Origin of the sequence: Amycolatopsis sp. VC5-11, assembly GCF_037034185.1 — a bacterium.
Classification (GTDB): Bacteria; Actinomycetota; Actinomycetes; order Mycobacteriales; family Pseudonocardiaceae; genus Amycolatopsis; species Amycolatopsis nivea.
The window spans coordinates 339813-396160 of sequence record NZ_JBAGKF010000006.1 but is presented as its reverse complement, the minus strand read 5'-3'; the positions used below and the strand labels follow the sequence as shown (position 1 = coordinate 396160).

Here is a 56348-nt window from a genome sequence, read left to right as displayed (position 1 = left end):
CCCGGTCAAGGCCGCTCCGGCATCGCGGGCCAAGAAAGCCGCGGCGCGGACTGCTGACGCTGCCCCGGTGCGCAAAATCCGCGAGGCATCCCGGGACTGGGGCTCGTCGTATCACGACGAAGCCACCTCAGCCGGTCCGGAAGGGGCCGCCTCGGCGCAGGTGAGCAGCCACGCCGGACGCGACCACGCCTGGTACAGCGCATCGGAAGTCGCCGCGGGCCCGGACGGCGCCACTTCGGCCGGAGTAGCCGCGCTCGCGGTGCCCGGAGCAGCGGGATACCGGACCTGGGACGTCGGGGCCGGTCCGACGGGCGCGTACAGCCACTCGACCGAAGCCGCGGCGGACGTCCGAGAGCCTGACCTCGACTGATCCGTCGAGCACGACCGGAATCACGGCGAGGGCTGGTGCGAGCGCACCAGCCCTCTGCTGTGCATTACGCACAGTAGCCGCTGATCGGACAAAACAGAACCCAGGACCCTCCGATCGTGAAGTTTCGCCCCCGAAGGGGCTGGGTAACCAGCGCAATTTCCTGACCTGCCGAAAAGACACTCTTCGGAATGCTTTCCCGGAAATTGCGTGCTTTCTCCCCGGACCGCCCGATATTGTCGAGACTGCCGGGAGCGAACCGACCCCGAACCGCTTCGCTCCCGGCACTGGGGATGCGGCATCGGCCGCGCCGGGCGGACATTCCGCCGGAACACACCGGACACAGAGGAGATCGTGGTTCAGAATTGCGGCGAGCTTTCCGCTCATTTCGCCGGATCCCGTGGCCACGGCAGTCCTTCTCAGCGTTTTCCGCAGCCATCGGAGGCCGTGCCGGACGGAGCCGCGCGGCCTCGCCCGACGGCCGGTTTCCCTTGCGCCGGGCCGGTTTCCGCCGCGTCCGGCGCATCCGTACTATCGGCAGCGGTTCAGCCAAGAGCCGCGGAAGGACGCGCCCGCGAGGTGCCGTCGCCCTCGGCCGTCCTTCCCCGCTGATGCCCAGCTTTTTTCGCGCGGGCGGACGAACTCCGCCCGCGGACTCGGGGGAGGAATGGACAGTCACCTGATGATCGGCGCCCCAGGCGCCACCTACACCCCGCGCCTCGTCGCCATCGCCGGCGACCGCCTCATCCATCCGGCCGACCCGCGCAACGACCTCGCGCGGATCGTGCTGCGCTGGGAACGGGCGTGGGTCCCGGAAACGTGGGCCGCGCGGCAATACTTTGCGGCCCTTGGCATCGGCGACGACGAAGCGCCGCGCTACACCGACCAGGACGTCACCGGCTGGCTGCTGCTCCAGCCGCGGCCGGGCACGCTCGCCGCGCAAGTGCGCTCGAGCGAACTCGACGTCGCCACAGCTCTCGCGGCGGAAGCGGAAGCCTGGCCCGCGCGGTAGCAACGGTTTCCGGAGGCTCTGCACCGCCATCCCCGGCGGTGCAGAGCCCTTTCGCGTGCACGGAATATTCTGATCTCCGGGGAATGCGCATATTCCGCTGGGCTCGATGTTTGACCGGCGAGGAGAAGCGAATGTTGTTGGCCCCATTACAATAGCGCTCCCGGATAAACCCGAAAGAGACCTTGCAGCCCGGTCAGCGGATCGGCGGCCGACACGATGGTGGCGAGAGGTGGAAACGACTCCGGAATGCCAGTACGTTTTCCTTATCCGGCCGCGGAGCACACACCTTCATTGCCGCGACCGCTGACGCAATCGTCAGAGTCCGCGATCGGCATCGCCGGTCGCCGAAATTCCCAGAGGAGTTCTGAATGCTGAAGAAGATCGGTCTCGTGTCCGGCGCGATGGCGGCAGGCGCGTTCCTGTTCGGCGGCATCGCGGCCGCCGACACCGCGGACGGCCACCACCACGGGCACCACCACGGCGGACCCGGCCAGGTCGGCTTGGTGAACCTGAACAACACCGACGTGGCGCACAACGTCAACGGCACGCTCGGCCTGTGCGGCAACGACGTGAACGTCCTCGGGGTCCAGGTCCCGGTCCGCAACTCGCTGAACGGCATCGGCGTGCCGATCCTGTCGCCGGGCGAAAACAGCGCCTCCGGCCAGTCCCAAAACTGCGCCTCGGGCGCCGTCGTCGACGGCGGCAGCGTCCAGGGCGGCTGAGCCTCCTGCCGAGGCCGCCCGCTGTGTGTGCGGAAAGCAGGCCGAGGCACGGAGTCCGACGGTTCGCGTCAGCGTCCTGAGGTGCGTCCGGAGCGCGGAAAGAGCTGCACACTCCAGTTCCGCGCCCCGGACGGCCCCGACGCCCCGCGACGTCGGCACGGGTGGGACCGGTGACCCTGGCTGAGGCAATGCCGGTCCCACCCGGCGTGTTCGACACGGTAACCCACTTCCGCCGCCCCGGCGACTGCTGCCCCGGGGCGGTGTTTTTGTGCGGACACTGCTGCCCGAGGCGGCGCTTTTCGTGCGGACGCTGCTGTCCGGGGCAGTGTTTTTCGTACGGACAAATCGTTTCCGGCGTCCGCTCCACGCGCTGGCGGCCCGCATCGCTCCCAGCCGGCGCATTCACTGGGTACGAGCGCGGAATCACCGTGCCGGACAGCGGTTTCTTCGTGCGCAAGGGAACGGCCCGAGCAATCGAGCCGTTCCCGCACAGCAACTTTCGTCAACGAGACGGGAGGCCGCTGCGGCCCTCCCCGCCTAGCCGGAAATCAACCTCACACACCGGGCGGCTCACGTCGCGGACTAGCGGGAGGATAGGTATTCGCGGGCGGAGCCTGCCGATCCGGCGCGGCCGGATATCCCGCCATCGCACCTGGTTTCGGACCGCGGCGCACCAGACCCGCGAGACCGAGCAGGCCCACTAACCCGAGCAGACCCCACAACCCGTTGTTGCCGTTGTCGTGGTCGTCATTGGCGGTGTCGCCGGTGTTCTGCGCTTGCGCGGTACCAGGCACCACGACGGCGGCCTCGGCGGTCCCGGCCCCGACGAGCGGGATTGCGGCCGCGGCAACGAGAGCGCAAATCTGGCGGCGTACTTGAGCGGTCATCGGGAATTCCCCTTTCGAATGATGCGGATGAACTGGCCTCGACGCTCTCGGACGGTCCGCACGGCCGAGGCGGCCAACTGACGAGCCGTCTCGCTCAGCCGCCTGCCCGGACTCCTTTGCTCCGCTGCAGGCGACGGCTCTTCGGCACGTTCCGGAGCTGCCTGCGGCAATTCGCCAGCGAGAGTTCCGGATTTCCCGGGCTCGCCGTCCGGCCGCGAAGGAGCGGCGAACGGCTGCGTCGGAACGAGCCCCTCTGCGTCCCGTTCCTGCGCTGCGGAAGGCGAAGGCCGGGCAACCTGCCTGCGGGACAACGGTTCCCGCACCGCAGACCGACCACCCGGCGACGACTTCAGCGCCCCAGTCCGACGCAACCGCCCCGCCGACGGCGGCGCTTCCGGCCGAACCCCCGCAGTCGGCACCGGACGATCGTGGTCACCGGCCCTCGCCCGCGGCACCTTGCCCCCGGCAGACTCCGCCTCACCGCCCGGCGGGCCCACGTCGCGACGCAGCACTTCCGGCGCGCCCCGGGCAGACTCCGCCACGCCACCCGACAGACCCCCACCGCGACGCGGCACTTCCGGCGCGCCCCGAGCTGGCTCCGCCGCGCCACCATCGCGACGCAACATCTCCGGCATGCCCCCGGCAGACTTCGCCACGCCACCCGGCAGGCCCCCGTCCCGACGCGACACCTCCGGTGCAACCCGGCCAGACTCCGCCTCACCGCCCGGCAGACCCCCGTCGCGATGCAGCATCTCCGGCGTCACCCGGGGCGTCATCAACGGGGTGTGCGCCGCGTCGGCGTTCGGGACCGCGGGCTCGCGCGCCGTCGGATAGCGCGCCAGCGGGTCCCGTCTGGCCGACGCGCGGATCAGGCCGAAGATCCCGGGCAGTCCGGCCAAGCCCACCAGTCCCCACCAGGCAGTCATGGCGTTCCTCGCTTCCCTCGCGGCATTCGGTCCGCGCTCGGATAGCCGATCATCGCGAGGACAACCGCGAGACCACCTGGACGAGTGACCCAACTTGTGCCGGAGTTCAGCGCGCTCGCTCCCGCGCCCCGTCGACTTCGGCGATGGTGCGGGCACGAATCATCCAGTCGGCGTGCGGCGCGCGAGACCTATGCGGATTCGCCGGAAAGCTCGGCAAGTTTCCGCAAAATCCCGGCCCCGTCACCCAGCAAGTCGCGCTCCAACGGCGATATCCGCCACCACACCACCCCGGCGACGACCCGGCTCGGCGGAAGTACCACGAGGTCACCCGGAGAAAGAACCTCCACCCCGGACGCCAGTTCGGAGTCCCCGCAAGTCCCGGGCTCGACGAAGAAAAACGCCCCATGCGGCGACAACGCCATCGGGCCGAGCGGGTGCCCGCCGTCGAACGCGGCTAGGGCGCGCCAGCCTAGGTGTGTCGGCGCGCGCACGACGTCAAAATGCTCTCCTACCGGGGCGAGAATCGCCTGCCGATGCACGGCCCACCATTTCGAAACCACCCGGCGATCGACCGTGGCCTCAGCGGGGGACATCGTCGACTCCCGGCCGCCGAGCCGCTCGAAACTGACCGGATCCCAGGTCGTCAACCCGTCGCACACGGGGCCTGGCAGCACTGGCCAGCCCAGCGCGGCGTAGTTCTCGGCCGCCGCGCGCAGCGAGCGCAGCGCGACCCCGTGGTCCCCAGCCAAGCAACGTGAACGGCTACCGCGCGCGACAGCGGTCATCACAAGAGCCCCTTCCGAGTGACGAGACCCGTCCGTGCAGGTCAAGCCGCGACGGACGGTGCGGGAACCGGGGTACCGCCCGACCACCATGCGTCCGCGGCGAGGCGCACACCAGCCAGTGAACCGGGAGCAAACCGGCAGCGCACACCGTTGCGGGTGGCGGCTAAAGCGAACCGAGTTCCTCGTACGGGGTGCTCATCTCGGATTCTCCCAACAGGTCCAGGAACAGCTGGAACTGAACGAAATTGTCCCGGCCGAAGGAACCGTCAGGCGGCCATATCGCGTCGCATTCAGGGCATTTGACGAGAATGATCCGCAACCGCGTTGCCCTGATCTTCCCGAGATTTCCCTGACGGCATCTCGGACATTCCATGCATCCCCCGCACCGGCGCCGCTCCTGCGACCCTGATCTGGTTGCGGCCGTTCTGCTTGGCCTGCAGCAGCGCACCGTCCGCCGACATGAGCAGTTGCTCGACCGAAATGCCGTCGCCGGGATACGACGCCACTCCCATCGAGGTGCTCACCCCGGACAGCGTGCGAGGCTGACCGTCCGTAGTGGCGGTGAGCACGACCGGAGTACGCGCCAGCCGGGAGCGGATCCGCTCGGCGACAGCCAGCAACTGGCCCGGTTCGAGACCCGGCAGCAGGATCGCCAGTTCGTCCCCGCCGTAGCGGGCGACGAGGTCCTGAGCCCGGACTTCGGCGCGCACCAGGTCGGCGACCGCGCGGATGGCCTGGTCGCCCGCCGGGTGCCCGTAGGTGTCGTTGATGGCTTTGAACTTGTCGACGTCCAGGAAAAGCACGCCGAGGCCGGTCTGACTGAGTTTCGCGCGGTCGAGGGCAGCGGTGACGACGTCGGCCCAGTACACCGGCGTCGCCAGGCCCGTTTTCTGATCCGTGCGCGACGCCCGCAAGTACTGGGGCAGCAGGAGATCGCGGTGCACGCACAGCACGGCGATCATCGGAGCGGGCAGCGCCCACGGCTCGTGGACCAGCAGGACCGCCATGGTCGCGCCGAGCCCCAGCGCCGACGCGACGACCAGCTGGTCGCCCGGATGTCCCAACGCCTGCCGAATCGGCAGTTTCTCGGGCGACGACCACCCGATCGCGACGACGACCAGGGCGTAGTTGACCAGCCACCACACCCCGGCCGCGGCGGCCACGCGCAGCAGCGACCACAAGTCGTGCGGCAGCAGCGGACCGTCCAGGACAGCGGAGGCGACGGCCGACGCGAGCACGAACGTGGCGGCCGAATAGAACTTCCGGAACAGGATCGTCGGCCCGTAAACCCGGTACCAGCAATACACATACGACACCGCGGTCAAGCCGATGACGAGCGGCAGCGGCAGCACCAGCAGCGCGGCGAACACCCACAGGCTCTTGAGATTCGTGTACGGCGCTTTCTTCGACGCCTGCTCGCGACGCCGCTCGATCGTGCGGACCGCCTCGAGATGCGCGACCGCGGCCGCGGTGAGGACGGCGAACCACAGCCACTGCGTCGGGGTGATCGCGGCGGGCAGGGACGAAACGACCGTGATCGCGACCGCCACCGCGTCGACAGTGAGCACCAGGCACAGCGCGGGACGTCGCAGGGACCACAATCCCCACGTCGTTATGCGTCTGCCACTCTTTCCCGTCACGCTGGTATCCGCCCCTGTCAACGAAGATTAATCACGGTAATCGCATTGTCACCGGCCGTCGATACGCCGGTCGGACCAACCACCGCGAGAAAGGCATCACTATGCGCAACGCACCCGGCAACGAATGGACCCGTTTCGCCCGCGGCAACGAGTGGACCCGCTGCCAGGGCAACGAATGGATCCGCCGAGGCAACGAATGGGGCCGCCGCGGAAACGAGTGGACCCGCTGATCCGCTACCCCGGTTCGGCAGCGCGGCGGGCGCGGTTCCAAGCCGCTCCCGCCGCGATCGCCGTCAGCACGCCGAGCACCCCGGCGACGGCGAGGACCGTGCTCGGGCCGGCTGCCGTCGCCGCGAGCCCGGCCAGCGCGATCCCGGCACCCTGGCTGGTCGTCAACGCGGTCGCGGCGAGTCCGTAAGCCTGGGCCCGCCGATGGTCGGGAACCGCCAACGTGAACGCCGCCGACGCGGGCAGATGGTAAGCGCTGGCCATGCCCGACAGCCCCCACAAGACCGCCGTCACGACGAGCCCCGGCTGAATCGCGCACACCACGAGCGGAACGCTGGCCGCCACCGCGAGCGGCCCGAGCAACCGCATCCGCACCGGCGACGGCAGCCGCGACACGATCAGCATCCCGAGCACCGTCCCCGCCGGACTCGCCGCGAGCAGCACCCCGACGGCCTGAGCGGACCCGCCGATCGACTCCGCGTACGGTGCCGCCAGCCCCTCGACCGTGACGTAAAACCCGGCCACACAAGCTAATCCCACCAGCGAACGCAACCGCGGCGTCCGCACGACGAGCACCGTCCCGGCCCGCAGATCGGCCCACCACCGCCCCAGCCGCGTCCCGTCGCCCACCACCCCTGGCGCCGGCCGCGCCCGGATGCCGAACCGCACCACCACCGCCGACACCACGAACGTCACCCCGTCCGCGACGAGCGCCTGCCCCGGACCGAGGAACGCGACCAGCGTCCCGCCCGTCGCGAACCCCGCCACCTGCGCCAGCTGGACCACCGTGTCCAGCACGCCTTTGCCCAGCAGGAACTCCTCCCCCGGCAGCACCGCCGCGGCCGTCGCCGCCCGAGCCGCGTTGCCCGGCGCACCGGCCGCTTGGACCACCACCAGCAACGCCGCGACCGCAGGCAACGGCAGCGCGGGAATCGCCATGACCGTGACGAGTCCCGCGCGCAGCAGATCCGCTGCCACCATGACCCGCCGCCGAGGCCACCGATCCGCCAGGCCCGACAGCAACGGACCGGCGAAAATCGACGGCACATACGTCAAGGCGTAGACCCCGGCGGTCCAGCCCGCCGACCGCGTCCGGTCGAAGACCAGCAACGACAACGCCACCCGCGCGAACTGATCGCCCGCGACCGAAACCACCATGCTCGCGAACAGCGCCCGGAACTCCGGTCTGCCGAACACCTGCCGATACGTCGCCACCAGCCCAGCTTGGCCGATCACGGGCGGGCGGGCACACCCCCGCAGGTACGGGATGCGAATGCACGTCTTGCCGGGAGATTCCTTTTCCCGTCCGAAATCAGGCGCGCCCTTCCCGGCTCCGGCCGTAGGATCCGCCAGGTGACCGAGGACGATCTTCTCGAGCGATACGGACTGCATCCCGCTGGCGGCCAGTTGGACGAGATCCGCGGCATCCTCGCGACAGAGCTGCAAGCCGGGTTCGACGCGAACACCGAACTGATGAAAATCTGTTGCGTACAGCTATTCCACTGCGGCTCGCTGAACGACGTGCTGCTTATCTGGGAGGCCAAAGAGTCCGGCTGGGACGCGCACTGCTCGATTGACGTGCAACTGTTGTGCGGGGCAGGATTGGACGAAACCAAGGCGTTTCTCCGCGCTCACCCGGCCACGCTGGCTCGGGAGGCCCTGGAGTACCTGACGGAGTGCGAGGAAGCCCGAGACTTCGACTCGTTCTCGGTCGAGCGCTGGTCAGAGGGATACCACAGCTACTACGGTGTGCCTCTCCCTGACTGACAATTGCTCAGGATCTGGTCAAGCGGAGCAGCGCATCCCTCGCGAGCGTGCGCACGAAAGCCAGCTCGTCCGCGGACGGACAGGTCCGCAGCTCCCGCAGATAAGCGACCTGCGCGGCGACTGAATCCGCACTACCCATCCGTCGATCGCTCCCCCCGCTTCACCAACCGCGCAAGCCTCTTCCGAGCAGGCGCGAGCTCTTCAATCCTCAACGCCGCCAGCACACCAAACGACACCCCCAGCCCAACCAGCCCCTGCAGAATCAGCTTCACCCACGCAGTAGCCCGCCCCCCGAAGTCCGGCACGAGCCATCCGGCCGCCAGCGCCGCAGCAGCGCCGAGTGCGCTCGCGACCAGCGTGAACAGGATTACCCCAAGCGCCCGCTTGCTGCGCAGGTGGCCGAGGCTCACCCACAGCCAGACCTGGCCCAGGATCGCGCCGACCACGAACGTCAGCGAGTTCACCAGCATGGTGCCCAGCACGATGCTGTGCGCGTCCAGCAACACCGGGCACAGATACAGCAGCGGAACCTTCACCACGGTCATCACGACCATGATCAGCGTCGGCGTGCGCGCGTCCTTCATCGCGTAGAACACCCGCAGCTGCAACATGACCAGCGCGTAAGGCAGCAGCCCGAACGACGAGACCGCCAGTGCCTCGCCGAGCCGGCCCGCCTGGGCGACGGAGTTCGCGCCGCCGCTGAACAATGCGATGCCGATCGACTCGCCCACCACCGTCAGCACGGCGGCGATCGGCACCAGCATCACCGTGGAGATGCGCGACGCGTAGGAAAGATCGGCCACGACCTTGCGGACATCGCCGTCCGCGGCGTTGCGCGACAGCCGCGGCATGATCGCGGTCAGCAGGGACACCCCGATCACCCCGTAGGGCAGCTGGAAGAGCAGCCAGGCGTTGGCGTAGATGGTCACCCCGCCCGGGTCGCCGCTGGTCAGCACCCGGGTGTTGACGGTGAGGCCGGCCAGGCTGATCGCGACGTAGCCGAGGATCCACAGCGCGAGGCCGCCGAACTCCTTCATCCGCTTGTCGATGCCCCAGCGCCACTTGAAGCGGAATCCCGTCCGCAGCAGCGGCGGCACCAGCAGCACCGCCTGCACGGCGATGCCCAGCGTGACGCCGATGCCGAGCACGAGCAGCTTCGGGTCGCCCATCCGCACCGGATCGGTCGAGATCTTGCCCGGCATGAGCATGAACAACGCCAGGGTCGCGATGACGACGACGTTGTTCATCACCGGCGCCCACGCCGTCGGGCTGAAAATGTGCTTGGCGTTGAGGATCGCGGACACCAGCGCGAAAACGCCGTAGAAGAAGATCTCGGGCAGCAGCAGCCGGGCGAACGCGTTGGTCAGTTCGGAGTTGGCGTGCCCGCCCCGATCCAGGTACAGCGAGGTCAGCGCGGGTGCCGCCGCCACGGCGAGGACGGTGCCGACGCCCAGCACCGTCAGTCCCATCGTGAGCATGCGCTGCGTGTACGCCGCGCCGCCGTCGGGATCGTCCTGCGAACGCACGATCAGCGGCATCACGACACTGCTGAGCACGCCGCCGAGCAGCAGTTCGAAGACGCTGTTCGGCAACGTGTTGGCGATCGTGAACGAGTCGTTGACCACGCCGGTGCCGACCGCCCACACGAGCATGATCTTCCACAGGAATCCGGTGACCCGGCTGACCAGCGACGCGATGGCCATCTTCCCGCTCGACTTGGCGATCGACGGCGCCTTCGGCTCGACCCGCGGCGGACGGCCGGGGCGCCCCGGCCTTTCGCCGGGCGGGGCGGCGGGCAGCCGCGGCAGCATCTGGGTGGCGAGCGAGTCGTAGGGGCGCAACGCATCCGGGTCGACGACCGGCCACTTAGAGCTCGCGGGCACCCCGCCGACGCGCGGGATGAACACTGTCGCGTCCGGATCGTCCGGCGCCAGCGGCGGCGCGCCGAACGGCATGCTGTTCTGCCCGCGCTCCTGCCGCCACGAGCGGACCGGCGGCCATCGCGGCGCGGACGGCGGCGGCTGCGGCAACTGCCCGCGATGACCGTCTTCCGACGGCGGGTGCTCAGGCGGCGGGCACCGGGTGACCCGTTCGACGGGACGGTCGGGTGGCCACTCCGGGTCTCTCTCCAACACTGCCCCATCGTCAACGGTCGATTCGATCCCCCAGCGTAGTCACTTCGCGCACGGCAGCGGTCGAGCGCGGAGCCGCGCTCAGCCGTCCTTTTCCGGCGGCAGCTCCAGCATCTCGAGAAACGCGGTCGCCGCCGGGGTCAACCCCGTATCGGCCCAGATGAGGTATTCGACGCGCGTCGGAGCGTCCGTGATCTCGATCGTGGTCAGGTCGGACAGCTGGGGCACATACATCGACGGAAGCATCGCGATTCCCAAGCCCTGCCGGACAAGCCGGGCCATCATGAAGTCGGCGGTGGTCACCTCGAACGCGACTTCGCGGCTCAGACCGGCGGCGGCGAACGCCTCGTCCGACTGGTTCCGGCCCGCGGTGTTGAGCGGCAAGTCGATAAATACCTCGGTCGCGAGCCGGCGAAGATCGACGGTGCGTTCCCCGGCGAGCGGGTGATCCGGGGCGACAACGGCGACGAGCCGGTCGCGGGCCAGCTCGCGTGCGTTGACTCCTTGGGGCCGCATCGAGGTCGAAAGCCCGAGGAACGCGACCTCGATGATCCCCTGCCGGACCTGGTCAGCGAGGTCTTCGCTGGCGCCGACCCGGATCCCGAGGCGCACCTGGGGGTATTCGATGCGGTATCTGCGCAGCGCGTCGGGGATGTCCACCGCCGCGACAGTCGGGATCAGTCCGACAGCCAGCCGCCCGCGCACCTCGCCGACGGCGGCGGAAACCTCGGCGGCAGCCCGTTCGGCCGCGTTGAGGCTCTCGCGGGCCGCGGACAGGAACGCTTCCCCGGCGGGGGTGATCCGCACGCGCCTGCTGGTCCGTTCGAACAGCCGGGCGCCCAGCTCGCGTTCGAGACGTGCGATCTGGTGGCTCAGCGCGGATTGCACCACCAGGCACCGCTCGGCGGCGCGGGTGAAGCTCATGGTCTCGGCGACGGCGACCACGTACCGCATCTGCTGCAACTCCACCTATCCATCGTGAATCACGATAGATGGGATGACAAGGTTGTGTTGGACTCATAAATCGGTCGTCGCGAGACTGGTTCGCACAAGCAGTTCCCGAGACACCGGAGCGCCCGGTCTCCGGAACTGACGGGCTCGGCGCGCTGAAGCGCAACCGAGCCGGATACCCCGCGAACCACCGAATCCAGGAAGAAGCATGTCCTCATCCAGCACTGCCTCGCCCTCGTCGTCGCGAGCGTGGCTCGGCGTCGCCGCCATCACGGCGAGCCTGTTCGTCTTCGTCACCACGGAACTCATGCCCGTCGGCCTCCTCACTCCGATGAGCGGCGGGCTGGCCGTCTCGGTGGGCATCGCCGGGATGGTCGTGACCGGATACGGCGTCTCCGCGGGCGTCGGCGTCCCGTTCATCGTGGCCTGGACCCGCCGGGTCGACCGCCGGACGCTGCTCGCCGCGCTGCTCGTCGTCCTCGCCGCCGGGAACCTGATCACCGCGCACTCGCCCGATTTCGTCGTGGTCCTCGCGACCCGGTTGATCATGGGCTTCGCGCACGGGGTCTTCTGGGCGATCGGCGTCAGCATGGCGACGCGCCTGGTGCCGAACCAAGCCAGCCGCGCCGCCGCGGTCGTCCTGTCGGGCATGTCCATCGGCACTGTGGTCGGCGTGCCGCTCGGCACCTTCATCGCCGATATCACCGACTGGCGCACGACATTCACGATCTGGGCCGCGCTCAGCGCGGTCGTTTGCCTGCTCGTGGCCGCGGCCGTTCCGTCCCTTCCCTCGACCGACGCCATCCCCGTCCGCGAGATCTTCCTCTTGCCGGTGCGCAACGGCCGCCTGCGCGCAGTCATGATCACCGTCACGCTTTACGTGCTCGGCCACTTCGGCGCGTACACCTTCATCCGCCCGTTCATGGAAGGCCAAGCGGCGGCTTCGCCCGGTCTGATCACCGTCCTGCTGATCGTCTTCGGCGTCGGCGGCGCAGCGGGCAACTTCGCCGCCGCCCACACCGTCACCAAGAACATGAAGGCGACCTTCGTCGTCTCCTGCGCCGGGCTCGTCGTCTCGCTGCTGCTTCTGCTCTTCGTCGGCGATCACCCGGCCGGTCTCGCCGTGTCCGTGGCGTTGTGGGGAATTGCCTTCGGCGCGGCCAATCTCTGCCAGGTGAACATGATCCTGGCCGCGGCCCCGGACGCGTTCGAAGCGGCGATGTCGTTGAACACCATGGGGTACAACATCTCCATCGCTCTCGGCGCACTGCTCGGCGGCCTGTTCGCGAACAACGCCGGACTGACCGGAGCCATGTGGTTCGGCGTCGGACTCACCGCGGCCGCACTGGCGTCGGCGTTCGCCTCTATGCGCACCGCCTCGGCTGACGAAGCTGCCGCCAGGCCAGCCTAGGCGGCAGACGCGCCTCATACGTTCGCCCGTGACCGAGCAGCGCGGCGGAGCGCCATGCCCGCCGCGCCCAGCAGGAGTACGGCGAGAAGGATCCAACTCCCCCGGCCGACCCAGGTTTCGATCTGCCGCGCCGCCTCGCCCGCGGCCGCGCCGATCGCGATGTGCAGCGCGCACCAGGCCGTCGCCCCGACAGCCACGGCGGGCAGGAACTTCCGCAGCGGCAAGCCCGACGTGCCCGCCGCCGCGGGGACGAGCGTCCGGAGCACCGGCAGGAAGATCGCGATCAGCACGGCCCACGCGCCCCGCCGGCGCAAGGTGTCCGCGGCGCGATCCCATGCCGCCGCGCCGTACCGCCGCACCAGTCTGGTCTGTCGCAGCCAGGGCCCGTATCGCCGTCCCAGCCAGTATCCGAGGAGGTCGCCCGCGATGGCGCACACGGTGGTGACCAGCCACATGACGACGAACCGGTCCGGAGCCGTCGCTGTCGTGCCCAGGACGAACAAGCCCGTTTCGCCCGGCGCGATAAACCCGAGCCCCAGCGTGCACTCGCCGAACACCAGAACTCCCGCGACCGCAGTCACCGCCGCCGGAGGCAAGGACGCGAGCCCGTCGAGCAGTTCGGCGATCACGGGATCAGCTCCACGACCGGATGGGCCGCCCGGTCGAACACGGTCGTGGAGCGGCCGCGCAGGTGCAGATCGAAGAAGGCCGCGACGTACTTCCGTTGCACGGCAAGGCTTCCGGCGGGGTCGACGGTGCCGATCATGGCCGTGTGGTCGCCGGGGACCTGCGGCAGCATGACTTGCGCGTCGGTGAAGCTCATGTGTTCGGCGTCGGGCAGGTACACGTCGCGTTTCCAGCCGGTCGACTCAGCCCAGAACGCGGCCCAGTCGTCGTTGTGCCGGTGGTTGCGGGGCCGTCCGCTGCTGGTGCCGCCGCCCATGAGCAGGAACGGGCGCGTGACGCCGACCCGGGCGGCGTTGCCGTAGCGCGGGTCCATGCTGCCGTCGAGGTTGATGCCCGCCTTGATCCTGGGGTCGGCGATCATCGCGTCGGCGGTCGTGTAGCCGCCCATGGAGTGGCCGAACATGCCGACCCGCGACAGTCCGAGTTCGTCGAGCACGAAGCTCGTGTCGCGTACTCGTTCGGCCAGCACCTGCGCCGGGTCGAGACCGGCTTGCGGCAGCTCGACCCGGTCGGGGAACTGGACGGGCGCGATCGGCGTGTGGTCCATGCCGATCACGAGGTATCCGCGGCTCGCCAGATCCTCGATCAGCGCGGTGCCGAGGAAGCGGGATTGCATCGCGCCGGGCGAGTACAAAATGGCCTGTTCGCGGACGGGCAGCGGAATCGCTCCGGTGCGCGAGTGGGTGACGGTGCTCGCGAAATCGGCGGAGCCCGGGCCGACGAGACGGTCGTAGTAGTCCGCGACGCCGGGCGAGAACTGGCGGGCGGGTTTGCCGTTCCTGGCCGCCGGATACCACAGCGACACCATCATCTCGCGGGCTTTGCCGGTCCACGGGTCGATGCGGTCCCGGTCGACGAGGTGCAGTTCCTTTGTGCCGACCGGGTACCGGCCGGTCGGCGCGGGCAGCTTCATCGACGCCGGACTGGCGACAGCCACGCCCGCCTGCCCGACAAGAGCCGCCGCTATCAGAGCGACAGCGATCAGGGTTTTCCTCATGCGGCCAGATTCGTCGCGGCGGCCGTACCCCGGCATCTGTCTCCGGGCAACGGAGGGACTAGCCGAAGGTCATAGAAGGCCCGCCTCGTGCGCGATGATCGCCGCCTGCACCCGGTTCGCGACCTCGAGACGTCGCAGGATCGACGTGACGAACACCTTCACCGTGCCCTCGACGACGTGGAGGCGACGGGCGATCTCGGCGTTGGGCAGGCCGGCGCCGACAAGGGCGAGCACTTCCCGTTCGCGCGGGGTGAGCGCGTCGACGGCCTTGCGCGCCCGTGCCTCGTTCGAGAGCCGCTTTCCCCGGACCTGCTGGATGACCCGGTGCGCGACCGTCGGCGCGAGATAGGCGGCTCCGTCCGCGACCGCGCGGATCCCGGCGAACAGCTCGCGCGGGTCGCCGGTCTTGAGCAGGAACCCGCGGGCGCCGCCGTCGAGCGCGGCCGCGATCTGCTCGTCGGCGGAAAACGTGGTCAGCATGAGCACGCCTGCCGTCGGGACCGTCCGGGTCAGCTCGGCCGCCACGGCGAGACCGTCGAGGACCGGCATGACGATGTCCAGCAAAACCACGTCGGGCCGGTGCGCGATCGCCAGCTCGACGGCGGCGCGCCCGTCGCCAGCTTCCGCGACGATCTCGATCTCCGGGTCGGCGGCGAGCACGGCGGCGATACCCGCGCGGGTCAGCGGTTCGTCGTCGGCGAGCAGGACGCGGATCATCGCGACACCGCCGCCCGCGGCGCGGTTTCCTTGACCGCCAGCCGCCCGTCGGCGAAGCACAGGCGATAGAACAGGCGCGCGTCGGTCTGGACGCTCGCCCAGTAGCGCCGGCAGTCCGCCGGCCGGGCCGGCCCGGGCAGTTCGGGCGCGGGATCGCCGAGCATCTGGAAGCGGGGCAGCATTTTCTCGACGTCCTCCTGGGACTGTCCGACGACCAGCCGCTCGAATACGGCCGGGTCGAGCCGGTTGTCGGTGCCGGTCACGAAGTACAGGCCGAGCGCGAGCACGAGCACCCCGCCGCCGGCCGCGAGCGGAACCCGCCCGAGCCGCCACAGCCGCGGCCGCTCCCGCGCCGGACGACGGCCCTCCGCCGGCACGACGACGGTCAGCACGAACCGGTCGCCGCGCATCCCGGCCGTGACCTCCCCGATCTCCCGAAGCCCGGCGATGCCGAACCCGGACTCGGAATCCGGAACATCGGCCGGATTTCCGACCGTGACGGTCGTGGTATCGCCCTCGGCGACGACGTCCACGGTCACCGGCGCACCCGGCGCGTGCCGCGCGGCGTTGGTGAGCCCCTCTCGCACCACGCGATATACGGCGGGGACGTTCACCGGCACACCGGTGACGGTCAGCCGGACCTCCTGGCCGGCGGCTTGCGCGCGAGTGACGAGGCGATCGAGATCCGGCACAGGCTCGCCGAGCAGCCCGATGATCTCGCGCAGCCGCTCAGTCGCGGCGGTGACCCCAGCCCGCACCTCACCGGCGCGGACGCGAACGTTCTCGTCGAGCGCGGGGGCCACTTCCAGCGCGGCCGCGCGAAGTGCGACGAGTTCCAGTTCGTGGCCGAGGGAATCGTGCATCTCCCGCGCGATGCGGTTGCGCTCAAGCAAGGCGGCCCGTTCGAGCCCGGCAGCGTGGAGCCGCGCGCGTTGCCGGCGGTAGCGCCCCGTCAGCCAGGGACCGCCCGCGACCGCGAGGACGACGAGAACCTGGAGGAACCAACTGTAGAGACCGTGAAGGACACCGAATCCGCCGCGCTCGGCGACCTCGGCGAACACGACGACCGGCAAACCCGCGCCGAGCACCGCGGCGACCGCGCCCAGCCGATCCTCGCCCCACCGCCCGGCGAGATAAGCGAACCCGGCGACGGCGGCCCAGGGCCAGAACCGGACGGGATCCGCCGTCGCGGGCACGAGCGACAGCACGAGCACCACAGCGACCGCGCAAGCCACGACAGCGGAGGGGAACCGGCGGACCAGCACCGCCGCGAGGCCGACTCCGGCAAGCCCGGCGAGCAGTTCCTCCCACCGGACCGTGCCGCCCGCGAAACTCTCGAACCCCAGCACGGCCGCGACGAAAAGCAGACAAACGATCCGGCCCACTGCCATGCGGATCACTTTACCGACCGCGGATGCGGCGACACCTCCGACCGGAAACCCCGAATAATCAGCTGGGCCCGCGGCCGTCAGGAAGGTGAGAACCGCACTGTTCTTGCGCGACCGGGCAGGCCCGAACGAGCATGGTAGCGCTGGCGCTACCGTGAAGTCGGGTGTTGAAGGCATGTCGGCGGGCGCCGGCGGTTCCTAATGTCGTCGGCATGGAAATGGAAGCCTCCCGCAGCCGCCAGGCCGGTGGTCCTGCCGTCACCGCCCTGCTCTGCCTGATCTTCGTCGCCAGCGCCGCCACCAACTCGATCGGCGGTTTCACCGGGCTGGACACCATGTTCCGCATGACTTCCGGCGGAATCGCCGTGGCGTGCCTGCTGATCCTGATCGTGCGCTTCGCCGCGCGCCGCAAGGGCTGACGCCGATGTTGACTGCGGTGCCGTTGGTGCTGGCCGCGTCGCTGCTGGCGCCGAATACCGCTGCTCCGGACCCGGTTGGCACGCTCGCCCAGGAGATAGTCGCGTCCGGCGCGACCGGCGTGCAGATCCGGACAGTCCACGACGGACACTCCCGCTCCGTGACCGCCGGAGTGTCCGAACTGGACTCCCGACGGCCGGTCTCGCCGACCGGACGATTCCGGATCGGCAGCGCGACAAAGATGTTCACGTCCACTGTGGTCCTGCAACTCGTAGCGGAACACCGCGTCCAGCTCGACGCGCCCGTCGAGCATTACCTGCCCGGACTCCTGCCGCACGGCGAAGAGATCACCGTGCGAATGCTCCTGCAGCACACCAGCGGCCTCTACGACTACACCGACTCTCTCCCGCTGCTCGGGCCCGACCTGGAAAAGATCCGGTACCAGCACCGTTCGCCGGAGTCGATGGTCGCGCTCTCGACGGCCAAGCCGCTGGACTTCCCGCCCGGCAGCAAGCAATCCTACTCCAACACCAATTTCATCGTGCTCGGGATGCTCATCGAGCGGACCACTGGGCACGCGTGGGGAACCGAAGCGGCACAACGCATCCTGCGGCCGCTCGGCCTGCACCACACGTCGGTTCCCGGGGACCGCACCGGGATCCCGGGCCCGCACGCGCACGGGTACCAGGAGATGAACGGGAAACTCGTCGACGTCACCGACTTGAACCCGAGCATGGCCTGGGCGGCCGGCGAAATCATCTCCACCACCGCGGACCTGGACAAGTTCGTCCGAGCGCTGGCGGCGGGGCGGCTGGTGCCGCCGGATCTGCTGAAGCAGATGACCACCCCGCGTTCCGCGACCGAGGAATACGGGCTCGGGTTGCGCACCCCGACCACTACGTGCGGAGTGCGGGTTTTCGGCCACACCGGCGGAATTCCGGGGTTCCAGACCGTCGCGTTCACCAGCCCGGACGGAAAACGGCGCGTCGAAGCTTCGGTCACGTTGGGCCGGGGCCCGAACTTCGACTGGACTCGCGCCGTGCTCGACAAGTTCTTTTGCAGCTGAGTGCCAACACTGAACGAGGAAACCAATGCTGAACGCTGTGCCCTTCGCCCTGACCGCGGCCCTGCTCGCCCCCACCACGCCAGCCGCGGCTGACCCCGTCCGCACCGTCGCGGAAGAAACAGTCGCGGCCGGCGCGACCGGCGTGCAGATCCGGACAGTCCACGACGGACACTCCCGGACCGTGACCGCCGGAGTGTCCGAACTGGACTCCCGGCGGCCGGTCTCGCCCACCGGGCGATTCCGGATCGGCAGCACGACCAAAACGTTCGTAGCCACCGTAGTGATGCAACTCGTCGCCGAACACCGGATCCAGCTCGACACGCCCGTCGAGCGCTACCTGCCCGGACTCCTGCCGCGCGGCAACGAGATCACCGTGCGAATGCTCCTGCAGCACACCAGCGGCCTCTACAATTATCTCCGGGCAATCTCGTTGGACGGCGCTGATCTGGAGAAAGTCCGCTACCAGCACTTTTCGCCGGAATCACTGGTCGCCATCGCGACCGCGCGGCCGCTCGATTTCCCGCCGGGCAGCAAGTTCTCGTATTCCAACACCAACTACACCGTGCTCGGCATGCTGATTGAGCGAACCACCGGACACGCATGGGGCGACGCGGTGACCAAGCGGATCCTGCGCCCGCTGGGCATGCACCACACGGTGGTCCCCGGGGACCGCACCAGGATCCCGGGCAAGCACGCACACGGCTATCAGGAGATGAACGGGAAACTGGTCGACGTCACCGAACTGAACCCGAGCTTCGGCGGCGCCGCGGGCGAGATGATCTCCACCACGGCGGACCTGGACAAGTTCGTCCAAGCGCTGGCCGCGGGACGGCTGTTACCGCCGCCGCTGCTGAAGGAGATGACCACCCCGCGCTCCGCGGCCGAGGAGCACGGACTGGGAGTGGAAACCCGGACCACGCCGTGCGGAATCCCGGTTTTCGGCCACACCGGCGGGATTCCCGGGTACGGGACGATCGCGTTCACCAGCGCGGACGGAAAGCGCCGGGTGGAAGCTTCGCTGACGTTCGGCCGCGGACCCGCTAATGACGCCTTCTATTCGTTGATCGACAAGGTGATCTGCGCCTGAAAGACCACGGCCTGGGTCCGGTTGGGGAGCCGGGCTCAGGCCGCGGCCGTTAGCGCATCTTCGGATCTCAAGCCTTGTCGTGCTTCTCAGTATCCCCAGGCCACTGGCCGGTAAGCTTGTCGTACCCAGTCGCCCCGCCACGATCGACAGCGGCCTTGACCACTCCGAAGATCGCACCCTGCACAGATGCCGCCAGCAGCACCTCTCCCCAGCCGCGTTCTTTCTGTGTTGGCTCCGGAGCCTTTTTGGTGCCGGAGATCAGCTTCCACACCTGCTCGAACACCGCGTTGGCGGCCAGCCCGCCCAGTACGCCGAACAGCAGGCCGAGCGGCCGGTACAGCAGCTTGTTGACGTTCATGTTCACCGTCCCCTCTCGCTCGCTCAAGCAGTACCCGCTCCTGCGGCGGGGTATGCGCGCAGCGGCTGATCCGTCAGTGCTGGATCAGCCCGCCGACCGCGACGGGTCCGACGTGGCCCGTCGGCGGTTTGGTCCTCGCCAGGGAAAGGCCCACGTCGACCAGGCCCGACCGGCGAAGCGAGACGACGGCGGGCAGCGGCGTCCACACTGACTCGGCTGTCTCGCCGTTGGGCTCCGGCCGCAGCTCGCCGCCGACGATCCGGGCCTGGTAGAAAATCCCGACATTCTGATGCGGACCCGAATCCGGCACCAGGCGCTCGGCCGCCGGGATGATCCGGGAATCCACTCCCAGCAGGCGTTCGACCACCGCCTCGCACCCGGTTTCCTCGGAAACCTCGCGGATCACCGCGTCGAACGGATCTTCCCCGGGCTCGACACCGCCGCCGGGAAGTGTCCAGCGGCTTCCGCCCTTCGGCGAAACGTAACGCGCGAGAAGTACCGATTCGTTTTCGATGCACACGGCGTACGCCGCTAACCGGAAACTCATTTCTCCCAGTTTACCTGGCCACTCTCGACACTCAACAGCTCACGCAGGGCGGCAAGCACGGCGTCCGGGGCCTCTTCCATCACGAAATGCCCAGCCCCTTCAATCAACGTGAGCTCGGCCCCGGGGATCCGCGCGGCGAGTTCTTCAGCGATAGAAGTCCGGAGATACTCGTCCGCAGTTCCCCACACAATCGCCGCGGGGCACTGGATCTTGTCGAGGCCCTCAGCGAGTTCCCGGCGGGCAGGTACCCGGTATTCGCTGAAAAAGTGCAGGAGCCAACGTCGACCGTCCGAAGTGGACATCCAGTTCAGGTAGCTGTCCAGTATCGCGCGATCGACGACACCGGCGCGCAAAAGCCCGCGCAGGGCCATCCGGTTGATCGTTTCCAGCGGGAGCGGGACGGCGGCGAACGGGCTGCGTCCCAGGATGCCGACGAGCGAGAACACGGCGTACCACTTCGGCACGAAAGTGCGGTGCGCACGACTGTTGAGGATCGCGAGCCGCCGCACGCGGTTGGGATGGCGCTGCGCGAAGCCAAGGGACAGGAAGCCGCCGTAATCGTGGCCGAACAGGTTGCATTCGGCGATGCCGAGCGCGTCGAGCACCCGTCCGACGCGGTCCACCTCGGTGTCGTAGTCGAAGGACAGGTCCGTGCGGCGTTCCGACTCGCCCCAGCCGAGCCAGTCCAGCGCGAAGACGTGATGTTCCTCGGCTAGCCCGGGCAGCTGATGCCGCCAGGAGCGACGGTTGGCCGGGTAGCCGTGCAGCAGCACGATCGATTCGGCGGAAGGATCGCCGAGTTCGGTGAACGCGAGCCGCGCGCCCTCGACCGTCACCGAGCGGGCGGATCCGGCGTCGCTCATGCCACGCCGCCGCGATTGCCTGGACCGCGTCCGGCGCGGAACCTGCGCAGCCGATTGCCCAGGTAGGGCAGCCAGGCGCGGGGGCGCCGCAGCACGGCGCCGATGATCACCAGCGGGTCGAAGTAGGCGGTCCGTTCGGCGATCAACCCGTCCTCGACCACAATCCGGTCGACAAGCGGCCATTCGATCGGGCCACCGCCGAGCGTTCCGTACAGGCGGCCCCAGATCAGCACCTGGCCCGAGCCGCTCGCCCAGCCTTGGACGTCGTAGCGCAGATCCGGGACGAGGTTCATGGTCCGCGTCATGAATTCGCGTGCCTCGGCGACGCCTCGGGTGTTGCGCTCGAGCGGGTGGATCAACCGGACGCCGGGCTGGAACAGCGGGGTGAACGCGTCCGGGTCCATCCGGCTCCAGGCTTCGGCGAACCGTTCCACGAGCTCAGCGGCTTCCTGGTCGGCGCGTTCGCGGAGCTCGGACATCGGGTTTCCTCCTCCACCGCCGGAAGGCGCGCAACTCTTGTAACGATTGCAAGAAGTCTCCGGAAGGTAGCACGCGCCGGGGAGTTCTTGCAATGGATGCAGAAACCGGCCGTACGATGGCGTGATGACAACCGGCGGCACGAAGGCGCGCGACCCCCGAAAGCAGCGGACGATCGACGCCTTGCTCAAGGCCGCCGAGAAGGTCTTCGCGGGTCGCCCGTTCGAGGAGACGACGGTCGAGGAGATCGCCGAGCGCGCCGGTGTCGCGGTGGGGTCGATCTACAACAACTTCGGGTCGAAGGCGGGGCTGCACGCCGCCGTCGTCGACCGGGCCCTCGATGTCGACCGCGAGTACATGGACCGCGCCTACACGCCCGGCCGCTCCCCGATCGAACAGCTCGAGGCCGCGGCCGAGCAGTACCTGCGGTTCTACCTCGAACAGCCGGAGTTCTTCCGGATGCTCGCGTTCCCCGCCCCGCTCGGCAACTACCCCGCCGCGGCCGAAACGGCAGCCCGCCTGGCGCACCGTGTCGACGAGCAGAACGCGCGCATGATCGACGCGATCGAGCGCGGCATCGCCGAGGGCGCGATCCGCCCGCTCGACGCGCGCAAAGCGGCCACCGTGCTCTGGGCGAGCTGGAACGGCGTGCTCAGCCTCGCCTGGCGTCCCGACGCCCTGCGCGAGGACGAAGCCGGTCTCGCCGAACTGCTCTCTCTCGCGACGGACATCGCGGGCTGGGGCTTGCGGATCTCCTGAAAAACACCGCCGCTGGACGCCCTCCGCCCGCGAGGGTTGAGGCCGATTCCCCCGGGTAACCACGGACCGAACCGCGACGGGAAGGGATCGGCATGTGCCGTCTGTTTGGTCTGTCCGCTGCCCCGGAGCGCGTGCACGCCACGTTCTGGCTGCTCGAAGCGCCCGACAGCCTCGCCGCCCAGAGCCGGCGCGAACCGGACGGGACCGGGCTCGGCATCTTCGACGAGCAAGGCACGCCGCGGGTCTGGAAACAGCCATTCGCGGCCTACGAGGACAAACAGTTCGCCTGCGAGGCCAAGGAATGCGCGTCAACGACCTTCCTCGCCCACATCCGCTACGCCTCGACCGGCGGCCTCGAACCGGCCAACACCCATCCGTTCGCCCAGCACGCCCGGTTGTTCGCCCACAACGGCGTCCTCGGCGATCTCCCCCGGCTGGAAGCCCGGCTCGGCGAGTACCGGGAGCTCGTCAAGGGCGACACCGACTCCGAACGTTTCTTCGCTCTCGTCACCCAAGAAATCGACGCTCACGACGGCGACGTGAGCGCCGGGATCACCGCCGCCGCGCGCTGGGCCGCCCTGAATCTCCCGGTGTACGCGATCAACCTCGTTCTCACCACCGCGGACGGCTTGTGGGCCTTGCGCTACCCCGACACGCACGACCTCTACGTCCTGCAGCGTTGCGCGGGCGGCCCGCACGGCGACCGGCACCTCGAACACGCGAGCGCGGCGGGCCGGATCCGGGCCCGGTCCAGCGGTCTCGCCCGGCACCGCGCCGCCGTGGTCGCCAGCGAACGCATGGACGAAGACCCCGGCTGGCAGAACCTCCGTCCCGGCGAACTGCTGCACGTCGGCGCGGACCTGACCGCGACCCGCCGGATCGTGCTCGAACAGCCGCCGCGGCACCCGTTGACCCTCGACGACCTCGGCGCCCACGCCGCCGCGTCCCAGCAAGGCCAGTGACCCGCCGCGCACATCTGGCTCAGCGCCGCACCGTCGGCTCCCACCCCCGCCGCGCGGCGCGGTTCCCGACCTGGCCGGGATCGCGCCGCCGGTACACCACGTACGGCCGCAGCAGATAGTGCACCGGTGCGCTGAACGCGTGCACCAGCCGGGAAAACGGCCACAACGCGAACAGCACCATGCCGAGCGCGGTGTGGAGCTGGTAGTCCACCGGCACGTGCGCCATCAGCTCCGGGTGCGGATCCAGCGCGAGGACGCCCCGGAACCACGGCGCGATCGTCTCGCGGTAGTCGTAGCCACCGCGAAAGCCGTTGTCGATGACGGTCGTAGCGGTTCCGGCCAGGAGCGCCAGCGCGAGCACCGGGTACATCGCGCGGTCGCTGCGGCTCGTGCCCGCCCGGACCGCTGGCGTGCGCAACCGCCGCCACACCAGCACTCCGAGGCCGGTGAGCGCGGCCAGCCCGGCGACAGTGCCCATGGCCAGCGACACCAGGTGGTAGTTGTCCTCGGTGACGCCGAGCAGTTCGGTGAGGCCCTTCGGGACCAGCAGGCCGAGCACGTGCCCGCCGAGCACCATCAGCAGTCCGAAGTGGAACAGCGGGCTGCCGATCCGCAGCAGCTTCGATTCATGCAGCTGCGAGGACCGGCTCGTCCAGCCGAATTTGTCGTAGCGGTACCGCCAGACGGTGCCGCCGATCAGCAACGCGACGGTGGCGTACGGGGCAGCTCCCCACAACAGCACGTCAAGGCTGGTCATCGAGCGCTCCCGGTCGGATAGGGGTCGAGTCCCACCAGTTCGCGCGGCGGTTGCGGAACAGGGGGTGCGGCCGCCGCGGCGATCGTCGCGAGCACGGCGGCGATCGCGTCCTGGTACGGCGTGCCGAGCTTGATCAGGTTGCGGTGCAACAGTTCCAGCCCGGGGCGGAACCGGGCGAGCAGTTCGTCAGCGGCGCCCGGATCGGCGGCGGCGGCGAATTCCAGTACCACCGGAAGGAAATCGGGCAGTTCGTTCTCGGCTGGTTCGAAGCCGTGTTCGCGGTAGTACTGCCGCAGTTCGGCCAGCGAGCTGCCGCGGCGGCGGGTGTCGCCGTCGGTGTACCAGGTCAGGTGCAGCGTGCGCCGGGGTTTGCGGTCGAAGACCTCGACGTAGTGCTCGCCCGGCGCGGGGCCGTCGAGATGGTCGAGCACCCGGAGCAGCTCGGCCCGGCCGGGGACGTCGGCGATCTCGTTCAGCGCGGCGCGCAACAACTCCGTCTTGCCCAGTACCGAATCGTCCGGGTATTGCAGGCACCAGCCAGCCACGGCGCGCAGGACACCGCGGTGCCGGTTTTCCTTGGTATGGCGGCGAAACAGCCTCACCGGTCACCGCCGCGCGAAAGCGTCGGGAAGAGCGCGTCCGGCCGTTCTCCTTCGCGCCAGCTCAGCAGGTCGACCTGCCCCGGCTCCGGGCCGCCGCCCATCCCGGGTCCGCCGTCGGTGTCGAGACTGCATTGCGTGGCAATGCTTTCCAGTGCGTGCGCCTGTCCGATGCCCGCGGTCGGGATGACGTACCGCTCGTCGTACTTGGCCAGCGCCAGCAGCCGGTGCATGGCGAACATCCGCTCCCCGTCCAAGCCGACCGCGGCGGCCAGCTGGTCGTCCGGTTCCCGGCCGAGGGTCACCGACCGCATGTAGGAGCGCATCGCGGCGAGCCGGCGCAGCGACGCGCGGACCGGTTCCGGGTCCCCGGCGGTGAACAGTTCGGCCAGGTACTCGACCGGGATGCGCAGCGCGTCGATCGCGCCGAACAGGTTGTGCCCGTCCTCGCCGTCGAATCCGCTGCCGGACACCGCGTCCGCCACCGGGGACAGCGGCGGGACGTACCAGACCATCGGCATGGTCCGGTACTCCGGATGCAACGGCAGCGCGAGCCGGTAGTCGTGGATGAGCCGGTAGACCGGGGACCGCTGGGCCGCGCCGATCCAGTCGCGCGGGATCCCGGCCCGCTCGGCCTCCCGGACCACGTCCGGATCGTGCGGGTCGAGCAGCAGGTCCAGCTGCGCCGGGTACAGGTCGTGCTCGTCGGGCACCGCGGCCGCCTCGGCGACCCGGTCGGCGTCGTAGAGGAGCACGCCGAGGTAGCGCAGGCGGCCCACGCAGGTCTCCGAGCACACTGTCGGCTGACCGGCCTCCACCCGCGGATAGCAGAAGGTGCACTTCTCCGCTTTGCCGGTCTTGTGGTTGAAGTAGACCTTCTTGTAGGGGCAGCCGGTGACGCACATCCGCCAGCCGCGGCAGCGTTCCTGGTCGACGAGGACAATGCCGTCCTCCTCGCGCTTGTACATCGCGCCGGACGGGCAACTGGCCACGCACGCGGGGTTGAGGCAGTGCTCGCAGATCCGCGGCAGGTAGAACATGAAGCTCTGCTCGAACTCCATCTTCACTTTCGCGCCGACCTGGTCCCGCACGCGTTCCAGCACCGGGTCCGCGACGCCGTGTTCGGTCGAGCCGCCGAGGTCGTCGTCCCAGTTCGGTCCCCAGGAGGGCTGCATCGGCTGCCCGGTGACCGCGGAGACCGGCGCCGCGGTCGGCACGTCGTCGCCGAGCGGGGCGTCGAGGAGCGTGCGGTACTCGTAGGTCCAGGGTTCGTAGTAGTCGCCGATCTCCGGCAAGTCCGGATTGGCGAACACGGTGGCGAGCTTGCGCAACCGTCCGCCGGCACGCAGTTTCAGCTTGCCGCCGGGAGTGCGGACCCAGCCGCCCTTGCCGCTCTCCTGGTCCTCGTAACGGCGCGGATACCCTTGCCCCGGCCGGGTTTCCACGTTGTTGAACCACACGTACTCGGTGCCCGCCCGGTTGGTCCACGTCTGCTTGCAGGTGACCGAACAGGTGTGGCAGCCGATGCACTTGTCCAGGTTCATCACCATGGCCAGCTGTGCCATGATCCTCATCAGTACCGCACCTCCTGGTCCCGGCGGCGGAGCACGGTGACCTCGTCGCGCTGGTTTCCGGTCGGCCCCAGGTAGTTGAAGCCGAAAGTCAGCTGGGCGTAGCCGCCGATCAGATGAGTGGGTTTCATCAGCAGCCGGGTGAGCGAATTGCCGGTGCCGCCGCGTTTGCCGGTCGTCTCGGTGCGCGGCACGTTCACGGCGCGGTCCTGGGCGTGGTACATGAACACCGTGCCCGCGGGCATCCGGTGCGACACGATCGCGCGCGCCGCCACCACGCCGTTGCGGTTCACCGCCTCGACCCAGTCGTTGTCGCGCACGCCGATCGCCGCCGCGTCCGCCGGGCTGACCCAGATCGTCTGGCCGCCCCGGGACAGCGTCAGCATGTGCAGGTTGTCCTGGTAGGTGGAGTGGATGGACCATTTGCTGTGCGGGGTCAGGTACCGCACGGTCACCTCGCCGGGCGAATCGCCGGTGTCGCCGAAGATCCGGTTGAGGTCCAGCGGCGGGCGGTAGACCGGCAGCGCCTCGCCGAGTTCGTGCATCCAGTCGTGGTCGAGGAAGAAGTGCTGCCGTCCGGTCAGCGTGTGCCACGGTTTGAGGTGCTCGACGTTGATCACGAACGCCGAGTACCGCCGTCCGCCGCTTTCGCTGCCCGACCATTCCGGGCTGGTGATCACCGCGGCGGGGCGCGATCGGGTGTCGGCGAAGGTGATCCGCTTGCCCTCGTGCTCGGCGGCCAGGTGCGCCAGCTCTTGCCCGACCCGCCGCTCCAGCTGTTCGAACCCTTGCACCGCAAGACGTCCGTTCGTGGTGCCGGAGAGCGCGAGCACCGCGTCGGAGGCGCGGATGTCGGTGTCGATCAGCGGTCTTCCCTCGGCGGGACCGGAGCGGGCGAGGCCGTTTTTCTTGCCCAGCCAGGCCAGTTCCTCCCGGACGTCGTAGGCGACGCCCTTGGTGGCGGTGCCGAGTTCGTCCAGCAGCGGTCCCAGCGTGGCCAGTTTCGCGGCCACCGCGGGATAATCGCGTTCGACCACGGTCAACGCCGGGAAGGTGACGCCGGGAACGGGCTCGGTCTCGCCGTCGCGCCAGTCCCGGACGACGCCGCCGGGCTGCGCGGTCTCGCCCGCGGTGTCGTGCAGCATCGGCGTGGCGACCAGGTCCTTGCGCACGCCGAGGTGGACCCGGGCCAGTTCGCTGAACCGGCGCGCGATGGTGTGGAAGGCGTCGAAGTCGGTCCGGGTCTGCCACGGCGGATCGACCGCGGCGTTGAACGAATGCACGAACGGGTGCATGTCGGTGGACGACAGGTCGTGCTTCTCGTACCAGGTCGCGGCGGGCAGCACGACGTCGGCGAACAAGGTGGTGCTGGTCATCCGGAAGTCCAGCGCCAGCATCAGGTCCAGCTTGCCCTCGGGTGTTTCTTCGCGCCAGGCAACGGTTTCCGGGCGCAGCTGCGGCGGCGCCTCTTCCGCGCGGACGTTCGCGTCCGTGCCGAGCAGATGACGCAGGAAGTACTCGTGCCCCTTCGCCGAGGAGCCCAGCAGATTCGATCGCCAGACGGTCAGCACGCGCGGCCAGTTCTCCGGCGCGTCCGGGTCCTCGCAGGCGAACCCCAGCTCGCCGCTGCGGACCCGCGCGACGACGTGCTCCACCGGGTCCTCCCCGGCCGCCTCGGCCTCGTCGACCAGGTCGAGCGGATTGCGGTCGAAGGTCGGGTACGACGGCATCCAGCCGAGCCGGGCCGAGGTCGCCAGCGTGTCGGCGGCTGACGTGCCGGCGAGTTTCCCGGTCGCCAGCGGGGAAAGCAGCGCGTCGTTGCGCATCCGGTCGTAGCGCCACTGGCCGGTGTGCAGGTACCAGTAGGCGGTGCCGATCATGTGCCGCGGCGGCCGGACCCAGTCCAGCGCGCCGGCCAGCGTCGCGTGCCCGGTCAGCGGGCGCACCTTCTCCTGGCCGACGTAATGCGCCCAGCCGCCGCCGTTGCGGCCCTGGCAGCCGGTCATGGTCAGCAGCGCGAGGAACGTGCGGTACACGGTGTCGGAGTGGAACCAGTGGTTGGTCCCGGCCCCCATCAGGATCATGCACCGGCCGCGGGATTCCTCGGCGGTGCGGGCGAATTCGCGCGCGATCCGGGTCACCTGGTCGGCCGGAACCGACGTGATCTCCTCCTGCCACGACGGGGTGCCCGGTTGGCTCGGATCGGCGTACGACTCCGGCCAGCTGCCGGGAAGCCCCGCGCGGCGCACGCCGTACTGCGCGAGCAGCAGGTCGAACACTGTGGTGACCACACGGCCGCCGATGCGCCGCACCGGCACGCCCCGGCGCAGCACCGCCCCGGAGCCGTCCGTCGCGTCGAACCTCGGCAGCAGGACCTCGGCCGTTTCCCCCTCGCCGAGCAGGGTCAGCCGCGGGACGACGTCGCCGAGGTCGAGGTTCCAGCGCCCCTCGTCCTCGTCGTTCCAGCGGAACCCCAGCGAGCCGCCGGGCACCACCGGTTCCCCGGTGCGGTCGTCCAGCAGGACCGTCTTCCACGCCGCCTCGGCGACGTCCTGGCCGAGGTCCGCGGCGGTGAGGAACTTCCCCGGCACCGCCGCGTCGTCCCGCTCCTCCAGCGTGACCAGGAAGGGCAGATCGGTGAAGCGGCGCGCGTAATCGGCGAAGTAATCGATTTCTTTCTCGACGAAGAACTCGGTGAGGATCACGTGCCCCATCGCCATCGCGAGCGCCGCGTCGGTGCCCGGATGCGGGGCGAGCCATTCGTCGGCGAACTTGGTGTTGTCCGCGTAGTCCGGCGATACCACCACGACCTTCTGGCCCCGGTAGCGGGCTTCGGTCATCCAGTGCGCGTCCGGGGTGCGGGTGACCGGGACGTTGGAGCCCCACATGACCAGGTAGGCCGCGTCCCACCAGTCCGCGGACTCGGGCACGTCGGTCTGGTCGCCGAACACCTGCGGCGAGGCGACCGGCAGGTCCGCGTACCAGTCGTAGAACGACAGCATCGGCGCGCCGAGCAAGGCTATGAACCGGGACCCGACCGCGTGCGAGACCAGCGACATCGCCGGAATCGGCGAAAACCCGGCCACCCGGTCCGGCCCGTAGCGCGCGATCGCGTGCACATGCGCCGCCGCGGCGATCTCGGCGGCCTCGTCCCAGCTCACCCGCACCAGCCCGCCCTTCCCGCGGGCACGCTGGTAAGCCCGGCGCTTCATCGGATCGTCCACAATGGACTCCCAAGCGCGCACCGGATCACCGTGCTCGGCCCGCGCGGTCCGGTACATCTCGACCAGCACGCCGCGGGCGTACGGGAACCGCACCCGGGTCGGAGAATAGGAATACCAGGAGAACGACGCACCGCGCGGGCAGCCTCGGGGTTCGTATTCCGGCAGGTCCGGGCCCACCGAGGGATAGTCCGGGTCCTGGCTCTCCCAGGTGATGATCCCGTCCTTGACGTAGACCTTCCACCGGCAGGACCCCGTGCAGTTGACGCCGTGCGTGGACGGGACGATCTTGTCGTGGCTCCAGCGGTCCCGGTAGAACACGTCACCCTCGCGTCCGCCGGTGCGATACACCGCGCGCAGGTCCGGTGAGGTGCTCGACCGGGTCAAGTACCGCCCCAGCCGCAACAACGCGTCCGACGCGGGCGTAGTGCTTGCCCGGGACTGGTCACCCATCGTTCGTCCGACCTCCGAATGGAAACAGCGCGGCGCGTCCGAAGCGAAATGCGCGGGGCGCGGGAACGGCTTCACGTTAGCGGTGATCGCCGTAAAAATGCCGTATCCATCCAGCCGTGGTGATCTGTTTCACTGTGCAACAGTTCGTTTTTTATAGGGTGGGTAAAACTTTCCTCAACCAGTCGGAGTCGCCCATTCGAGTGGCGCAACCCGTTGTCCAGCAAGGACTTTGCTCGCTACCGTTGCCGGTGTCGGAATTGACCGATGAATGATGATCAACACTTTCGCCGGAGTTCTTTCCCCGATTAATCCGCGCCGTCGAACAAGGAATCGACGCCGAAGGTCAATGGCCCCGACCACTCGTCGCAGCCGGGGCCATCCATGTCGCGCGCGCCTTGCCGGATCAGTCCCGGCAAGGACGTTGTCAGCTTCCCGCGGCATCCCGCTCCGTCGCGGCCCGGAACCGGTCGAGGTACAACGGCCAGCCCGAACCGGAGCCGAGCCCCGCGAAGCTCTCCCAGCCCTCGCCGTGCCGGTCGAGATGCCGATGCTCGAGCACGACCCGGGTGCGCCCGGCACCCTCGGCGAGGAACCGGATCTCCACCTCGCTGGTACGACCGGGATCGGACTCCAACTGCCAGCGAGGGCTGATGTCCCAGCTGAGAACCAACCGATCCGGCGGCTCGCAAGCAAGCACCCGCGCCCAGGTGCACCGGCTGCCGTCGGAACCGAGGTCGTACACGGTGCCACCGGCCTCAGCCTCCAGCACGGTCCGTTCGATCGGCACCGCGAGGAGGTTGTGCTCGCGAGGCTTGACCTCGTCGAACCGCTCGGTGAACACGCGGAAGGCCCGCTCGAGGGGAACGTCGACGAGGATGTCGAAGTGCAGGACGGTCGGATCTTGCGAGGTGGTGCTCATCGGGTGATGTCCTTCCAGAAGAAGCCGAGTTCCCGGCGGGTGCCCGCCACGGCCGTGGGTGCGTTGACATGAGGAAGACGAACGGATCGGGCGCGACTCGACAGGGCGTTCGGAGATTTTTGCCAGATCGGTTCCGGTACGGCCGCGGAGGCAGAGATTTCCGGTGCTGGCGTCGTACACCGGCCCCGGTGAGGTCGTGGCACCCAGGGCCGCCCGGACTCGGCCCAAGATCGCAATCGCATCGAGCACTCCGGAATCGACCCGCTCGCGCCGCGCGTCCTCGGATGCACTGGCGCAGACTCTGCTAACTGCCGGAACCCGGCTAACGGGACATGACATCCTTGAACCGGGCAGTGACATCGTCGCCGAGCTTGGCGCCAGTGCTGATTCTGATCAGCCGTCCGTTGATATGGGACGAATGCCGTCCGGCGGTTTCGATGTCGGCGGCCGGCACCTCACGGGCCCACCGCAGCTCGTAGGTCGTGCTGTCGAAGGCGATGAGCACGGCGATGTCGAAGTCGAAAGAACGGAAGGCGGAGAAGACAGCGCCTGACCGCGTGTCCGGCCCCATGGCCCGGGCTTTCACCTGGATCCGGCGGCCGTCCGCGGCGAGCAAGTCGTAGGACTTGACCGAATTCGGTACGAGCTCGCCGGCATAGGCCTTGGCCGCGAGGTGTTCGGCATAGTCCCCCAGCGGCGCGTTCCGGGTTCTTACGACCCCGCGGTCACGCAGCTCCCGCAGTATCGCCGCATACCTGCCCAGCAAATCCGGGGTGGACACCAGGCTGAGGTTCTCGTGCGCTGCGTCCGTTCGAGGGTCGAGACTGTCTTTCTCATGCATTGGCCAAGCGTGCCACGGCCTACCGACAAAAGCGGCAGCGCGGAAGCCGCGCCTTCTGCTGGCATGATTCAGACGCGAGAACTCGGCGACCGGACCAAAGTGCAGCGAACGCCGTCCCTGTGCGTGCCTCCGAGGGCGGCAAGTCGCGGCCCGGACCTCGCAATGTGCCTGGACGGGGAGACATAGACGGCTGCCTGCGTCAACCCGTCCGGCCCAACACTGGTCGCGAAGTTGTCGTAGATCTGCTGCACGGACATCGACTGCCCCGCAAGCTCACTACCTGCCTTGCATCGTCGACAGGACAGCCTTGGTCACGTTCGTGGCCGCTGTCGTGGCGTTGCTGCCAGGCGGGCCCTGGATCAGCACCACCATTTCGGTCTGATCCGACACTCCGACCAGCATGGTCACCTGTCCTTGACTGCGGCGGTCCGCGGTGTTGGCCAGCACGGCCGGAAAACCGCTCACGACCGTCGGCTCGAAGTAACCGTCTTTGTAATAACCGAAAGCGTTTTGCCGATAGGTGTTCGTCAAGCCGTTCTTGACCGTGGTCAGAAACGTGGCGCTGACGGCCGTGTACCCGTCGCTGAACCGCCAACCGCAGCCGACGCTGCTGGACGCCTTGTCAGCCTCGGGCTGGCTCAGCTGCAACGCGGACAGCTGCGACCGTGTCAACATGCTGCACGGATCCGCGAGATATTTGCCCACATTGACCGGAGCCGCAACCCTCGGAGCCTCCCCATTGTCACGCCCCGACGACGAGGGCGAACCACTCTGGCTGGCACCGGAAGGCACCGGGCTTGCCGTCCCTTGAGTCGGTTCGGAACACCCGCTGACCCCGACAGCCACCACGCCTGCGATACCGGCCAGGGCAAGACGAAATCGAGAAAGAGTCACCAATATCCTATTAATACGTGCCGCCAAGAGCGGGCTTTCCGGGATTCACTTTGCCAACCATCAAGCGGCGCATACGTTCCGTTGGCTTTTTCAGCGCGTTGAGGTACGCGTATGCGGTCCGCTGCACAATCACGTTGTGGTCGACCATGCGCTGCAATGACGTTTGCACGAGCCGCAACTGCTCGACTTCAACAGGCTCGAACCGGTACCCGACACCCGCCGTCCTCGCGTACTGCCGGCCCGACAAGCCGTTCCAACCCGCGCCGCGCTGGCACCCGGCATCTCCCGGCCGGCACGTCCTCGCCTGCGTCAGGCGGAGAACCGTCACCCGATCTCCCCATGTGATGCTCCCCTCGCACCCCGTCATCACTGCGCCAAACTAGCAGTCGGGCGGCCTTCTCTGTCTGATTGTCGGCAACACCCACCCACGCCGCGCTCGCGCGGAGGGCAGCCAACGCCGGCCGGGCACCCGGATAGAAGTCGCTCCCCTCGATCGCCTCGCCGGCACCGGCATACCTCACGCCGCTGCCGCTCGGCTGCGAGGTCGAGACCGGGCCGCAGCATCGGGAAGGCCTCGGCGCTGTCGTCCAGCAAAGGCTCGCCAGCGCCGAACACTAGCGACTCGATCGCAATACTCCCGGCTATCTCGATGTCACGCCATCCGCGCCTTAGCAGACCACCTTCTCGCCGTTGCACGCGGCGAGCGAACCTCGTCAAGGAGCGTCGGGCTTGGCGTCCCAGGTTGCGAGTTCTCCGCCAGGCATGGAGACGACCAGGAATCCGTCAGGCCCGGATACTGTCCATGCTTCGTATTCGTCGTCTTTCTCCGCCTGGATCGCAGCGCCGTTGCCGAACGCTATTCGCAACGTGCCAGAATTGTCCGCATCGGACTTCGCTACGACTTGAGACACCAAGACATCCATCGGCTGGAATGATTCTTGCGGATCGCTCTCCGGGGAAAAACTGTACTGTCTCCCTGACACGTTGAAGCTGAACGGTGATTCGATGCGCGCCGTGTAGTCGTCGGAGAAATGCAGGACGGCACTGTATTCGACCGTTATGGAGAGCAGCTTCTTTCCCTCAAGGCCGAGATTCACGGCTACCATCCTTTCGGGGTCGGGTACGATCCGTCTGCGTTGCGTGGGATATGGGTTTCCGCCCTGGATCCCGGCTTGCCGTCAAGCTTAACAGGCTGGTTGTGTTCGTTGGTGAACTTGACGTAGCCGTTCGGGTATCGCGGATCCGCTCCGGGTTCCATGACTCGGACGGAATTCGCGTCACCGGAGGAACCCGGTTTCTGCCACACGGTTCCCTTGCCATTGTTGGACGGCCGGGAGGCCCAGCCGTCCTGTGCGCCCGCCGGCGGAGACGAGTCCGCTGCAGAACTTCCCGCGCTCTCGCTGCTGCTGTTGACTTGGAGAGGTTCAACCCGGTCGTCGCCAGCGGCGTGACCTGCGAGATCCGTGACAACAGCCCCCGTCATCGAGACCCCGGCCGCGATGCCCGCCGCAGACACGACGTTCAGCGGTACGCCGGCGACCGCGCCGACGCCGGTCGCGTCCAGGACCCCGCCCAAGCCTTCCCCGGCACCGCTGATCACAGTCAGACCGATGCCGCCAGCGGCCGCGAGGGTATCCAGGGGGGTGGTTGAGCATGGCGTTCCCGGCCGACGCCATGGCGTTGACGACATCCGCGCCGGCCTGTGCGAGCGTATCCCCGACGTCGTCGAGCCAGCCGGACTTCTGCGGCGCCTGACCGGCACGGTCGCGCAGCGTCTGCGCGGTGATGTTGCCGCTGTCCGCGAGCTGGGCGCGAGCGCGGTTGAGCGCATCCCGAGCGGCTTGCCGCTGTGTCTCACCCGGATCGGTGAAGACAGGCGGAGGCTGGTTGTTCGCCTGTGCCTGCGCGGCAGCCTGGTCGTAGGACGCCTTGGCCTGCTGGGTTGCGGCTTGGCCTTGGGTCCACAGCGAGACGGCCTCGACTGCCTGAGCTTGCGCCCATCGCAGCGTGCCGGCGTAGTCGTTCAGCGCCCCGCTGGCGGCTTGCAGGGAGTCGGCCGCGGCGTACCACTTTCCGGGTTCGTACGAGAATTTGTCGTGGAATGCTGTTGCGGCCGGGCCTTGCCACGCACCGGTGTCGATCGCTTTCAGGCCGTCGGCCGCACCGCCGGCTTCTCCGGCACGCGCTTGCAGGACGCGCGCGTTCTCTTCGATCGCCTCCGGGTTGCCGGGGATCAGGGCGGCTGGGTCCTGGGTTTGGCCGAGCTCAGCCATCATTGACCGCCTGCTGGCCGGGATCGGTCCGGAGGGTCCGAGCTGTCGCATCGTCGATTCCGCGGTAAGCGTTCGCGGCTCTGGTGAGGGTGGCGCCGATCTTGTCGGCGTCGTCGGTGAGGATGTCGAGGCCGTCGGACCACCGCGTGCAGAAGTCCATCAACCCGTCGTGCACACCCTGGTGGCCATACAGCTCGACATCACCGCAGAGGCCGCGGAGCTGGAACCCCTGTTGGTCTGTGACGCTTCGGCTGATCCCGCTCCCGGCTTCCGCCACCTTGTCGACGTCAATGTGGAACCCCGGCCCGTCCACCACAGAAACGACCCCCTCCAACACTTACCGTACTCGGCCGTCCTCTCTATCGGACCACACAATAAGCAACCATGGGGTCACTTTGTGCAGGTTCCGGTCCGCGCACAGCCCGCCGGCGACCGGCGGCGGTCGGGGAACTGAGCTGGCGCGTTGAGACCTCGACCTGTTCAAGCGCCCAACCGGCGCGGGTCACCGAGAACGACTGCCTGCCGAGCCAGGTGATCGATCGGCTTGCGCAGAACCGGATCAGGCCCGGGAACTGATCGCCCCAGGTCGCCTCAACCGCAGTGAAGCCAAGCGCAAACGACTCGAAGTTCAACTGTTCGACACCTTGCGTCATCTGCTGCAGACGCTGGCCTGCACAGATGGGCCGCCTGACGGCAGCCGCGCCAAGCAGATTTGTAGCGCGCATTCTCACGAATTTTCCTGGAGCAACCCTGGAGCAGACGTGCGTGAGCAACGTCCGCGAACGGCACCCAACGGTAGCGAACGACAGGGGTTGACCACGCCATTCTCGACCTGCCAGCATCAACCTGCAGACTTAGAGTGACCCTATCCTCACTGACAGTGATAGGGTCAGCAGTGCTGTTCCCGCAGGCCGGAGACGCTCAGCCAACGCGGTCCGCACCGGTATGGAGCGACCCCATAAGCTGCGCGACCCATTGGACAACTCACGGACACATTGTCTCCAGCTAACTGCACGCCGACTGAATTCACCAATAAGGCCAGGACCGTCAAGAATCTTACTCAATACAGTCGGCACCGAATCCGAAACAACACATCCCCGTATTCTGAACGCACATTTTCGACGCCTTCAGGCCGCTGCTGTCTAATCCGGAGGCCTGCAAAACCGCAGCGCCGAGCGGGACTTCACCCCCAGAAACGCTGGATCAGGTCGCGATACCACCACGGCACGACAAGCGCAGACAGCACGGTCGTCACGCCCAGATCTGCATGACCGCGGCGACCATGACCCGCAACCCCGCGCGACGACTACTGGCCCTGCGCCGTGCTGCACCACGATTGACCTCCCAACACGGGATCTCCGAACGACGAACCAGTCCACCGCTCGATCACGGCTCTGGCTCGTCCACACGGCTACGACCTTCGGACAGCCGGATCAACTCGTCCGCGACGAACCCCACCACCATCGGACCCGAACCGCGCAGCGAGGCACCGGGGACATTCACGCGGCCACGACCCGCCCGCTCACGCCACGCGCGGTTCCAAGGCTCGATCAGCAACCTGAAGCTGCTCGAGGGCGTCGCGTGCACGCATCGAGAAACGAATCGACTATCGAGCGAGCCCAACCACTCCAGTATCGATAGCGGTAAGCGCGCCATCGGAGTCCCACGTCTCCGAAGCGCCACCGGCTACTGCAGGCGACCACCAACGGCTCGACAGCCGGCCATCTGGACGACCGTCAAAATCGACACTAAATCGCCCCTACTCATGGGCAGTAAAAAAGCCCAGGTCTCAGACCTGGGCTTTGAGCTCCCCCGCTTGGACTCGAACCAAGAACCCTCCGGTTAACAGCCGAATGCTCTGCCAGTTGAGCTACAGGGGATCGTGCTCCGCCGGTCCGGATCTCTCCGGGCTGACGGGAAGAACTTTAGCCCATGCCGTTCCCGCCTCGCACAGGGGGGTGGGTTTTCGGCGGCCCCGCACGGGAGCCGGTTGTGTTGGACAATGGACAGTCGGAAGTCCTGCTGAGGAAGAGGTGTGGCCGCTGATGAAGAAGTTCCTGCTGGGTGTGGGCCTGGGGTACGTGCTGGGCACCAAGGCCGGCCGGGGACGGTACGAGCAGATCGTGCGCACCTACCGCAAACTGGCCGACCATCCGATGGTCCAGGGGGCCGCCGGGGTGGCGCGGGCGAAGCTCGGCGAGAGGTTCGGGCGCGGGAACGGCTGAGCTAGCCCAGCTCAGGACGGTTTTTGCCAGGTGAGCGAGTACCGGCGCAGCACGTGTCGGCGGTAGCGCACGCCTGGCAGCAACCGCTGCGCTGTCGTGCGCACCTCGCGGTAGCTCATCCGCGGCTGCATCGCTGGCATGCCCTCCGGGCCGTGGGCGCGGCGGACTGTCTTCGCGATTCGCACGATCGGTGCTGCCGCGATCGTCGCTGCCCGGTCCGTCGCGCTCGCGTCTCGGGCCAGGCCGACGACTACCAGTGCGCCGCCTGGGTGCAGCAGGTCCCGCATCCGGGTGAGGGCGGGTTCGAAATCCAGGTGGTGGATGGTGGCCACTGAGCAGATGAAGTCGTAGGTGCCGAGGTCGGCGGAGAGAAAATCTCCCTCGACGAAGGTGTCGTCGGACAGCGAACGGGCCTGAGCCACCATCTCCGGCGACTTGTCGATGCCGGTGACCTTCGGCACCGCGTCAGCCAGTTTCCGCACCAGCAGGCCGTCTCCGCAGCCGACGTCCAGCGCGGTCGCGCATCCAGCGGGCACGGCACGAAGGATGCCCGGATGACGGGCGACGTTCGTGTTCCAGTACGACATCAGCCGGGGATCTTGGCCACGAAGAAGATCCGCCGGAACTCGAACCACGTGGTCCCGTCTGCGCGTGGCGGGTAGGCCTCGTCCAGCAGCGGGGCCAGGTCGTCCTGGAAAGCCGCCCAGTCCTCGTCGCTCAGGGCGGCGCGGATGGGGCGGAGTGCGGTTCCGGTGATCCACTCCAGGACGGCGCGCGGGCCGGAAAGTTGTTGCACGTACGTGGTTTCCCACGCGTCGACCAGGCATCCGGCGTCGGCGAGGAGGTTCGCGTAGTCGCGGGGTTCGCCGACGGCGTCTTCGGCGCGCAGAGTGACCGAGGACAGCCGGGAAGCCCACGCCGGAGAGGCCGCCAGCTGACGGCTGAGGGCGTGCGAGGGGGCCGAGAAGTTGCCGGGGACCTGCACTGCCAGCACCGCGCCGGCGGGGAGTTCCGCGGCCCACCGGCGCAGCAGGTCCTCGTGTCCGGGCACCCACTGCAGGACGGCGTTCGAGACGACCACGTCGGTGTCCGGTTTCGGGGTCCACGTCCGGACGTCGCCGACCTCGGCGGCCACCCCGCGTTCGCGGGCCGCGGCGACCATCTCCGGCGAGCTGTCCATCGCTTCCAGCACCGCGTCTGGCCAGCGCAACGCCAGGTCGAGGGTCAGCGTGCCGGGGCCGCAGCCCAGGTCGACGACCCGACGGGGCTCGGTCGCCGAGATTCGCCCGATCAGGTCATAGAACGGCCGGCCGCGCAGGTCGGAGTAGTCGAGGTACTTCGCCGGATCCCACATGAGCAGCCTCCCGCCAGTAAACAGTACAGACGTACTGAGTACGAGCGTACTGCTACTCGCCGCGGTTGGCCAGCTTCTCCGCGACCTCCGCCGCGACCGCCTCGACCAGCGCCGGGTCGGTGCCCGGATCGGGGCGGACCTGCAGTTCCACGCCGTCGCGGCCGGGGACCTTGCGCTGGACGAACCACGCGCCGCCCTCGGGGAACTCGTGCCGGTGCCGTCCCCGCACCGAGCCGTCGACGCGCACGCGCACCTGCTGCGGCACCTTCCCCGGCTGCGGCAGCCGGAACCGCACCGGCTCGCGGTCGGCCAGCACCGCGACCGCGCCCGCGCGCCCGGTCTCCTCCGATTCGGTCAGCGTGAACACGCCGTCGCCCCAGGTCGCCTTGCCCACCAGGTGCCAGCCGACCCGCCGCGTCGTGCCGTCGCCGGACGGGATCCACAGGCCCAGCGACGTCACCACGAGGTGCCCGCCGCCCTCGACCGCGGCCGCGGCGACCGGATCCTCGCCCCTGTCCAGCGTGCCGGGGAATCCCGGGGGCACGCCGCCGCCGAAGAACCGGTTTAGCAGTCCCACGTCACTCCCACCCGCTCGCCGCCTGCTCGCGCAGCGACTTCCGGTACTGCTCCAGCGCGACCAGGTCGCCGAACAGGGCCCGGTAGTCGTCCGGGGCCTCGACCGGCGACAGCCGCTGCAGCTTCGACTTGATCTCGCCGATCTGCCTGCCGACGAGGTTCTCCTGCACGCCCGCGAGCACGCCGGAGATGTAGCGCGAGTCCACTTCTCCCAAGGCTCGCAACGGTTCCACCGCCAGTTCGCTGAGCACGCGGCGGACCGTCCCTTCCGGACAGTGCGCCGACGCGGCATCCAGCAGCGCGGGCCCGGTGAGCCCGGACGCCGCCCCGCCCGCCTTCAGCACGGCCAGGTGCACCGCGACGTACACCGGGTGCGTGAACGCCTCTTCCGGCAGCGAGTCGTACTCCGGACCGGCGATCGCGGGCTGCTGCAGCGCGGCCTTGAGCGCCTCGCGCTGCCCGACGAACCGGGGGTCGTTCGGCGCGGGACGCGGCAGGTCCTGCTTGTCCGGCTCGGGCGCCGGGGCCTCCTGCCGGGCCGCGGACCGCCGCTGCTGCGGTTCGGCCGGACCGCGCCGCGCCGCCGCCCCGGCCGCGCCGCGCACCCGGTTGACCACCTGCGCGACGTCCTGCCAGCCGACCCACCAGGCGAGCTTCGACGCGTACCCGTCCCGGCTCGCCCGGTCCTTGATCGCGGCGACCATCGGCACGGTCTTCTGCAGCGCGGCGACCTGGCCGTCGACCGAATCCAGGTCGAACTGCTTCAGCATGCTCTTGATCACGAACTCGAACAGCGGCGTGCGCCGGGCCACCAGGTCGCGCACCGCGGCGTCGCCCTTCGCGATGCGCAGCTCGCACGGGTCCATCCCGTCCGGCGCGACCGCGATGTAGGTCTGCCCGGCGAACGTCTGGTCGCCCTCGAACGCCTTGAGCGCCGCTTTCTGGCCCGCCTCGTCGCCGTCGAAGGTGAAGATCACTTCGCCGCGGAAGGCGTCGTCGTCCATCATCAGCCGCCGCAGGACCTTCATGTGGTCCTCTCCGAACGCGGTGCCCGAGGACGCGACCGCGGTCGGCACGCCCGCCGCGTGCATCGCCATCACGTCGGTGTAGCCCTCGACCACGACGACCTGGTGCCGTTTCGCGATCTCCCGCTTGGCCTGGTCGAGGCCGAACATGACCTGCGACTTCTTGTAGATCTGCGTTTCGGAGGTGTTGAGGTACTTCGCCGAGATCCGGTCGTCGTCGAACAGGCGCCGCGCGCCGAAGCCGACCACGTCGTTGCCGACGTCGCGGATCGGCCACACCAGCCGCCGGTGGAACCGGTCCATCGGGCCGCGCTGGCCCTCCTTCGACAGGCCGGACGCGATCAGCTCCTTCACCTCGAACCCGCGGTTGAGCAGGTGCTTGGTGAGCTTGTCCCAGCCGCCGGGCGCGAACCCGCAGCCGAACTGCTTGGCCGCGGCGGCGTCGAAACCGCGCTCGGACAGGAAGTCCCGCGCCGCCCGCGCCTCGTCGGTCACGAGCTGCTCGACGTAGAACTCGGCCGCCGCGCGGTGCGCCTCGATCAGCCGGGACCGGGTGCCGCGGTCGCGCTGCACCGACGCGCCGCCGCCCTCGTAGGTCAGCCGGATCCCGACGCGGTCGGCGAGCCGCTCGACCGCCTCCACGAACGACACGAGGTCGATCTTCTGAATGAACTTGATGACGTCGCCGCCCTCGCCACAGCCGAAGCAGTGGAAGGTCCCGTGAGTGGGGCGCACGTTGAACGACGGGGTCTTCTCGTTGTGGAACGGGCACAGGCCCTTCAGGCTGCCCCCGCCGGCACGGCGCAGCGCGACGTACTCCCCCACGACCTCGTCGATCCGGTTGCGCTCACGCACCTCCGCGATATCGCTCTCCCGAATCAGTCCTGCCACGGCACCACAATAGTTCTCCCCGCCGCCGCGCCGTGCGGCACACTCGGGACATGGGCACCACGACCGCGCTGGAGGACTTCGCCGCCGAGTTCGACGTCCACCGGCCGCACCTGATCAGAGCGGCCTACCGGCTCACCGGCACCCGCGCGGACGCCGAGGACGCGGCGCAGGAGGCCTGGCTGCGGCTGTCCGGGCTCGACGACGCCGGCCGCGCCGGGATCCGCGACCTGCGCGGCTGGCTGACCGCCGTGGTCGGGCGGATCTGCCTCGACCGGCTGCGGTCGGCGGCCGTGCAGCGCGAGAAGTACGTGGGCGAATGGCTGCCCGAACCGATCGTCACGCCGTTCGGCGCGCCGGCGAGCGAGGATCCGCTCGAGGCCGCGGTGCGCGACGACGGCCTGCGGATGGCCGCGATGGTGGTGCTCGACCGGCTCACGCCCGAGCAGCGCGTGGCGTTCGTGCTGCACGACGCGTTCGCGGTGCCGTTCGCCGAGATCGCCGATGTCCTGGGCTGCAGCCCGGCGGCCGCGCGCCAGCACGCCTCGCGCGGCCGCCGCGCGGTCGAGGACTCCGACCCGCCCGCCCGGCTCGAACTGGCGCAGCAGCAGGCGGTGCTGGAGAAGTTCGTCGTCGCGCTGCTGGCGGGCGACATCCGCGCGGTCACCGAACTGCTGCACCCGGACGTGGTCATGATCGGCGATTCCGACGGCCGCTCGCGCACCAGCCGCCGGATGATCGTCGGACCGGACAAGGTCGCCCGCTTCGTGCTCGGGGTGCTGGCGAAGTACGCGCCGGGCACGATGGCGAACGGGCGGCCGGTGCTCGTCAACGGCGACCTCGGCCTGTGGCTGCCGCAGCTGCCCGCGGCCGACGGCTACCTCGCCCTCGACGAGCGCGTCCAGACGTTCAGCCTGCGCGACGGCCGCATCGTCGGCGTCTACGACCAGGTCAACCCGGACAAGCTCACCCGCATCACCCGGCCGGAGCAGTGACGCTCCGGCCGGGCCGCGCGGTCAGGGCATCGGCACCCGGCAGGCGTCGCCCGAGGTGAAGCCCTGGTCGACGATGCCGAGCGCGCTGTTCATCCGCGCCCGCGAGTTCTCCAGGCCGATCTGGTAGGTCAGCTCGACGACGCCCTTCTCGCCGAATTCGGCCACCAGCTCGGCGATCTGCTCGTCGGTGACCGTGACCGTGGGGCCGGACATCGCGTCGGCGAGCGCGAGCGCCAGCCGCTCCTGACGGGTGAACAGCGGCGACGTCGCGTACTCGTCGATGTGCTTGAGCCGGTCGATGTCCAGGCCCTCGTGCCGCTGCAGCATGGTGCCGAAGTCGACGCACCACGAGCAGCCGATCTGCGTGGCGACGCGGTAGACCGCGAGTTCCCGCACGTTGGCGGGCAGGTGCTTGGACGCCTTCTCCGCCATCAGCTCGTGCGCGATGCTGGTCCGCAGCAGCCCGCGGTGGTGCGCCACGACGGCCATCGGCTCCGGAACCGCGCCGTACCGCTTGCCGGCGATCCGGTAGAAGAGCTTGAGCACCGGGCCGCCGTCGGTGGCTCGTTTGACCGGGATACGAGGCATGTCGGGTCCTCCTTCTGAGTGGTTCGAAGGAGGAACGGGACAGCCGCGCGAGATGTGACAGCCTCAGCGGCGCCCGGTGATCGGGCGCACATCCCAGATCCACACGCCGTCCACGAACTGCGCGGGTTTGCGCAGCAGGAGGTCGACGGTGGCGCGGTAGGCGTCGCTGTGCTCGCGCGGGATCAGCACGAGCACGCTGGCGTTCCAGTAGCGCAGGTCCTCGATCGCCTGGTCGCGGTCGGCGTCGGTGATCTCCTGCGCTTGCTTGGAGTCGCGGACCCGGTCGAACAGCGTCGAGGTCGGCCGCTGGTAAGAGCCGTAGCGGCCGCGTTTGTCGTCCGGGCCCTGCGGTCCGACGAAGTAGCCCTCGGGCATCGCGTACCGGAGGCCGGCGTCCATCTGCCAGTGCAGCGGCTCGGACTCCCCCGAACTCGGCAGCGGCACCGGCACGACGGTGCCGCCGGGCGCGACGTAGGTCTGCCAGGTGCCGTCGGCGAAGAACGCGGGCGTCGGCGGGCGTTTCTGCACGAGCAACTGGGTCGGCGCGATGGGCAGCAGCACGGCCGCGACCGCCCCCAGCCAGATCAGCCGTACCGGCAGCTTCAGGTCGCCCTTCGCGGCGGCGGAGAACACCCGGTCGGTCGCGATCGCCAGCAGCGCGCCGATCGCGGGCACGCACGCCATCGCCAGCCGCGATTCCAGCAGCGATTCGAACAACGGCAGGTCCGCGAGCAGTTTCCACGGCCCGGGCACGCCGGTGTTCTCGTGCAGCACGGTGATCTCGGAGCCGAGCGAAAGCCACGCCATCAGGAACATCGAGATCGCCAGCGAACGGGCCACGACCTCGCGCCACAGCCACACCGTCACCACGACCATCAGCACGATCAGCGGCCAGCCGAAGAACGCGTTCTCCTCGGTGCGGTTCAGCGACACCGCGGCCGCCGCCTCCGGCTGCCCGGACACCGACTGGGTCGCGAACCGGGTCATCGCGGCGGTGTCGTTGCCGACCTGGCCGTGCTCCAGCCCGGTGTAGCTGTCCGGGCCGAAGAACTGCCACCACAACGGGAACGCGACGACCACCAGCGTCAGCACCACCGCGATGCCGCCGCCGAGCAGCACCGGCCGCACCATCGCCTTGACCTCGCGACGCCGCGAAACGCAGTAGGAGATCGCGAAGATCAGGAAGCCGAGCGCGAAGATCAGCAGCGGCTCTTCGCCGAGGAAGATCTGGTACGCGGTGAGCACGCCGAGCCAGATCCCGTTGCGCACCGGGCGCTTGCCCTGCGCCAGCTGGATCACTTTGAGCGCGATGAACGGCAGCAGGAACCACGCGACGAAGTTCGGATGCGCGTTGGCGTGCGAGATCATCGGCGGCGCGAAACCGGCGAACGCGCCGCCGATCGCCGCGGACACCCGGTGCCGCACGAGGTGCCGCGAGAACACCCAGTACCAGGCCGCGGCGCTTCCGGCGAGGCTGCCGGTGAGCACGATGGCCCAGGTGACGGTCGGACCGAAGGCGAGCGTGATCGGGGTGAGCGGGATGCCGACGCCCAGCATGGCCGTGTTGGCCATCATGTTCACGCCGAGCGGGTAGTTCTGCAGGCCGCTGGTGAGCGGGTTTTCCAGGTGCTGCACCGATTTCGCGGTGACGTCGAAGAACCATTCCCACAGGTTCTGGTCCGACGCGCTGTTCCACAGGTAGCCCTGGCCGAGGTCGGCCCACAGGCCGCCGAACAGCAGCACGGAAAACGCCAGGTACGCGCCGATGATCCCCGCGTCGGCCCAGGAACGGCGCATCCGCGGTTCGGCGGCGGCGACCGCGGTCGCGCCGGGTTCGCGAGGCGGTGCTTCGGGTTTCGCGTCGGGGGTTGCTTCGGGCCGGAACACGCTCACGCGGGGCGCACCACCCGGGCGAAGAAGTACACCGCGCCGGTTTCGGCGTGGCGCACCAGCAGCAGGAACGGCCGGTCGACCCGGACCTCGAGCGGCTCGCCGGAGATGAGCGACATCGTGCGCATCTGGACCGCGGTGGCGGCCGCGCCTTCGAGGCCCTGTTCGTCCAGCCGGAGCACGGCCTGGTGCAGGATGCTGTCCACCCACAGCGGACGGTCCGGCGTGAGACCGGTGAGATCCGCGGCGTCGGTGAACAGCTCGCGCACGCCGAGGCCTTGCAACGCCCGTTCGAGGTCGGCGCGCACGTCGAGGGAGATCTTGGGCAGCGACAGCTGGATCTTGCGCTGCTTCGGGCTTTCCACGAGCGCGCGCAACGACTGCCCGTCGAGCGCGGCTTCAGCGCTCTCAAGGTCGCCGTCCGGCAGCAGGACCACCGTCTCGACGCCGCCCTCGGCCGTCAGCCGGACGACCTGCCAGCCGTTTTCGTGCGCGTAGCCGACCGACTCGTCCAGGTGCATCGTCGGCACCGAGCGCACGCCGTCGGGCGTGTGGAAGTCCGCGTCCTCGGTGGCCCCGTCGGGGAACGGGTGCCGCCAGGCGGTCTTCAGGTAGAGCGCGTTGACCAGGCTGGCGCGCGTGTGCGGGTGGATCGCGCCCTCGGGCAGCAGCTCCGGGATCAGGCCGTGAGTGGTCTGGTCCACGTCGGCGTTGATCCGCTCGCGCGCGCCCTCGGGGTCGGTCTCGAACGGCGCGGTCTCGGCTTTGCCGCCGGGCCAGCGCACGAGCTCGGCCCGGAAGCTGTCCTCGACGGTGATCCGGTCCGCCGCCCAGAGCGTGTTCGCGACGGCCAACTGGACGTCGTCGCCCAGCTCGGCCGCGGCGCGCAGCAGCTCGCCCTGGTCGTCGCCCAGCACCGCGCGGAGTTCGTCCGCGGTGCGGCCGCGGGCGGCCAGATGGGCGAGGCCGAGCGCACTCGCCGCCGAGTACGGCGAGAGACACGCGTCGCTTCCCGGGGGCGCGGTCGCACCGTGCAACGCCAGGGTGAAAGTGAGGTGGCTGTCCAGGGCCATGCGGCGACCGTACCGGAACGGGTGGTCCCACGGCTCACGGTTCGGCAGGCGGTGCCGTTCCGTGCCGTCCGGTGTGCCATCGGTGCCATTCGTACGCCTGCGCGTCGGTGAGCGACGCTACCTGGTCCACCACCACCCGCAACCGCGCCGCGTCGTCCGTCGCCGCGTTCCAGGCAGGCACCAGCAGCGGGTCCAGGGCCTCGGGCGCGCGGCGGCAGAGCGCCGCCACCAGCTCGGTGATCACCTCCCGTTGCCCGTCCTGCATCGCCAGCCTGCGGCGATCGCTCATCACATACCGCAGCGCCAGCGCCTTGAGCAGCGCCACCTCCGCTCCGACCTGCTCCGGCACCGCCAGCCGCGCCGCGTACCGGGTGAGCGGGCCCTCGCCGTAGCCCGCGCGAGTGCCGGTGACCGCGGCCGAGGCGAACCGGCCGACCAGTTCGCTGGTGAGCCGCTTCAGCGCGACCTGGGCGCGCAGGGAACCGTCCGGCTCCGCCCGCACCAGTTCGGCCACCACCGGCAGGTCGAGCAGCTCTTTCGCCGCACCCTCCAAAGTGGACACCGACAGCGTGGAGAAATGCCGTGCCGCGGCCTCGGCGACCGCCGCGCGTTCCTCCGGATCGGCCAGCAGCCGCAACCGGATCCGCCCGGCCAGCACCCCGTCCTCGACGTCGTGCACCGAGTACGCCACGTCGTCCGACCAGTCCATGATCTGCGCTTCCAGGCACCGGCGCAGGCCCGGCGCGCCCTCGCGGATCCAGCCGAACACGGGGGTGTCGTCCGGGTACACGCCGTATTTCGGCTCCCCGGACCGGCGCGGCCACGGATATTTCGTGGTGGCGTCGAGACACGCCCGGGTGAGGTTGAGCCCCGCCGTGACGCCGTCCGGCCCGACCGCCTTGGGTTCGAGCCTCGTAAGGATGCGCAGCGTCTGCGCGTTGCCCTCGAAGCCGCCGCACGCCTGGGCCGCCTGGTCGAGCGCGCGTTCGCCGTTGTGGCCGAACGGCGGGTGCCCGATGTCGTGCGCCAGCCCCGCGGTGTCGACCAGGTCCGGGTCCGCGCCCAGCTCCTCGGCGATGCCGCGGCCGATCTGCGCGACCTCCAGCGAATGCGTGAGCCGGGTCCGCGGCGCGCCGCTGACCTCCGCGCCCTCCCCCGGCCCGACCACCTGCGTTTTGCCCGCCAGCCTGCGCAGCGCGGCGGAATGCAGCACCCGCGCGCGGTCGCGGGCGAACGCGCTGCGCCCGTCCGGCCGCGCACCGGCCAGCGCCGCGCCCTTGGGTTCCTCGGCCAGCACGCGGGCGCGGTCGTGCTCGCGGTAGCCGTCACTCACCCCGTCAGCTTAGGCGCGGGGACCGACAATTCAGCCCATCGTCGTGCCGAACAGGTCATCGGCGGGCGACTTGGTCAGCTCGTAGAACAGCAGCGCGCCGGTTTCGCGGAAGATGTAGCGGACCTGCGTCGAACGCTCCTGCACGATCGGCCCGCTGTGCGTCGGCGCGGTCCACGCCTCCAGCCCGAGGTCCTCGGACATCGTCCGCGACCGGTAGGAATGCCACGGATCGCTCACCAGCACCACCGAACGCCACCCGCGCGCCTTCACCTGATCGGCGACCGCGCGGAGGCTGCGCAGGGTGTCGTTGCCCTCGCCGACCGGAAGCGTCGCGGCTTCCGGCACGCCGTGTTTGGTGAGCCAGCGCGCTCCCGCGGTCGCCTCGGTGTAGTTGTCGCGGGTTTTCTTGCCCCCGGCGGTGATGACGGTCTTCGAGACGCCGTCGGCGTAAAGCTGCCGTGCCTTCTCCAGCCGCGCGGTGAAGATCTCCGAGGGCTTGCCGTTGTACTGAGCCGCGCCCAGCACGACGATCGCGTCGGCCGGCGTCCGGTCGTTCTCGCGCGCGACCTGCCACACGCGGAACGCGGTGCCCCCGATGACCGCGACGAGGGCCAGCACCGCACCGAAAACGATGCGGCGCACCCAGTTTCCCGCAGTAGGACCAGTCCACGCCTCCATGGCGGCCATCCTCGCAGAGGCGCTGCCCGGCACTGGAAAGGCACCCCGATGTCAGATCGGGTTAAAGCCAGCCGCGTTCCTCCGACAGCCGCACCGCCTCCGCACGCGTCCGCGCGCCCGTCTTCCCGATCGCCGACGACAGATGGTTCCGCACAGTTCCGTCCGACAGGAAAAGAGACTTCGCGATATCCGCGACCGTACTGCCGTCCTTGGCCGCGCTGAGCACGTCGCGTTCCCGCGCGGTCAGCGGACTCGTTCCCGTCGCGAGCGATTCCGCGGCCAGCGCCGGATCGACCACCCGCAGTCCACTGTGGACCCGGCGCACCGCCTCGACGAGCTGTTCCGGCGGCGCGTCCTTCACCACGAACCCGGCAGCGCCCGCGGCCATCGCCCTGGCCAGGTAGCCGGGGCGGCCGAAGGTGGTGCAGATGATCACCCGGCACGCCGGCAGCGCGGTCTTCAGCTCGGCCGCGGCGGTGAGGCCGTCCATGCCGGGCATCTGCACGTCGAGCAGCGCGACGTCCGGCGCCGTTTCCTTCGCCGCGGCCACCACCTCGTCGCCGGTGCCGACCTGGGCCACCACCTCGATGTCGGCTTCCAGGCCGAGCACGGTGGCCAGCGCTCCGCGCACCATCGCCTGGTCGTCGGCCAGCAGCACCCGGATCACGCCAGTCCTCCCGCGGGTTCGGCCCGCACCGCGACGGCGGATCCGTCCGGGCTCGGCTCCGGGACCTCGGCCCGGACGACCCATCCTCCCCCGGGCCGCGCCCGCGCCGTCACCGTGCCCCCGATCGCGGCCACCCGTTCGGACAATCCGCGCAGCCCGTTGCCCGGCACGACGTCGCCCGTCGCGCGGCCGTTGTCCTCGATCTCCAGCCAGTCGCGCCCCAGCCGCACTCTCACCTGTTTCGCGCCGGAATGCCGCAGCACGTTGGTGATTGCCTCGCGCAGCACGTAACCGAACGTGCTCTGCAATTCGGCCCGGACGTTGTCGACGGCGTGCGGCAGGTCGGCATCGACCTCCGCCGCGCGCAACGCCGCCCGCGCCCCGGCGATTTCCGCGGGCAGCGACACCTCGCGATACTCCGACACCGTCGCCCGCACGTCCGACAGCGCCGAGCGAGTGAGCCCCTCGACCTCGCGGATCTCCTGCACCGCCCGGTCGATGTCGCCGGAGCTTTCCAGCACCCGCCGCGCCAGGCCGGACTTGACGGTGATCGTGGTGAGGCTGTGCCCGAGCAGGTCGTGCAGATCGCGGGCGACCCGCTCGCGTTCGTTGGCGACCGCGAGCGTGCCGATCTCCTGGTTCGCCAGCTCCAGCCTGCGGATCACCCGGATCAGGTTGGCCATGAAGAACATCGCCGACGTCACCGAGGCGACCGTGATGACGTCGGAGAGGTGCTCGGACAGATCCCCGCGCAGCCACAGGACGAGCACCAGCAGTCCCAGCGCCGTCCCGTTGAAGATCACCGACCAGGCGGCCGGGAACAGGAAGGCCAGCGTCGCGGTCGCGTAGAGCACGACGTACGGGCTGGCGTCGGTGACCAGCGCACACACCAGGCCCAGCGCCAGCATGCCCGCGCCGAACCAGAGCTTCGCCCGCCGGGGCTGGCGGAACATCGCGGGAAACCAGGCGTAACAAGCCGCGTAGGCGTAGAGCAGCACGCCGAGCAGGATCCGGATCCCCAGCGGCCCGGGGTCCACGATCAGGCCCCGGGTGGCCGGGATCAGGAACGGCAGCAGGAACGCCGCGGAGAACAGCGGCCAGCCGACCTTGTGCGGACCGCGCCCCGGGTCCGGCAACGGGTCTTCCCACCAGGACGACCGGTCGTTGAGCCCGAACCGGTGCGCGGCGGGCTCGCCGGTCGTCACCTCCCGTCCCAGCGGCCACACGTCGTTCTCCCCTCCCCGCCCGGTCAAACCCGGGCACTGTCCTTACGGTATCGCCTGACCACGACAATCCCGAGCACGAGCGTCCAGGCGCCCAGCACGCCGATCGCCGTCGGCAGACTCACGAGCAGCTGGTTCGCGACGACCGGCCGGACCAGCCCGAGGACCCAGTAGGTCGGCATGAGCTGCGCGACGTCGTGCATCCAGGACGGCATGCCCTCCAGCGGGATCCAGAGCCCGCCGAGGAAGCCGACGCCGAGGGTGACGATCATGCTGATCGGCTGCATCGACTCCGGCGTGCCGAACTGGCCCAGCAGCAGTCCGAGCAGCACCAGCGGAAGGGTGCCCAGGAAAATGCCGAGGAAGACCCGCAGCCAGCCCGCCGGGTCGAGGTGCACGCCCTGGGTGAACGCGGCGATGACCGGGACCAGGATCAGCGCGGGCAGCCCGGCGAGCATCCCGGACAGCGCTTTGCCGCCCAGGTAGCCCGCGCCGGACAGCGGGGTCAGCCGCAACTGCCGCTGCCAGCCGCCCGCCCGTTCGATGGCGAGCCGGGCACCGTTCGTGATGGCCGCGGCGAAGGCGCCGAAGGTCATCATGTTGACCATGAGCACGCCCGCGACCGCGACGTGGTCCGCCGCGGATTTGTCGGTGAACACCGTGGCCTGCAAGAGAAACATGATGACCGGGAAGGCGACGACGAAGATCAGGAACCGCGGCGAGCGGAACAGCCTGCGGGTTTCGACGACCAGGTAGGCGGGATTCATCGGACTGCTTCTTCCGTTTCGTCGGAGGTCAGGGAAAGGAACGCGCCTTCGAGGCCGACCGCGCCGATCTCGATGTCGCGCACGGCCGGAACCGCGGCGAGGAGCGCGCGCAAGGTGGTGTCGGAGTCCGAACTGGACAGTGCGACGCGCTCGCCGCGCAGCTCGAAGGAGGTGACTGCGGGCAGCGTCGAAACCAGCTGGTCGTCGACCCCGGCCGGCAGCACCGCGCGGATCGTGCGCCCGCCCGCGAGCGCGCGGACCTCCGCGACGGACCCGTCGGCGACGATTTCCCCGGCTCGCATCAGCACGACCCGGTCGGCGAATTCCTCGGCCTCTTCCAGGTAATGGGTCGCGAACAGCACGGTGCGGCCGGTGTCGGTGAACGAGTACATCGACTTCCAGAACTCGCGCCTGCTGCCGACGTCCATCGCCGCGGTCGGCTCGTCCAGCACGAGCAGATCCGGATTCGACACCAGCGCGACCGCGAAACGCACCCGCTGCTTCTGCCCGCCGGACAGCTTGTTGGCCCGCCGCTCGGCGATGTCCTCGACCCCGGCGGCACGCAGCGCGTCCCGCACCGGCATCGGACGACGGTGCAGTTTCGCGACGAAACCGACGGTTTCCCGCACGGTCAGGTCGTCCAGCAGCGTGCCGCCCTGCAGCATCGCGCCGATCATCCCCGCGCGCACCGCGTCGGCGGGCGTCCGGCCGAACACCGAAACCGTGCCCTGGTCGGGTTTCGTGAGCCCCAGAATCATGTCGACGGTGGTCGATTTGCCCGCCCCGTTGGGCCCGAGCAGCGCTACCACTTCCCCCGGCGCGATGGTCAGGTCGACGTGGCTGACCGCGCGCACGTCCCCGTAGCGCTTGGCGATCCCGCCCAGCCGGATCGCCGCCCCCGCTGCGATTTCCTGTGTGTTGTCCATGGGATGAAGCCTGCCGCGCACGGGCGGCCGGTACGCAGGCCGAGCGTCACGACCCGACCGTGACAGGTGTCAGGGGTGCCGGGGGGGCAAACGCCAAACGGCCCCTCCCCGCGGGTGCGGGAAGGGGCCGTCCGGGACGGTTGCGCGGGCGGTCAGCAGCCGAGCAGGCGACCGGCCAGGTACGACTCGACCTGGTCGATCGAAATGCGCTCCTGCTTCATGCTGTCGCGCTCGCGGATGGTCACCGCGTTGTCCTCGAGCGTGTCGAAGTCGACCGTGACGCAGTACGGCGTGCCGATCTCGTCCTGGCGGCGGTAGCGGCGGCCGATCGCCTGGGCGTCGTCGAAGTCGACGTTCCAGTGCTTGCGCAGCCGCGCGGCCAGGTCGCGCGCCTTCGGCGACAGGTCGGCGTTGCGCGACAGCGGCAGCACCGCGGCCTTGAACGGCGCGAGCCGCGGGTCGAGGTGCAGCACGGTGCGCTTGTCGGTGCCGCCCTTGGCGTTCGGCACCTCTTCCTCGTCGTACGCGTCGACGAGGAACGCCATCATCGAACGGCCCACGCCCGCGGCCGGCTCGATCACGAACGGCCGGTAGCGCTGGCCCGAGGCCTGGTCGAAGAACGACAGGTCCACGCCCGAGTGGTTCGAGTGCGTGGTCAGGTCGAAGTCGGTGCGGTTGGCGATGCCTTCCAGCTCGCCCCACTCCTGGCCGGCGTTGAACGCGAACCGGTATTCGATGTCGACGGTGCGCTTCGCGTAGTGCGAGAGCTTTTCCTTCGGGTGCTCGAAGTGGCGCAGGTTCTCGGCCTTGATGCCGAGGTCCTTGTACCAGTCGGTGCGCGCGTCGATCCAGTACTGGTGCCACTGCTCGTCGTCGCCCGGCTCGACGAAGAACTCCATCTCCATCTGCTCGAACTCGCGCGTGCGGAAGATGAAGTTGCCCGGCGTGATCTCGTTGCGGAAGGACTTGCCGATCTGGCCGATGCCGAACGGCGGCTTCTTGCGCGAGGCCTTCTGCACGTTGAGGAAGTTGACGAAGATGCCCTGCGCGGTCTCCGGGCGGAGGTACGCGAGGCCTTCCTCCGTCTCGACCGGGCCGAGGTGCGTCTTCAGCATCATGTTGAAGTCGCGCGGCTCGGTGTACTTCCCGCGGGTGCCGCAGTTCGGGCACGGCACCTCGGACAGGTCGTCCTCGGTGGTGGTCTTGCCGGTGCGCGCCTCGAAGTCCTCGGCGAGCTGGTCGGCCCGGAACCGCTTGTGGCACGAGAGGCACTCGATCAGCGGGTCGGTGAACACGTTCACGTGGCCCGAGGCGACCCAGACCTGGCGCGGCAGGATCACCGACGAGTCGATGCCGACCACGTCCTCGCGGCTCTGCACGACGGTCTTCCACCACTGGCGCTTGATGTTGTCCTTCAGCTCAACGCCGAGCGGCCCGTAGTCCCACGCCGACCTGGTGCCGCCGTAGATGTCTCCCGACGGGAAGACGAAGCCACGGTGCTTGCACAGACTGACGACGGTTTCGATTTTGTTGGCGGGCACTCCACGCTCCGGACGCATGCGGGGACAGTTATCGGAAGGTCCAGCGTATCCGGCCGGTCCCGGGAGCCTCCGCGCAGGTCGGAGGTCACGAACGGGTGACCGGCGAGGCTGTCACGACCCGGTTGTCGTCGTAGCCCTCCTGGCCGCCCACGTAGTCGCCGCCGCACGTGACGAGCACCAGCCGGTGCGGGCCGTCGGGGTCGAAGAGCTTCGCGGATTCGGCGGCCAGGTCCGATTTGTGGATCGTGCGCACCTCGTCGATCTTGTACTCCCACTCCTTGCCCGCGGTGTCGGCGACGGTGACGACCTGGCCCGCCTTCATCTTCCAGAGCTCCTGGAACGGCCCGGACTTGCCCGCCCAGTTGACGTGCCCGGACAGCAGCGTGACGCCTTGCGCGGCCCCGAGGCCGGACCCCCACCAGGCCGCTTCGCCGAGGCTCTTCGGGATCGGCAGCGCGCCGTCCGCGCCGACCTCCTCGGCGATCAGCTTCGCCTGCCCGCCGCCGGGCAGCTTGACGGTGCCGGGGGTCTGTCCGGGGTCCGGCTGGGTGTTGCCTGCCTGGCTGTTTCCGGGCTGGCCGGCGCCGACCTGCGCGGTGCCGGTCTGCTGCGGCGGCTGCGCCGAATTGTCGTTGCCGGTGAAGAAGATCAGCACGGCGGCGATGACCGCCGCCACCGCGACGACCGCGCTCACGACGATCACCGCGCCGCGTTTGCGTGCTGGTTGTGCCTGTGTCCCCTGCATCGTGCTCCCCTGGTCTGGAAGTTTCTCCGGGGAGACATGCGGTGGGGCGGGGATGAGGTTGCACGGACTTTCGCCGGGACGTTGGATGCGTTCGCGATCTTGGTGCTGGCGGGCGGTCGCGGATGAGGGGACCCGTCACGCGGCGCAGTCGCGGCGTGCTGGGCGGCGCAGTCGCGGCGCAGCCGCAGCGTGTTGGCGGCGCGGCCGCAGCGTGCTGGGCGGTGGCGGCGCGGCCGCAGCGTGCTGGGCGGTGGCGGCGCGGCCGCAGCGTGCAGGCGGCGCGGTCGCGGCGGGCTGGCAAGACGGCGGCGCAGCGGTCGCGGCGTGCTGGGCGGGGCGGACCGGGGTCACTGAGCTCGGCCAGACGGTCCCGCAGGTCTGGCGACACAGTCCCGCAGGTCTGGCGGCGCGGTCGCGCAGATCTGGCGGCGCGGCCCCGCAGGTCTGGCGGATCAGTCCGGCCGGGAGACCAGGTCCGCCGTGACGATCCGGTTCTCGTCGTAGCCCTCGGTGCCGCCGACGTAGTCGCCGCCGCAGGTGACCAGGACCAGGCGGTGCGGGCCGGTCTGGGCGAACCAGCCGGGGGCCTGCGCGGGCAGCTGTTCCTTCGGGATCGTGGTCGCGCCGGTGACGCGGTAGAGCCAGCGGCCGCCGGACGCGTCGACGATGCTGACGTTGTCGCCGGTGCGGACGCGCCACAGGTCGTCGAAGGGCCCCTTCGTGCCTGCCCAGTTGACGTGCCCGGACAACACCGCCGCGCCCTGCTGCGCGCCGAGACGGGCACCCCACCACGCGGCGTCGCCGAGGCCGCGCGGGATCGGCAGGATGCCTTTCTGGGTGATCTCGGTGCGCTTCAGCCGGGCCTCGGAGCCGTCGGGCAGCCGGATGCTGCCGGGGCGTTGCAGGCCGATCGCCTGGCCGTCCGCGGGCAGTTCGGCGGGCGCGCCGTCCTCGCCCGGCAGCGAGCCGGGCGGCGGGTCGGCGACGGCGACCGGGCTCGGCGCGGGCACCCAGGTCAGGACGATCACGCCGGCCGCGATCGCCAGGACGGCGATCACCGCCGACGCGACCGTGAGCACGGTGCGCGGCACGGCCCTATTCGCCGCGGGAGCGGACGACCCGCGCCGCGCGGCGCCGGCCGAGCACGATCGCGACGGCTCCGAAGAGCAGCCCGCCGCCGAGCAGGCCGAAGCCGAGCGGCAGGCGCAGGTCGTCGGACGGCGCGGCGGCCTGCGGTCCGAGGTAGCCGGCCGGGACCTCGGTGGGCACCGTCGGCTGCTGCACGGTGCCCCCGCTGCCCGAGCCGTTGCCGGCCGAGGGGACGAAGTTCTTCGGGATCGAGCAGCTGACGCCGCCGAGCACCATGGTGGTCTGCACGTCGCTGAGCTTGGTGTTCTTGGCGTCGCGCGCGTGCGTGGTGATCTCGACACGCCAGCCGGCCTGCGCGGTGACGTCGCCGGAGCGCCAGCCGTCCTGCTTGATCAGCTGGTCGAACGCGGAAACGCGGGACACGACGAGGTCCGAGGTGGTCTTGCCGGGGTCGCTCTGCGCCACCGGGGTGGGCGAGCCCATTTTGAGGCCGGTGACGCTGAGCGTCCCGGTGGCGGGCATCGCGACCTGCTTCAGCACGTCGTCCTCGCCGCGCACCCAGACACGGGCGGCGGTCGTAGTGCCGGTGACCTTGCCGGGGCCGGAGCAGTCGACCGAGCTGCGCGCGCCCTCGAGGACCAGCATCGTGTTGCCGACCGCCTTGAGCTGCTTGCGGCCGTTGTCGCGCAGCGCGTAGTTGGTCTCCGCGACGGCGGTGGGCACGTGCGTGGTCTGCAGCGCGGCGACGACCTGGTGGTCGCGGCTCGCGATGCCCTGCGGGTACGGGCTGACCGAGCTGTCCGCGTACTTGCCGAGGTCGATCTCGTAGTTCGGGCCGAAGGTATTGCGCTCGCCGTCGTTCTTCGGCACCGCCACGCGGTCCGTGCCGAGCTGCGACTGGCCCGGGGTGAGCGGGGACCGCTGGGTCTCGGTGATCAGCGCGCCGCCGTGCTGCGGGTCGCCGCCCAGGCGCACGGACGCCACGTTGGCGAACGACACCGGACCGGTCTTCTCGTCGACGGCCTGCCCGGCCTGGGTCTGCGCCGCGGCGGCCGGGGCCAGCGCCGGCAGTGCCACCAGGGCCGCCACCGCGGCCTTCGTCACGAAACGAGTCATGTCTCCCCACTGCCCTCCGGCAACCCCGAGCGATGCGCCACTGTACGAGACGCGACGAATCGCCCCCGAGACAACCTTGCACCGTTCGTCACGACTTGCGAAGCCGACAAGCCACATCTTCACGAACTCACCCGATCGGGTCAATCCGGAACGCCGGTCCCCCGGGCCCCGGCGATCACCGCGCCCGAGGAAGGGAACACTACGATGGCGGCGAAGGTTATCGGCAATGACATCCGGCTTCGGAAACGCCGTCCCCTGGTCGGCGCCCGGCCCTGGGACGCGGCGAGACGGAGCGGACGCGGGACGCGAGTGGAGGCAGCGATGACGTCGGCACCTTCGAGCGCCCTGTCCGACGGTGCGGGAGCTGGGTCTCCGGGTTCGGCGGGTTCGGGTGCCGCAGGTTCGATTGCCGCGGGCTCGGCGGCGGCGAGCTCGGGTGCCGCAGGTCCGGCTGCGGCGACCCCGGCCGTGAACCACTCCGTCCCGGCAGAAGCGTCTGCCGCGGACTCAGCCGCCCCGGTATCGGCATCGACCGGTGGCGGTGAGGCCTCAGCAGCCCACGCAGCCGCAGCCGGTCCGGCAGCCCCGCACTCCGCGACGACCGAGGCATTCGCAGAACACCACAGCCCGGCTGCGGGCGACTCCGACACCCCGGGACCGACGACGACCAGGAACGCCGAGGCCTCAGTGAAGAACGCTGCCGCAGACCACATCGAGGCAGACAGTTCTGCCGCTCCAGCTCCGAGCGCAACCGAGAACACCGCGACTGCCGCCGAGCGCACCTCCGCCGCCGCAGACCAGACCGGAGCAGACAGTCCTGCCGCTCCGGCCCCGACCGCAACCGAGAACGCCGGGACTTCCGCGGCCGCGGACGAGGCTGCCGCCGACGGTCAGGCAGAACTGCCCGCGGACCCGCCGCATCCCGTCGACGCAGGCGGCTCGGCGGGGCGGCCCGCCAGTTCCGGGCC

At 69.5% G+C, this 56348-nt stretch carries 56 protein-coding genes and 1 tRNA gene (2 of these 57 cut by a window edge); 14 read left to right on the top strand and 43 right to left on the bottom strand.

Annotated features, from left to right (window positions below):
• The 3 genes from WA670_RS21440 to WA670_RS21430 all read left to right on the top strand — a co-directional run.
• Nucleotides 1-370: the final stretch of a hypothetical protein gene (locus WA670_RS21440; protein WP_336158645.1), read on the top strand. The gene continues 410 nt to the left of window position 1, outside the view; 370 of the gene's 780 nt are visible here — the last part of the coding sequence; the start codon falls outside the window, past its left edge; its stop codon occupies nt 368-370.
• Nucleotides 371-1049: 679 nt separating this feature from the next.
• Nucleotides 1050-1379 carry a hypothetical protein gene (locus tag WA670_RS21435; RefSeq protein WP_336158644.1) on the top strand — a complete coding sequence of 110 codons (330 nt, stop codon included), beginning with the start codon at nt 1050-1052 and terminating at the stop codon, nt 1377-1379.
• A 368-nt stretch (nt 1380-1747) separates the two neighbouring features.
• The gene (locus WA670_RS21430) at nt 1748-2101 is read left to right on the top strand and encodes a hypothetical protein (RefSeq protein WP_336158643.1); all 354 of its coding nucleotides are present in this window, start codon (nt 1748-1750) and stop codon (nt 2099-2101) included.
• Between the two features lie 554 nt (nt 2102-2655).
• Here WA670_RS21430 and WA670_RS21425 read toward each other — a convergent pair.
• The 3 genes from WA670_RS21425 to WA670_RS21415 form a co-directional block, all read right to left on the bottom strand.
• On the bottom strand, nt 2656-2988 hold the full coding sequence (locus WA670_RS21425) for a WGxxGxxG family protein (protein WP_336158642.1): 333 nt from the start codon (nt 2986-2988) through the stop codon (nt 2656-2658).
• 1114 nt (nt 2989-4102) lie between these two features.
• Nucleotides 4103-4699, bottom strand: a complete 597-nt coding sequence (locus tag WA670_RS21420; RefSeq protein ID WP_275294047.1) for a bifunctional DNA primase/polymerase — start codon at nt 4697-4699, stop codon at nt 4103-4105.
• 290 nt (nt 4700-4989) lie between these two features.
• Entirely contained in the window at nt 4990-6339 is a 1350-nt protein-coding gene (locus WA670_RS21415; protein ID WP_336158641.1) for a GGDEF domain-containing protein, read from the bottom strand.
• A gap of 101 nt (nt 6340-6440) precedes the next feature.
• Between WA670_RS21415 and WA670_RS21410 the strand changes: the two genes are divergently transcribed.
• Complete coding sequence (locus tag WA670_RS21410; RefSeq protein ID WP_336158640.1) at nt 6441-6569, top strand: hypothetical protein; 129 nt, start codon at nt 6441-6443, stop codon at nt 6567-6569.
• 4 nt (nt 6570-6573) lie between these two features.
• Here WA670_RS21410 and WA670_RS21405 read toward each other — a convergent pair whose 3' ends face one another.
• Complete coding sequence (locus WA670_RS21405) at nt 6574-7782, bottom strand: MFS transporter (protein ID WP_336158639.1); 1209 nt, start codon at nt 7780-7782, stop codon at nt 6574-6576.
• 138 nt (nt 7783-7920) lie between these two features.
• Here WA670_RS21405 and WA670_RS21400 point away from each other — a divergent pair, with 138 nt between their 5' ends.
• Nucleotides 7921-8334, top strand: a complete 414-nt coding sequence (locus WA670_RS21400; protein ID WP_275294044.1) for a hypothetical protein — start codon at nt 7921-7923, stop codon at nt 8332-8334.
• Between the two features lie 131 nt (nt 8335-8465).
• Here WA670_RS21400 and murJ read toward each other — a convergent pair whose 3' ends face one another.
• Together murJ and WA670_RS21390 are read right to left on the bottom strand one after the other, a co-directional pair.
• Nucleotides 8466-10289 carry a murein biosynthesis integral membrane protein MurJ gene (murJ, locus tag WA670_RS21395; protein ID WP_336158680.1) on the bottom strand — a complete coding sequence of 608 codons (1824 nt, stop codon included), beginning with the start codon at nt 10287-10289 and terminating at the stop codon, nt 8466-8468.
• Nucleotides 10290-10547: 258 nt separating this feature from the next.
• On the bottom strand, nt 10548-11435 hold the full coding sequence (locus WA670_RS21390; RefSeq protein ID WP_336158638.1) for a LysR family transcriptional regulator: 888 nt from the start codon (nt 11433-11435) through the stop codon (nt 10548-10550).
• A 190-nt stretch (nt 11436-11625) separates the two neighbouring features.
• On the opposite strand from WA670_RS21390, the gene WA670_RS21385 reads away from it, so the two are divergent.
• Complete coding sequence (locus tag WA670_RS21385) at nt 11626-12828, top strand: MFS transporter (protein ID WP_336158637.1); 1203 nt, start codon at nt 11626-11628, stop codon at nt 12826-12828.
• A gap of 14 nt (nt 12829-12842) precedes the next feature.
• On the opposite strand, the gene WA670_RS21380 is transcribed toward WA670_RS21385, so the two are convergent.
• From WA670_RS21380 to WA670_RS21365, 4 genes are all read right to left on the bottom strand, one after another.
• Nucleotides 12843-13457, bottom strand: a complete 615-nt coding sequence (locus WA670_RS21380; RefSeq protein ID WP_336158636.1) for a DedA family protein — start codon at nt 13455-13457, stop codon at nt 12843-12845.
• On the bottom strand, nt 13454-14512 hold the full coding sequence (locus WA670_RS21375; protein WP_336158635.1) for an alpha/beta hydrolase family protein: 1059 nt from the start codon (nt 14510-14512) through the stop codon (nt 13454-13456). The genes WA670_RS21380 and WA670_RS21375 overlap by 4 nt, the downstream gene beginning before the upstream one ends.
• Nucleotides 14513-14581: 69 nt before the next feature.
• Nucleotides 14582-15229 (bottom strand): response regulator, encoded by a 648-nt coding sequence (locus WA670_RS21370; RefSeq protein ID WP_134734059.1) that lies wholly within the window; start codon nt 15227-15229, stop codon nt 14582-14584.
• Entirely contained in the window at nt 15226-16620 is a 1395-nt protein-coding gene (locus WA670_RS21365; RefSeq protein WP_336158634.1) for a sensor histidine kinase, read from the bottom strand. The genes WA670_RS21370 and WA670_RS21365 overlap by 4 nt, the downstream gene beginning before the upstream one ends.
• A gap of 209 nt (nt 16621-16829) precedes the next feature.
• Here WA670_RS21365 and WA670_RS21360 point away from each other — a divergent pair, with 209 nt between their 5' ends.
• From WA670_RS21360 to WA670_RS21350, 3 genes are read left to right on the top strand one after another with little or no spacing between them, the layout of a single operon-like run.
• Nucleotides 16830-17036 (top strand): hypothetical protein, encoded by a 207-nt coding sequence (locus tag WA670_RS21360; protein WP_134667940.1) that lies wholly within the window; start codon nt 16830-16832, stop codon nt 17034-17036.
• 5 nt (nt 17037-17041) lie between these two features.
• The gene (locus tag WA670_RS21355; RefSeq protein ID WP_336158633.1) at nt 17042-18100 is read left to right on the top strand and encodes a serine hydrolase domain-containing protein; all 1059 of its coding nucleotides are present in this window, start codon (nt 17042-17044) and stop codon (nt 18098-18100) included.
• A 25-nt stretch (nt 18101-18125) separates the two neighbouring features.
• Nucleotides 18126-19187, top strand: coding sequence for a serine hydrolase domain-containing protein (locus tag WA670_RS21350; protein ID WP_336158632.1), 1062 nt, complete (start codon nt 18126-18128; stop codon nt 19185-19187).
• Nucleotides 19188-19254: 67 nt separating this feature from the next.
• Here WA670_RS21350 and WA670_RS21345 read toward each other — a convergent pair whose 3' ends face one another.
• The 4 genes from WA670_RS21345 to WA670_RS21330 all read right to left on the bottom strand — a co-directional run bounded on the left by WA670_RS21345 (nt 19255) and on the right by WA670_RS21330 (nt 21434).
• Nucleotides 19255-19545 (bottom strand): DUF4235 domain-containing protein, encoded by a 291-nt coding sequence (locus WA670_RS21345; RefSeq protein ID WP_037818566.1) that lies wholly within the window; start codon nt 19543-19545, stop codon nt 19255-19257.
• Between the two features lie 73 nt (nt 19546-19618).
• Entirely contained in the window at nt 19619-20092 is a 474-nt protein-coding gene (locus WA670_RS21340; protein WP_336158631.1) for an NUDIX hydrolase, read from the bottom strand.
• Entirely contained in the window at nt 20089-20955 is an 867-nt protein-coding gene (locus WA670_RS21335) for an alpha/beta fold hydrolase (protein WP_336158630.1), read from the bottom strand. The genes WA670_RS21340 and WA670_RS21335 overlap by 4 nt, the downstream gene beginning before the upstream one ends.
• Nucleotides 20952-21434, bottom strand: coding sequence for a nuclear transport factor 2 family protein (locus WA670_RS21330; protein WP_336158629.1), 483 nt, complete (start codon nt 21432-21434; stop codon nt 20952-20954). The genes WA670_RS21335 and WA670_RS21330 overlap by 4 nt, the downstream gene beginning before the upstream one ends.
• Nucleotides 21435-21558: 124 nt before the next feature.
• Between WA670_RS21330 and WA670_RS21325 the strand changes: the two genes are divergently transcribed.
• Entirely contained in the window at nt 21559-22191 is a 633-nt protein-coding gene (locus tag WA670_RS21325) for a TetR/AcrR family transcriptional regulator (RefSeq protein WP_336158628.1), read from the top strand.
• A 92-nt stretch (nt 22192-22283) separates the two neighbouring features.
• Nucleotides 22284-23153, top strand: a complete 870-nt coding sequence (locus WA670_RS21320; protein ID WP_336158627.1) for a class II glutamine amidotransferase — start codon at nt 22284-22286, stop codon at nt 23151-23153.
• Between the two features lie 19 nt (nt 23154-23172).
• Here WA670_RS21320 and narI read toward each other — a convergent pair whose 3' ends face one another.
• From narI to WA670_RS21260, 12 genes are all read right to left on the bottom strand, one after another.
• On the bottom strand, nt 23173-23910 hold the full coding sequence (narI, locus tag WA670_RS21315; RefSeq protein WP_336158626.1) for a respiratory nitrate reductase subunit gamma: 738 nt from the start codon (nt 23908-23910) through the stop codon (nt 23173-23175).
• Nucleotides 23907-24455: a nitrate reductase molybdenum cofactor assembly chaperone gene (gene narJ, locus WA670_RS21310; RefSeq protein ID WP_240690625.1), complete on the bottom strand. Its 549-nt coding sequence runs from the start codon at nt 24453-24455 to the stop codon at nt 23907-23909. Before narJ ends, narI begins: the two co-directional genes overlap by 4 nt.
• 53 nt (nt 24456-24508) lie before the next feature.
• Nucleotides 24509-26083, bottom strand: a complete 1575-nt coding sequence (narH, locus tag WA670_RS21305; RefSeq protein ID WP_336158625.1) for a nitrate reductase subunit beta — start codon at nt 26081-26083, stop codon at nt 24509-24511.
• The gene (locus WA670_RS21300) at nt 26083-29754 is read right to left on the bottom strand and encodes a nitrate reductase subunit alpha (protein ID WP_336158624.1); all 3672 of its coding nucleotides are present in this window, start codon (nt 29752-29754) and stop codon (nt 26083-26085) included. Before WA670_RS21300 ends, narH begins: the two co-directional genes overlap by 1 nt.
• 424 nt (nt 29755-30178) lie before the next feature.
• A complete protein-coding gene (locus WA670_RS21295) occupies nt 30179-30673 on the bottom strand; it encodes an SRPBCC family protein (RefSeq protein ID WP_336158623.1) in 495 nt (164 codons plus the stop codon).
• A gap of 322 nt (nt 30674-30995) precedes the next feature.
• Entirely contained in the window at nt 30996-31514 is a 519-nt protein-coding gene (locus WA670_RS21290) for a DUF6998 domain-containing protein (protein WP_336158622.1), read from the bottom strand.
• 276 nt (nt 31515-31790) lie between these two features.
• Entirely contained in the window at nt 31791-32360 is a 570-nt protein-coding gene (locus WA670_RS21285) for a DUF3558 domain-containing protein (protein ID WP_442893115.1), read from the bottom strand.
• 58 nt (nt 32361-32418) lie between these two features.
• Entirely contained in the window at nt 32419-32736 is a 318-nt protein-coding gene (locus tag WA670_RS21280) for a hypothetical protein (RefSeq protein WP_336158621.1), read from the bottom strand.
• 385 nt (nt 32737-33121) lie between these two features.
• Nucleotides 33122-33505, bottom strand: coding sequence for a DUF6188 family protein (locus WA670_RS21275; protein WP_336158620.1), 384 nt, complete (start codon nt 33503-33505; stop codon nt 33122-33124).
• 327 nt (nt 33506-33832) lie between these two features.
• A complete protein-coding gene (locus tag WA670_RS21270; protein WP_336158619.1) occupies nt 33833-34684 on the bottom strand; it encodes a putative T7SS-secreted protein in 852 nt (283 codons plus the stop codon).
• On the bottom strand, nt 34674-35018 hold the full coding sequence (locus WA670_RS21265; RefSeq protein ID WP_336158618.1) for a hypothetical protein: 345 nt from the start codon (nt 35016-35018) through the stop codon (nt 34674-34676). The genes WA670_RS21270 and WA670_RS21265 overlap by 11 nt, the downstream gene beginning before the upstream one ends.
• Nucleotides 35019-36488: 1470 nt before the next feature.
• A tRNA-Asn gene (locus WA670_RS21260) sits at nt 36489-36561 on the bottom strand.
• Between the two features lie 165 nt (nt 36562-36726).
• On the opposite strand from WA670_RS21260, the gene WA670_RS21255 reads away from it, so the two are divergent.
• The gene (locus tag WA670_RS21255; RefSeq protein ID WP_037362580.1) at nt 36727-36906 is read left to right on the top strand and encodes a hypothetical protein; all 180 of its coding nucleotides are present in this window, start codon (nt 36727-36729) and stop codon (nt 36904-36906) included.
• Between the two features lie 11 nt (nt 36907-36917).
• Here WA670_RS21255 and WA670_RS21250 read toward each other — a convergent pair whose 3' ends face one another.
• From WA670_RS21250 to dnaG, 4 genes are read right to left on the bottom strand one after another with little or no spacing between them, the layout of a single operon-like run.
• Nucleotides 36918-37493, bottom strand: coding sequence for a class I SAM-dependent methyltransferase (locus WA670_RS21250; RefSeq protein WP_238605223.1), 576 nt, complete (start codon nt 37491-37493; stop codon nt 36918-36920).
• Complete coding sequence (locus WA670_RS21245; protein ID WP_336158617.1) at nt 37493-38260, bottom strand: trans-aconitate 2-methyltransferase; 768 nt, start codon at nt 38258-38260, stop codon at nt 37493-37495. The genes WA670_RS21250 and WA670_RS21245 overlap by 1 nt, the downstream gene beginning before the upstream one ends.
• Before the next feature lie 52 nt (nt 38261-38312).
• The gene (locus WA670_RS21240; protein ID WP_134734282.1) at nt 38313-38837 is read right to left on the bottom strand and encodes a hypothetical protein; all 525 of its coding nucleotides are present in this window, start codon (nt 38835-38837) and stop codon (nt 38313-38315) included.
• Between the two features lies 1 nt (nt 38838).
• Nucleotides 38839-40752, bottom strand: a complete 1914-nt coding sequence (gene dnaG, locus WA670_RS21235) for a DNA primase (protein ID WP_037813536.1) — start codon at nt 40750-40752, stop codon at nt 38839-38841.
• A 50-nt stretch (nt 40753-40802) separates the two neighbouring features.
• On the opposite strand from dnaG, the gene sigJ reads away from it, so the two are divergent.
• Nucleotides 40803-41744 (top strand): RNA polymerase sigma factor SigJ, encoded by a 942-nt coding sequence (gene sigJ, locus WA670_RS21230; RefSeq protein ID WP_037813538.1) that lies wholly within the window; start codon nt 40803-40805, stop codon nt 41742-41744.
• 21 nt (nt 41745-41765) lie between these two features.
• Here the strand turns inward: sigJ and WA670_RS21225 are convergent, their stop codons facing one another.
• From WA670_RS21225 to WA670_RS21165, 13 genes are all read right to left on the bottom strand, one after another.
• Nucleotides 41766-42332: a carboxymuconolactone decarboxylase family protein gene (locus tag WA670_RS21225; protein ID WP_134734283.1), complete on the bottom strand. Its 567-nt coding sequence runs from the start codon at nt 42330-42332 to the stop codon at nt 41766-41768.
• A 63-nt stretch (nt 42333-42395) separates the two neighbouring features.
• The gene (locus WA670_RS21220) at nt 42396-44129 is read right to left on the bottom strand and encodes a YfhO family protein (protein ID WP_240691556.1); all 1734 of its coding nucleotides are present in this window, start codon (nt 44127-44129) and stop codon (nt 42396-42398) included.
• Between the two features lie 92 nt (nt 44130-44221).
• Entirely contained in the window at nt 44222-45295 is a 1074-nt protein-coding gene (locus tag WA670_RS21215) for a serpin family protein (RefSeq protein WP_336158616.1), read from the bottom strand.
• A 34-nt stretch (nt 45296-45329) separates the two neighbouring features.
• Entirely contained in the window at nt 45330-46628 is a 1299-nt protein-coding gene (locus tag WA670_RS21210) for a deoxyguanosinetriphosphate triphosphohydrolase (RefSeq protein WP_336158615.1), read from the bottom strand.
• Nucleotides 46629-46658: 30 nt separating this feature from the next.
• Complete coding sequence (locus WA670_RS21205) at nt 46659-47306, bottom strand: YdcF family protein (RefSeq protein WP_106961477.1); 648 nt, start codon at nt 47304-47306, stop codon at nt 46659-46661.
• 61 nt (nt 47307-47367) lie between these two features.
• Entirely contained in the window at nt 47368-47973 is a 606-nt protein-coding gene (locus tag WA670_RS21200; RefSeq protein WP_037813553.1) for a response regulator transcription factor, read from the bottom strand.
• Nucleotides 47970-49199: a sensor histidine kinase gene (locus WA670_RS21195; protein WP_336158614.1), complete on the bottom strand. Its 1230-nt coding sequence runs from the start codon at nt 49197-49199 to the stop codon at nt 47970-47972. The genes WA670_RS21200 and WA670_RS21195 overlap by 4 nt, the downstream gene beginning before the upstream one ends.
• Before the next feature lie 23 nt (nt 49200-49222).
• Nucleotides 49223-49963: an ABC transporter permease gene (locus tag WA670_RS21190; protein ID WP_037813555.1), complete on the bottom strand. Its 741-nt coding sequence runs from the start codon at nt 49961-49963 to the stop codon at nt 49223-49225.
• Nucleotides 49960-50889, bottom strand: a complete 930-nt coding sequence (locus WA670_RS21185) for an ABC transporter ATP-binding protein (protein ID WP_336158613.1) — start codon at nt 50887-50889, stop codon at nt 49960-49962. The genes WA670_RS21190 and WA670_RS21185 overlap by 4 nt, the downstream gene beginning before the upstream one ends.
• A gap of 152 nt (nt 50890-51041) precedes the next feature.
• Nucleotides 51042-52430: a glycine--tRNA ligase gene (locus WA670_RS21180; RefSeq protein WP_037813558.1), complete on the bottom strand. Its 1389-nt coding sequence runs from the start codon at nt 52428-52430 to the stop codon at nt 51042-51044.
• 85 nt (nt 52431-52515) lie between these two features.
• Nucleotides 52516-53175, bottom strand: a complete 660-nt coding sequence (locus WA670_RS21175) for a class F sortase (RefSeq protein ID WP_043837430.1) — start codon at nt 53173-53175, stop codon at nt 52516-52518.
• 452 nt (nt 53176-53627) lie between these two features.
• Complete coding sequence (locus tag WA670_RS21170) at nt 53628-54266, bottom strand: class F sortase (RefSeq protein WP_043837428.1); 639 nt, start codon at nt 54264-54266, stop codon at nt 53628-53630.
• Between the two features lie 4 nt (nt 54267-54270).
• Nucleotides 54271-55380, bottom strand: a complete 1110-nt coding sequence (locus WA670_RS21165; protein WP_336158612.1) for a hypothetical protein — start codon at nt 55378-55380, stop codon at nt 54271-54273.
• 900 nt (nt 55381-56280) lie between these two features.
• On the opposite strand from WA670_RS21165, the gene WA670_RS21160 reads away from it, so the two are divergent.
• A protein-coding gene (locus WA670_RS21160) for an ArsR/SmtB family transcription factor (RefSeq protein ID WP_037814175.1) crosses the window boundary here: on the top strand, nt 56281-56348 show its beginning. The gene runs 295 nt beyond the window's last position; 68 of the gene's 363 nt are visible here — the first part of the coding sequence; its start codon is at nt 56281-56283; the stop codon falls past the right edge of the window.

Coding starts and splice junctions, on each gene's coding strand:
- WA670_RS21435 (WP_336158644.1), top strand. CDS start 1,050: ATGATCGGCGCCCCAGGCGCCACCTACACCCCGCGCCTCGTCGCCATC.
- WA670_RS21430 (WP_336158643.1), top strand. CDS start 1,748: ATGCTGAAGAAGATCGGTCTCGTGTCCGGCGCGATGGCGGCAGGCGCG.
- WA670_RS21425 (WP_336158642.1), bottom strand. CDS start 2,988: ATGACCGCTCAAGTACGCCGCCAGATTTGCGCTCTCGTTGCCGCGGCC.
- WA670_RS21420 (WP_275294047.1), bottom strand. CDS start 4,699: ATGACCGCTGTCGCGCGCGGTAGCCGTTCACGTTGCTTGGCTGGGGAC.
- WA670_RS21410 (WP_336158640.1), top strand. CDS start 6,441: ATGCGCAACGCACCCGGCAACGAATGGACCCGTTTCGCCCGCGGCAAC.
- murJ (WP_336158680.1), bottom strand. CDS start 10,289: ATGCCGTTCGGCGCGCCGCCGCTGGCGCCGGACGATCCGGACGCGACA.
- WA670_RS21385 (WP_336158637.1), top strand. CDS start 11,626: ATGTCCTCATCCAGCACTGCCTCGCCCTCGTCGTCGCGAGCGTGGCTC.
- WA670_RS21375 (WP_336158635.1), bottom strand. CDS start 14,512: ATGAGGAAAACCCTGATCGCTGTCGCTCTGATAGCGGCGGCTCTTGTC.
- WA670_RS21370 (WP_134734059.1), bottom strand. CDS start 15,229: ATGATCCGCGTCCTGCTCGCCGACGACGAACCGCTGACCCGCGCGGGT.
- WA670_RS21365 (WP_336158634.1), bottom strand. CDS start 16,620: ATGGCAGTGGGCCGGATCGTTTGTCTGCTTTTCGTCGCGGCCGTGCTG.
- WA670_RS21360 (WP_134667940.1), top strand. CDS start 16,830: ATGGAAATGGAAGCCTCCCGCAGCCGCCAGGCCGGTGGTCCTGCCGTC.
- WA670_RS21355 (WP_336158633.1), top strand. CDS start 17,042: ATGTTGACTGCGGTGCCGTTGGTGCTGGCCGCGTCGCTGCTGGCGCCG.
- WA670_RS21350 (WP_336158632.1), top strand. CDS start 18,126: ATGCTGAACGCTGTGCCCTTCGCCCTGACCGCGGCCCTGCTCGCCCCC.
- WA670_RS21345 (WP_037818566.1), bottom strand. CDS start 19,545: ATGAACGTCAACAAGCTGCTGTACCGGCCGCTCGGCCTGCTGTTCGGC.
- WA670_RS21340 (WP_336158631.1), bottom strand. CDS start 20,092: ATGAGTTTCCGGTTAGCGGCGTACGCCGTGTGCATCGAAAACGAATCG.
- WA670_RS21335 (WP_336158630.1), bottom strand. CDS start 20,955: ATGAGCGACGCCGGATCCGCCCGCTCGGTGACGGTCGAGGGCGCGCGG.
- WA670_RS21330 (WP_336158629.1), bottom strand. CDS start 21,434: ATGTCCGAGCTCCGCGAACGCGCCGACCAGGAAGCCGCTGAGCTCGTG.
- WA670_RS21325 (WP_336158628.1), top strand. CDS start 21,559: ATGACAACCGGCGGCACGAAGGCGCGCGACCCCCGAAAGCAGCGGACG.
- WA670_RS21320 (WP_336158627.1), top strand. CDS start 22,284: ATGTGCCGTCTGTTTGGTCTGTCCGCTGCCCCGGAGCGCGTGCACGCC.
- narI (WP_336158626.1), bottom strand. CDS start 23,910: ATGACCAGCCTTGACGTGCTGTTGTGGGGAGCTGCCCCGTACGCCACC.
- narH (WP_336158625.1), bottom strand. CDS start 26,083: ATGAGGATCATGGCACAGCTGGCCATGGTGATGAACCTGGACAAGTGC.
- WA670_RS21300 (WP_336158624.1), bottom strand. CDS start 29,754: ATGGGTGACCAGTCCCGGGCAAGCACTACGCCCGCGTCGGACGCGTTG.
- WA670_RS21295 (WP_336158623.1), bottom strand. CDS start 30,673: ATGAGCACCACCTCGCAAGATCCGACCGTCCTGCACTTCGACATCCTC.
- WA670_RS21290 (WP_336158622.1), bottom strand. CDS start 31,514: ATGCATGAGAAAGACAGTCTCGACCCTCGAACGGACGCAGCGCACGAG.
- WA670_RS21270 (WP_336158619.1), bottom strand. CDS start 34,684: ATGATGGCTGAGCTCGGCCAAACCCAGGACCCAGCCGCCCTGATCCCC.
- WA670_RS21255 (WP_037362580.1), top strand. CDS start 36,727: ATGAAGAAGTTCCTGCTGGGTGTGGGCCTGGGGTACGTGCTGGGCACC.
- WA670_RS21250 (WP_238605223.1), bottom strand. CDS start 37,493: ATGTCGTACTGGAACACGAACGTCGCCCGTCATCCGGGCATCCTTCGT.
- WA670_RS21245 (WP_336158617.1), bottom strand. CDS start 38,260: ATGTGGGATCCGGCGAAGTACCTCGACTACTCCGACCTGCGCGGCCGG.
- sigJ (WP_037813538.1), top strand. CDS start 40,803: ATGGGCACCACGACCGCGCTGGAGGACTTCGCCGCCGAGTTCGACGTC.
- WA670_RS21225 (WP_134734283.1), bottom strand. CDS start 42,332: ATGCCTCGTATCCCGGTCAAACGAGCCACCGACGGCGGCCCGGTGCTC.
- WA670_RS21220 (WP_240691556.1), bottom strand. CDS start 44,129: ATGCGCCGTTCCTGGGCCGACGCGGGGATCATCGGCGCGTACCTGGCG.
- WA670_RS21215 (WP_336158616.1), bottom strand. CDS start 45,295: ATGGCCCTGGACAGCCACCTCACTTTCACCCTGGCGTTGCACGGTGCG.
- WA670_RS21205 (WP_106961477.1), bottom strand. CDS start 47,306: ATGGAGGCGTGGACTGGTCCTACTGCGGGAAACTGGGTGCGCCGCATC.
- WA670_RS21190 (WP_037813555.1), bottom strand. CDS start 49,963: ATGAATCCCGCCTACCTGGTCGTCGAAACCCGCAGGCTGTTCCGCTCG.
- WA670_RS21185 (WP_336158613.1), bottom strand. CDS start 50,889: ATGGACAACACACAGGAAATCGCAGCGGGGGCGGCGATCCGGCTGGGC.
- WA670_RS21175 (WP_043837430.1), bottom strand. CDS start 53,175: ATGCAGGGGACACAGGCACAACCAGCACGCAAACGCGGCGCGGTGATC.
- WA670_RS21165 (WP_336158612.1), bottom strand. CDS start 55,380: ATGACTCGTTTCGTGACGAAGGCCGCGGTGGCGGCCCTGGTGGCACTG.